This is a genomic window from Planctomycetaceae bacterium, from assembly GCA_039680605.1.
Classification (GTDB): Bacteria; Planctomycetota; Phycisphaerae; order SM23-33; family SM23-33; genus JAJFUU01.
This window is the reverse complement of the sequence record JBDKTA010000010.1, coordinates 1-57,671: the sequence shown is the minus strand read 5'-3', so window position 1 is coordinate 57,671 and position 57,671 is coordinate 1. Positions and strand designations below refer to the sequence as shown.

At 63.8% G+C, this 57,671-nt stretch carries 42 protein-coding genes, 2 tRNA genes and 1 other RNA gene (1 of these 45 running past the window's edge); 20 read left to right on the top strand and 25 right to left on the bottom strand.

Annotated features, from left to right (window positions below; genetic code table 11):
* The 6 genes from ABFD92_03775 to ABFD92_03750 form a co-directional block, all read left to right on the top strand.
* Positions 1 to 655: the 3' portion of a phage/plasmid primase, P4 family gene (locus ABFD92_03775; GenBank protein MEN6503635.1), read on the top strand. 1,643 nt of this gene lie to the left of the window's left edge; 655 of the gene's 2,298 nt are visible here — the last part of the coding sequence; its start codon lies off the left edge, out of view; the stop codon is at positions 653 to 655.
* A 25-nt stretch (positions 656 to 680) separates the two neighbouring features.
* The gene (locus ABFD92_03770; protein ID MEN6503634.1) at positions 681 to 1,142 is read left to right on the top strand and encodes a helix-turn-helix domain-containing protein; all 462 of its coding nucleotides are present in this window, start codon (positions 681 to 683) and stop codon (positions 1,140 to 1,142) included.
* 162 nt (positions 1,143 to 1,304) lie between these two features.
* Positions 1,305 to 2,405, top strand: a complete 1,101-nt coding sequence (locus ABFD92_03765) for a site-specific integrase (protein ID MEN6503633.1) — start codon at positions 1,305 to 1,307, stop codon at positions 2,403 to 2,405.
* Positions 2,406 to 2,689: 284 nt separating this feature from the next.
* The gene (locus tag ABFD92_03760; protein ID MEN6503632.1) at positions 2,690 to 4,798 is read left to right on the top strand and encodes a pyruvate formate lyase family protein; all 2,109 of its coding nucleotides are present in this window, start codon (positions 2,690 to 2,692) and stop codon (positions 4,796 to 4,798) included.
* A 201-nt stretch (positions 4,799 to 4,999) separates the two neighbouring features.
* Positions 5,000 to 7,516 (top strand): glycoside hydrolase domain-containing protein, encoded by a 2,517-nt coding sequence (locus ABFD92_03755; protein MEN6503631.1) that lies wholly within the window; start codon positions 5,000 to 5,002, stop codon positions 7,514 to 7,516.
* A 13-nt stretch (positions 7,517 to 7,529) separates the two neighbouring features.
* A complete protein-coding gene (locus ABFD92_03750; protein ID MEN6503630.1) occupies positions 7,530 to 8,999 on the top strand; it encodes a NosD domain-containing protein in 1,470 nt (489 codons plus the stop codon).
* Between the two features lie 206 nt (positions 9,000 to 9,205).
* On the opposite strand, the gene ABFD92_03745 is transcribed toward ABFD92_03750, so the two are convergent.
* Both ABFD92_03745 and rnpB read right to left on the bottom strand, forming a co-directional pair.
* Positions 9,206 to 9,280, bottom strand: a tRNA-Pro gene (locus tag ABFD92_03745).
* Between the two features lie 82 nt (positions 9,281 to 9,362).
* Positions 9,363 to 9,870, bottom strand: an RNA gene (rnpB, locus tag ABFD92_03740) — RNase P RNA component class A.
* A 91-nt stretch (positions 9,871 to 9,961) separates the two neighbouring features.
* On the opposite strand from rnpB, the gene ABFD92_03735 reads away from it, so the two are divergent.
* Positions 9,962 to 11,479, top strand: coding sequence for a HEAT repeat domain-containing protein (locus ABFD92_03735; protein ID MEN6503629.1), 1,518 nt, complete (start codon positions 9,962 to 9,964; stop codon positions 11,477 to 11,479).
* Positions 11,480 to 11,483: 4 nt separating this feature from the next.
* On the opposite strand, the gene ABFD92_03730 is transcribed toward ABFD92_03735, so the two are convergent.
* Positions 11,484 to 12,884 carry a HAMP domain-containing sensor histidine kinase gene (locus ABFD92_03730; protein MEN6503628.1) on the bottom strand — a complete coding sequence of 467 codons (1,401 nt, stop codon included), beginning with the start codon at positions 12,882 to 12,884 and terminating at the stop codon, positions 11,484 to 11,486.
* Between the two features lie 100 nt (positions 12,885 to 12,984).
* On the opposite strand from ABFD92_03730, the gene ispD reads away from it, so the two are divergent.
* Both ispD and ABFD92_03720 read left to right on the top strand, forming a co-directional pair.
* On the top strand, positions 12,985 to 13,665 hold the full coding sequence (gene ispD / locus ABFD92_03725; GenBank protein MEN6503627.1) for a 2-C-methyl-D-erythritol 4-phosphate cytidylyltransferase: 681 nt from the start codon (positions 12,985 to 12,987) through the stop codon (positions 13,663 to 13,665).
* A gap of 289 nt (positions 13,666 to 13,954) precedes the next feature.
* On the top strand, positions 13,955 to 14,461 hold the full coding sequence (locus tag ABFD92_03720; protein ID MEN6503626.1) for a metallophosphoesterase family protein: 507 nt from the start codon (positions 13,955 to 13,957) through the stop codon (positions 14,459 to 14,461).
* A gap of 114 nt (positions 14,462 to 14,575) precedes the next feature.
* Here ABFD92_03720 and pyk read toward each other — a convergent pair whose 3' ends face one another.
* The 3 genes from pyk to mnmA form a co-directional block, all read right to left on the bottom strand.
* A complete protein-coding gene (gene pyk, locus ABFD92_03715; protein MEN6503625.1) occupies positions 14,576 to 15,994 on the bottom strand; it encodes a pyruvate kinase in 1,419 nt (472 codons plus the stop codon).
* A gap of 259 nt (positions 15,995 to 16,253) precedes the next feature.
* Complete coding sequence (locus ABFD92_03710) at positions 16,254 to 17,333, bottom strand: glycosyltransferase family 9 protein (GenBank protein MEN6503624.1); 1,080 nt, start codon at positions 17,331 to 17,333, stop codon at positions 16,254 to 16,256.
* A gap of 165 nt (positions 17,334 to 17,498) precedes the next feature.
* A complete protein-coding gene (gene mnmA / locus ABFD92_03705) occupies positions 17,499 to 18,566 on the bottom strand; it encodes a tRNA 2-thiouridine(34) synthase MnmA (GenBank protein MEN6503623.1) in 1,068 nt (355 codons plus the stop codon).
* A 260-nt stretch (positions 18,567 to 18,826) separates the two neighbouring features.
* On the opposite strand from mnmA, the gene ABFD92_03700 reads away from it, so the two are divergent.
* Positions 18,827 to 19,690 (top strand): VTT domain-containing protein, encoded by an 864-nt coding sequence (locus tag ABFD92_03700; protein ID MEN6503622.1) that lies wholly within the window; start codon positions 18,827 to 18,829, stop codon positions 19,688 to 19,690.
* Positions 19,691 to 19,834: 144 nt separating this feature from the next.
* Here the strand turns inward: ABFD92_03700 and ABFD92_03695 are convergent, their stop codons facing one another.
* Together ABFD92_03695 and ABFD92_03690 are read right to left on the bottom strand one after the other, a co-directional pair.
* Positions 19,835 to 21,100, bottom strand: coding sequence for an L-rhamnose isomerase (locus ABFD92_03695; protein ID MEN6503621.1), 1,266 nt, complete (start codon positions 21,098 to 21,100; stop codon positions 19,835 to 19,837).
* Positions 21,101 to 21,287: 187 nt separating this feature from the next.
* The gene (locus ABFD92_03690) at positions 21,288 to 23,081 is read right to left on the bottom strand and encodes a 30S ribosomal protein S1 (GenBank protein ID MEN6503620.1); all 1,794 of its coding nucleotides are present in this window, start codon (positions 23,079 to 23,081) and stop codon (positions 21,288 to 21,290) included.
* 819 nt (positions 23,082 to 23,900) lie between these two features.
* Between ABFD92_03690 and ABFD92_03685 the strand changes: the two genes are divergently transcribed.
* A complete protein-coding gene (locus tag ABFD92_03685) occupies positions 23,901 to 24,254 on the top strand; it encodes a PilZ domain-containing protein (GenBank protein ID MEN6503619.1) in 354 nt (117 codons plus the stop codon).
* Positions 24,255 to 24,381: 127 nt separating this feature from the next.
* On the opposite strand, the gene ABFD92_03680 is transcribed toward ABFD92_03685, so the two are convergent.
* A complete protein-coding gene (locus ABFD92_03680) occupies positions 24,382 to 26,850 on the bottom strand; it encodes a VWA domain-containing protein (GenBank protein MEN6503618.1) in 2,469 nt (822 codons plus the stop codon).
* A 123-nt stretch (positions 26,851 to 26,973) separates the two neighbouring features.
* Here ABFD92_03680 and ABFD92_03675 point away from each other — a divergent pair, with 123 nt between their 5' ends.
* Together ABFD92_03675 and ABFD92_03670 are read left to right on the top strand one after the other, a co-directional pair.
* Positions 26,974 to 27,210, top strand: coding sequence for a hypothetical protein (locus ABFD92_03675; protein ID MEN6503617.1), 237 nt, complete (start codon positions 26,974 to 26,976; stop codon positions 27,208 to 27,210).
* A complete protein-coding gene (locus ABFD92_03670) occupies positions 27,207 to 27,608 on the top strand; it encodes a PIN domain-containing protein (protein MEN6503616.1) in 402 nt (133 codons plus the stop codon). The genes ABFD92_03675 and ABFD92_03670 overlap by 4 nt, the downstream gene beginning before the upstream one ends.
* Positions 27,609 to 27,661: 53 nt before the next feature.
* Here ABFD92_03670 and ABFD92_03665 read toward each other — a convergent pair whose 3' ends face one another.
* The 13 genes from ABFD92_03665 to ABFD92_03605 form a co-directional block, all read right to left on the bottom strand.
* Complete coding sequence (locus tag ABFD92_03665; protein MEN6503615.1) at positions 27,662 to 28,828, bottom strand: Gfo/Idh/MocA family oxidoreductase; 1,167 nt, start codon at positions 28,826 to 28,828, stop codon at positions 27,662 to 27,664.
* A 345-nt stretch (positions 28,829 to 29,173) separates the two neighbouring features.
* Positions 29,174 to 29,704: a thioredoxin family protein gene (locus tag ABFD92_03660; protein ID MEN6503614.1), complete on the bottom strand. Its 531-nt coding sequence runs from the start codon at positions 29,702 to 29,704 to the stop codon at positions 29,174 to 29,176.
* A gap of 264 nt (positions 29,705 to 29,968) precedes the next feature.
* Positions 29,969 to 30,496, bottom strand: coding sequence for a thioredoxin family protein (locus ABFD92_03655; GenBank protein ID MEN6503613.1), 528 nt, complete (start codon positions 30,494 to 30,496; stop codon positions 29,969 to 29,971).
* Positions 30,497 to 30,532: 36 nt separating this feature from the next.
* Entirely contained in the window at positions 30,533 to 31,150 is a 618-nt protein-coding gene (locus tag ABFD92_03650; GenBank protein ID MEN6503612.1) for a peroxiredoxin, read from the bottom strand.
* A complete protein-coding gene (locus tag ABFD92_03645; GenBank protein MEN6503611.1) occupies positions 31,147 to 32,364 on the bottom strand; it encodes a hypothetical protein in 1,218 nt (405 codons plus the stop codon). Before ABFD92_03645 ends, ABFD92_03650 begins: the two co-directional genes overlap by 4 nt.
* Positions 32,361 to 33,092: a DUF1573 domain-containing protein gene (locus ABFD92_03640; protein ID MEN6503610.1), complete on the bottom strand. Its 732-nt coding sequence runs from the start codon at positions 33,090 to 33,092 to the stop codon at positions 32,361 to 32,363. The genes ABFD92_03645 and ABFD92_03640 overlap by 4 nt, the downstream gene beginning before the upstream one ends.
* Positions 33,093 to 33,181: 89 nt before the next feature.
* The gene (locus tag ABFD92_03635) at positions 33,182 to 36,946 is read right to left on the bottom strand and encodes an efflux RND transporter permease subunit (GenBank protein ID MEN6503609.1); all 3,765 of its coding nucleotides are present in this window, start codon (positions 36,944 to 36,946) and stop codon (positions 33,182 to 33,184) included.
* Positions 36,943 to 38,298 carry an efflux RND transporter periplasmic adaptor subunit gene (locus ABFD92_03630; protein ID MEN6503608.1) on the bottom strand — a complete coding sequence of 452 codons (1,356 nt, stop codon included), beginning with the start codon at positions 38,296 to 38,298 and terminating at the stop codon, positions 36,943 to 36,945. Before ABFD92_03630 ends, ABFD92_03635 begins: the two co-directional genes overlap by 4 nt.
* 56 nt (positions 38,299 to 38,354) lie before the next feature.
* Positions 38,355 to 38,684 carry a hypothetical protein gene (locus ABFD92_03625; GenBank protein MEN6503607.1) on the bottom strand — a complete coding sequence of 110 codons (330 nt, stop codon included), beginning with the start codon at positions 38,682 to 38,684 and terminating at the stop codon, positions 38,355 to 38,357.
* A 26-nt stretch (positions 38,685 to 38,710) separates the two neighbouring features.
* Positions 38,711 to 39,040 carry a hypothetical protein gene (locus tag ABFD92_03620; protein MEN6503606.1) on the bottom strand — a complete coding sequence of 110 codons (330 nt, stop codon included), beginning with the start codon at positions 39,038 to 39,040 and terminating at the stop codon, positions 38,711 to 38,713.
* Between the two features lie 27 nt (positions 39,041 to 39,067).
* Complete coding sequence (locus ABFD92_03615; GenBank protein MEN6503605.1) at positions 39,068 to 39,508, bottom strand: isoprenylcysteine carboxylmethyltransferase family protein; 441 nt, start codon at positions 39,506 to 39,508, stop codon at positions 39,068 to 39,070.
* Between the two features lie 61 nt (positions 39,509 to 39,569).
* Positions 39,570 to 40,970, bottom strand: coding sequence for a TolC family protein (locus ABFD92_03610; protein ID MEN6503604.1), 1,401 nt, complete (start codon positions 40,968 to 40,970; stop codon positions 39,570 to 39,572).
* A gap of 332 nt (positions 40,971 to 41,302) precedes the next feature.
* Positions 41,303 to 44,470 carry a PQQ-binding-like beta-propeller repeat protein gene (locus ABFD92_03605; protein ID MEN6503603.1) on the bottom strand — a complete coding sequence of 1,056 codons (3,168 nt, stop codon included), beginning with the start codon at positions 44,468 to 44,470 and terminating at the stop codon, positions 41,303 to 41,305.
* Positions 44,471 to 44,671: 201 nt separating this feature from the next.
* Between ABFD92_03605 and ABFD92_03600 the strand changes: the two genes are divergently transcribed.
* From ABFD92_03600 to ABFD92_03585, 4 genes are all read left to right on the top strand, one after another.
* Complete coding sequence (locus ABFD92_03600) at positions 44,672 to 47,791, top strand: glycoside hydrolase family 2 TIM barrel-domain containing protein (GenBank protein MEN6503602.1); 3,120 nt, start codon at positions 44,672 to 44,674, stop codon at positions 47,789 to 47,791.
* Positions 47,792 to 47,793: 2 nt separating this feature from the next.
* Positions 47,794 to 48,807, top strand: coding sequence for a uroporphyrinogen decarboxylase family protein (locus ABFD92_03595; GenBank protein ID MEN6503601.1), 1,014 nt, complete (start codon positions 47,794 to 47,796; stop codon positions 48,805 to 48,807).
* Between the two features lie 66 nt (positions 48,808 to 48,873).
* The gene (locus ABFD92_03590; GenBank protein MEN6503600.1) at positions 48,874 to 49,851 is read left to right on the top strand and encodes a hypothetical protein; all 978 of its coding nucleotides are present in this window, start codon (positions 48,874 to 48,876) and stop codon (positions 49,849 to 49,851) included.
* Positions 49,852 to 49,916: 65 nt separating this feature from the next.
* Positions 49,917 to 51,047: a hypothetical protein gene (locus ABFD92_03585; GenBank protein MEN6503599.1), complete on the top strand. Its 1,131-nt coding sequence runs from the start codon at positions 49,917 to 49,919 to the stop codon at positions 51,045 to 51,047.
* Here the strand turns inward: ABFD92_03585 and ABFD92_03580 are convergent.
* A complete protein-coding gene (locus ABFD92_03580) occupies positions 51,034 to 52,356 on the bottom strand; it encodes a hypothetical protein (protein ID MEN6503598.1) in 1,323 nt (440 codons plus the stop codon). The two genes, ABFD92_03585 and ABFD92_03580, sit on opposite strands and share 14 nt — an antisense overlap.
* Before the next feature lie 265 nt (positions 52,357 to 52,621).
* Between ABFD92_03580 and ABFD92_03575 the strand changes: the two genes are divergently transcribed.
* Positions 52,622 to 52,693 (top strand) — tRNA-Gly (locus ABFD92_03575).
* 294 nt (positions 52,694 to 52,987) lie between these two features.
* Here the strand turns inward: ABFD92_03575 and ABFD92_03570 are convergent.
* Positions 52,988 to 53,641 carry a PEP-CTERM sorting domain-containing protein gene (locus ABFD92_03570; GenBank protein ID MEN6503597.1) on the bottom strand — a complete coding sequence of 218 codons (654 nt, stop codon included), beginning with the start codon at positions 53,639 to 53,641 and terminating at the stop codon, positions 52,988 to 52,990.
* Between the two features lie 373 nt (positions 53,642 to 54,014).
* On the opposite strand from ABFD92_03570, the gene ABFD92_03565 reads away from it, so the two are divergent.
* The gene (locus ABFD92_03565; protein ID MEN6503596.1) at positions 54,015 to 54,593 is read left to right on the top strand and encodes a hypothetical protein; all 579 of its coding nucleotides are present in this window, start codon (positions 54,015 to 54,017) and stop codon (positions 54,591 to 54,593) included.
* A 29-nt stretch (positions 54,594 to 54,622) separates the two neighbouring features.
* On the opposite strand, the gene ABFD92_03560 is transcribed toward ABFD92_03565, so the two are convergent.
* Complete coding sequence (locus ABFD92_03560; GenBank protein ID MEN6503595.1) at positions 54,623 to 56,686, bottom strand: hypothetical protein; 2,064 nt, start codon at positions 56,684 to 56,686, stop codon at positions 54,623 to 54,625.
* A gap of 346 nt (positions 56,687 to 57,032) precedes the next feature.
* On the opposite strand from ABFD92_03560, the gene ABFD92_03555 reads away from it, so the two are divergent.
* Positions 57,033 to 57,347, top strand: coding sequence for a hypothetical protein (locus ABFD92_03555; protein ID MEN6503594.1), 315 nt, complete (start codon positions 57,033 to 57,035; stop codon positions 57,345 to 57,347).
* Positions 57,348 to 57,671 lie beyond the last annotated feature (324 nt).

Sequence of the window (57,671 nt, the reverse complement as noted above, 5' to 3'; positions counted from 1 at the left end):
AACCGGCGGGGACATGCTCAAGGCTCGAAAGCTGTACGAGGATTTCGGGGAGTTTGAACCCACGCACAAGATCATCATGATGACCAACCACAAGCCCCGCATTCAGGGGACAGACGAGGGAATCTGGCGCAGGCTCTTGCTTGTGCCCTTCAACGTGGTGATCCCCAAGGACCAGCAGGACACCAAGCTCACAGAGAAATTGCGGCAAGAACTGCCGGGAATCCTGGCCTGGGCAGTCTGTGGTTGCCTGGAGTGGCAGAAATCGGGTTTGAACCCGCCGGCTTGTGTGTGCGAGGCAACAAAAAGCTTTCGCAAGGAGAGCAACTCCTTCGAGCAGTTCATGGAGGAGAGATGCGTTCCCAACGTTCCCGCTCGCGATACTTGGACCAGCAATGCCTCGCTCCGGGACGCCTACATGGCATACTGCCAGGAAATCGGCGAGAACTCCCCGCTGAATACCCGAGCCATCGCGGCGATCTTGAAAGCAAAAGGTTGCCACACCGTAAGCAGAGGAAGATATGGGCGTGGCTGGGAGGGGATAGCTCTTCTGCCCGAGGACACGGGGCCACCGGAATCAGGTGGCCCAACTGCGGCGGCAGACACCCCGCCCACGAACAGTATTTCAGACACTCCATCTGATTCATCCACCAACTAACCCACCTGAAACAGGAGGCAAAACAATGATCCAACGGAATAACTGCGCGCAGGCGCTCGACAGCAGCGAAGAAACTACCAGCAACATTACGACAGACATCCCAGTGGCCCCTGCCAGGATCGCCCCAGATGGAATCCAGGATCTGGAAGGGTATCTGCCAGTTCAGCGGTCCGCGAACACCCAGGAAGCCAACCCCCGCCGCCATAGCGGCCTGTTCACCGCCCAGCAGGCAGCGATCTATCTCTGCCTGGACATGGTGACGGACGATGGGGCGGCCGCAGTCAGAACCCTTCGGCATTACGTCGATACACGGGAGCTGCGGCCCACCAGGATCGGGAAGTTCAATTTCTTCCACCGGGAAGATCTGGATGACTTCGTCAACCGGCGCCGCAAGCCAGAGCGGGGGCAATCTGCTTCGACAACCACGACCAATTCAGAACGCAAGCCGGCTGGAAACAGACAGCTTGTGCTACGCCAAGGGAGTTAACAAATGGCCACAGAACCTACGGAGCCAAGACTCAAGCTCCACCACGGGGTAATGAAATGGACAACGACTTGGTATGGTGATCAGACTATTTCTGAGTCTGGAAGAGCTAGGCGGTATGCCCATCGCTTTGGGACAGCCGAGGAATTAACTCCGCGCCAAGCGATGGCACGATTCAAGAACTGGCTCGCAAATGAGTGGAAGACCGACCCGCGGCCAGAAGTCGACGGGGATGTTTACGCCGTGGCAGACCTGGCCCAGGACTACCTGGACTACGCCTGCACCTACTTCGTGAAGGACGGAAAAGTCACTGCCCATATCCACACCGTCAAAATGGCTCTCCAGGAACTGGTGGACCTCTACGGAGAGAAACCGGCGGGAGAACTGAGTCCTCCAGATGTGGCTCAATACCGTGACTCGCTGATCAAGGATGCAAGCGGTAAGGTCAGATCGCTGACTACCGTGAACAACCGCCTGCACGTGGTCCAGAAGGCTTACCGCTGGGCCGTCGAGAAGGGACTGGTCACTGTCGAAGCGTGGCAGGGCTTACTGGCTGTTCGCCGGCTGAAGAAGGGCAGGAGCCAGGCCAAGGACCCCAAACGTGTTCGCCCCGTGGCGTGGGAACATGTGGAGGCCACACTCAAGCACTGCTCTCCCACGCTGGGGGCCATGATACGTCTCCACTGGCTGACGGGAATGCGCCCCGGCGAAGTCTGTACGATTCGCCCTTGTGACATCACCTTCAAGGAGAAGTACTGGCTCTACATTCCCCAACGTCACAAATGCGAGCATCTGGACCAAGCGAGAGTGGTGCCTTTGGGACCGCAGGCACAGGAGATCCTGGCCCCTTGGATCAAGGAAGACCCGGAGGCCTACTGCTTTTCGCCGCAGGAATCAGAGCAATGGCGTAAGGAAACCAGACGAGCGGAGCGAAAGACGCCCCTGTATCCTTCACACCTCAAGCATTTGGCAGCGAAGAGAAAGGCTGAGCCCAAACGCCCGGCAGGTGATGTTTTCGATGCCGGCAGCTATCGTCATGCGATCCACAACGCGATCGACAGGGCTAACGCCGATCTTCCGGCTGACAAGCAGGTTCCCTATTGGCACCCGCATCAGTTACGCCACAGTTGGGCCACGAGGATTCGCCAGGAGTTCGGCGTAGAGGCAACCAGCGCCGGCCTGGGGCACACCAACATCGATACCACTGAGCTGTATGCCGAACGAGATATCGAGCGAGCAGTGGAGATTGCTCTGAAAAGCGGCTGAGGGATTGACCGGCGAAAAGTTAAACGCGTCGAGCCCAAGTGCCCCATCTGGACCAGAGTTCGGCCGCCACCACAACGTGTGGGCTTCTGTTCTCCCCGAATGTGCGGGTCGGCCATCTGTCAGGAGTGACATATGAAAGGTGCAACGGCCAATGTCACCGCTATGTCATCAGTGACATGCAGCACTACGAGGCGTTTTCTATGACGGACTGTCAGGGCGCGGTAGAATTGTCTCGATGCCAGCGGCGGTCGCCGGCGGAACCCATTCAGAAGGCCACGTTCAGGATGATCTCGACTACAGTCAGACGCCTGTCCGACTCGACCCGCGAACTGGCCCGTCGCGCGCTGAGCGGGGAATGGGGCAGATCATTGTTCAGCCAGTGCCCGACGTTCGACGGCCGATCGGATCTGGCTGCCGCCAGCGACGAGATCAAGTTCGCCCACAGCGTGAAGATGATCGCTGAACAGGCACCGCTGCGGATCGTGCCGGGTGAAAAGGTGGTCGGTTCGGCCACCCTCCAGGCGGCGACATGTCACCAGTTGCCCGTCCTGGTCGACGGCAAAGCCGCATTCGGCAGCACCAGTCATACCACGCTGGGATTCGAGCGGCTGCTCCAGGTCGGCTACGACGGCTTGCGGCGGCAGATCGCCCAGCGCCTGGCGCGCGGCGACGTGGACGACAAGGGGCGGGATTTCCTGGCAGCCCTGAATGTGTGTCTGGACGCCGCGGCGATCTGGCATCGACGCTACATGGACCTGCTGAACGAGCGGATCGCCGGCTCGTCCGGCGCTCAGCGAGAGACCTATCAGCAGACGGCCGATGCGCTAGCTGCCGTAGCGGGGTCCCCGCCGGCGAACTTCCGCCAGGCGGTGCAGGTCCTGTGGCTGGCCTTCGCGTTTCAGCGGCTCTGCGGCAACTGGCCGGGGATCGGGCGGATCGACAAGATGCTGGGGCCCTTCCTCTCGCGCGACTTGGCGGCTGGCCGGATGACGCTGGACGAGGCGAGGGAACTGCTGGCCCACTTCTGGATCAAGGGGTGCGACTGGGTCGGCGCACACGCCGGGCCGGGATCGGGCGACGCGCAGTACTACCAGAACATCGTGCTGGGCGGCGTCGACGAGGCCGGTCGCGAAATCCTCAACGACGTGACCTACCTCGTGCTGGACGTGGTGGAGGAACTGGGGATCAATGAGTTCCCCATAGCCGTGCGTGTACGGACGGGCTCGCCGGAGCCCCTCTTACGGCGCATTGCCCAGGTGCAGCGGCTGGGCGGGGGCATCGTGGCGGTCTACAACGACGCCCAGATCATCCAGAGCCTGGTCGATTTCGGCTATCGCCCCGAGGAGGCTCGCGATTTTGCCAACGACGGCTGCTGGGAGATTCTCGTCCCCGGCAAGACGAATTTCGGCTATTGCCCGTTCGACGTGCTTTCCATCCTGCAGCAGACGTTGGGCGTCAAGGGTGACGGCAGAGCGGCGAGCTACGCTTCCTTCGAAGCTCTTTACGCCGCGTTCCGTGCTCGCCTGGCGGCCCAGGTTGACGAAATCCAGCGGCAGATCGACGGTGCCAAGAACGGGTATCCTTCGCCGCTGGCGTCTCTGCTGGTTGAAGACTGCATCGAACGCGCCCGCGGGTACAACGACGGCGGACCCCAGTACACCGTCCGTGCCCCGCATGCAGGCGGACTGGCCGACGCGGGCAACAGCCTGCTGGCCATCCGCAGGCTGGTCTACGATGAGCGGCGGATCCCGCTGGGGGAACTGGTGCGCATCCTCCGCCAAGATTGGTCCGGCCACGAGGACCTGCGGCAGTACGCGCTGCACCGCGTGGGGGCCTACGGCAACGCCGATGGCGCCGCCGACGCCTTGACCAAGCGGGTCTTCGACGACTTTCTGGCGGCTGTTGCCGCGGTGCAGGAACGCAACGGCATCGTGCGGCCGCCCGGCGTGAGCACGTTCGGCCGCGAGATCGAGTGGCGGCATCAGCGGGGCGCGATAGCCGCCGGGCGAAAGGACGGCGACATTCTGGCCCTGAACTTCTCGCCTTCGCCTGGCACTGACCTCAAGGGTCCGACGGCGGTCATCGAGAGCCACTGCTCGATGGACCTCAGGCGGCTGACTAACGGCACGGCGCTGGAACTCAAGATGGACCCCACCGCCGTCTCCGGCGACAAAGGCGTTGAGACTCTGGCGGCGCTGGTACAGACCTTCCTGCGGTTGGGCGGCATCTTCCTGCACATCGACGTGGTGGACGACCGAGTGCTCCGCGACGCCCAAGCACACCCGGAGATGTACCAGGGTCTGGCCGTCCGCGTCTCGGGCTGGTCCGCGCGGTTTGTGACGCTGAACCGCGACTGGCAGGAGATGATCATCGCGCGGACAATACAGAAGTGAGGCCGAACTTGCCGTTGCTCTAGATGCCTTGCGTTAGCGTTGCATCGAGTATATTCGTGAACAGAGGACGACATGGCGATACCGAGAGTCTACGCCGTAGCGCTTGCCGGGGCAATCGCGATGGGGACAGTCCTGGCAGAGGTGAACATGCCTTCAGGCAGGACGACCGCGATGGTCCACGACCCGAAAGTGAGAAGCGACATGGATGACCTTGCCAGCGCCGAGGATGTGGCGAAGTTCGTCGGCACACTGAAAAACGACTGGACGTTGTTTGTTGAAGACCGGGCGCACTCGATCCGCAAGGCCGCCGGCCTGCCGCGTCGATGGATCAACAATCTGCCGGGGCACACCGGCGTCTTTGTCGGCACGGCACAGCCGGGGGAGTTCTACGTTTTCCAGGTCGGCTTGTTCGCAGCCAAAGCGGCGACAGGGCCTCTGGTGGTTCACTGTGAGAATCTGCCCGGTATCCGCTGCTTCAACCTCGGCGGCACAGACTTTCTCGGGCGGGCCTTTACCAAGACGGTCAACGTCGAGAAGGGGCGCCTCCAGGCCCTCTGGTTCGGCATGGACGTCCCAAAGAATGTTGCCGGGCCGATCCGCGGCAGGATCGTAATCACGGCGGGAGGCGTTTCGCAGGCGGTCGAGGTAAGACTGACCGTCGAGGGAGCGCCGCTGGATGACCACGGCGACCACGATGCCAAACGACTGTCGCGGCTGCGATGGCTCGATTCGACCATCGGCCTGGACGACCGCGTCGTCACGCGGCCGTTCACGCCGGTCGTCCGCGACGGCCGGACGCTGAAGATTCTCGGCCGCGACCTTGCGCTGGGCGAAGACGGGCTGCCTGCGCAGATCAGGTCATTCTTCAATGCCGACAACACTGCCATTGCCGGCAAGGCGACCCGAAAGTTGCTGTCGGCGCCGCTGCGGTTCGTGGTGGAAACGGACGAAGGCAGCGTGACGTTCGAGGCCTCCGAGATCCGGTTCACCCGCGAGTCGGAAGGCGCGGTGAACTGGCGGGCTGAATCGAAGGCCTCCGGGATGCGCCTCGACGTCGAGGGCCTGCTGGAATACGACGGCTTTGCCGATATTCGTTGCCGCCTCGCCGCGGCGCGGGCGGTGAAGGTGAAAGACATTCGCCTGGAGGTGGCCGTGGCGCCCGGGGCGGACGAGTATTTCATGGGGCTGACGCAAGCCGGCGGCCGCTGCCCGGCCTCGCTGGACTGGAAGTGGAACCCCAGCTTTCATCAGGACGGCTTCTGGATCGGGGCGGTCAACGGGGGCTTCAAGCTCCAGTTGTACGGCGCGAACTGGCGCAAGCCGCTGATCAACTGCTACTACCACTGGCGCCGGTTGATGGTCCCGGAGTCGTGGGGCACCGGCGGCATCCGGTTGAACAAATCCGCCGCCGGCACAAGGGCGGTCGCCTACACCGGCCCGCGCGAACTGGTCGCAGGCCGGCCGCTGGACTTCAACTTCCGGCTGCTCCTGACGCCATTCAAGCCGCTCAATACCCAGGAGCAGTGGACCTTGCGCTACCAGCACGGCGGAGACGACCGCGATCCCGCCCGCGTCAAGGCCGGGGGGGCGAACATCCTCAACATCCACCATAGTCATCAAGCCAACCCCGTCATCAACTATCCGTACTACGAATCGTCGATGCCGCTGTTGAAGAAGGTGGTCGCCGACGCTCACGCCAGCGGCCTGAAGGTGAAGATCTACTACACGACCCGCGAGATCACGAACAACCTGAGCGAGCTCTTCGCCTTCTGGTCTCTAGGGGGTGAGATCATCTGTGCCAGCCCGGGTCTCGATGGCGTCAAGGCCCGCCCGCTCACAAACCCGGAGGGTCCCCATCCATGGCTGGTCGAGCATCTCGGCGATAGCGGCTTCATCCCCGCCTGGCGCACGGAACTGCGCGGGGCGTACAAGGGCATGCTCGATCTGGCCGTCATCACCACGCCGGATTCCCGGCTCGACAACTTCTATCTCGAGGGACTGGCTTTTACGCTGAGGGAAACCGGCATCGACGGCCTGTACATCGACGACACGGCGCTAGGGCGCAAAGCATTCCAGCGTGCCCACCGGATCTTCGAGGCGGCCGGCAAACCGCTGCTGGCCGACCTGCATTCGTGGAATCACACGCACCCGACGGCCGGCAACATCGCGTCGGCCTACGTGTTCATGGAGAACTTCCCTTACGTCCACCGTCTCTGGTTTGGCGAAGGCCACGATTGCAACCTCCCGCCCGACCAGATGCTGGTCCAGCAAGCCGGCATTCCGTTCGGCCTGATGAGCGAAATGCTCGACAAGCCCAACCCCTGGCACGGTATGGTGTTCGGCGAGGTCACGCGCCGAGGCTGGTCCGGCGACCCGCGGCCGATCTGGAAACTCTGGGACGAGTTCGGCATGGCCGGCGTCGAACTGCACGGCTGGTGGAACCCCGCCTGCCCTGTGAAAACCGACAACGCCAGCGTGCTCGCCACCGTATATCGCAAGGCCGGAAAGAGCCTCATCGCCCTGGCAAGCTGGGCGCCGGAGAAGACCGAGGTCAAACTCACGGTGGACTGGAAGGCCCTTGGCCTCGACCCGGCCGGGACCGTGCTGCGCGCGCCGGCCATTGAACAATTCCAGCCGGCATCGTCCTTTGCCCCCGACGCCCGCATTCCGGTTGATCCGGGTCGCGGCTGGCTTCTGATCGCGTCTGAAGAGGATTGAGCACGTGAACGCGATGATGAAAGCAGTGGTAACCGGGTGTTCTCTGATGCTGATAGTGTCTGCATTTCTGCTGGCGGCTTTGCCCAGCGCGCATTGTGACGAAGTCGCGACGACGATGCCGTCAACCAGCACTTTGGGCGGAGGAGTCTTTGTCGTCGCACCCGATGGCGATGACCGCAACCCAGGAACGGTGTTGCAGCCCTGGAAAACGCTGCAGAAAGCGGCCTACTCCGTTCAACCGGGAGACGCCGTGTTTGTCCGGAAGGGCCAGTACGCTGCCGGGCTGATCATCAAACGCAGCGGGACCGCCGAATCGCCCATCCGCTTCCGCAATTTCCCGGGCGAAGAGCCGGTGATCGACGGCCGGCGGGAGCACTACTTTGGGATCCTCCTGCACCAGGTCAGGTTTATTCATGTTCGCGGGTTCAGCATACGCAACATCATCCAGGACCGCGCCAGGAAGACACGGGATAAGCCGGGATATAGCTATCCGCCCGGCGGCATCGCACTGATAGACTCATCCGACAATGTCGTTGAAGGAAACATGATACGCACCGGCGGGGAGCGCCATTCGCCTGACGAGATCGAAGTGGGTGCCACCGGCATCCGGCTGTACAGTGCCAACCCGAGCAAAGGGTGCCACCGGAATCTGCTTCGCGGCAATGAGTGTTTTCATTGCAGCAGCGGCGCACACATCCTGGGGCCGGGCAGCGGCAACATGTTCGAGGGGAATCTGTTCCGGGATAATCAGGAGCTCCGAGAACACTCTGACGGGGCGGGACAGGATGCTTTAAGACGCGTCGCGGGCAAGACGCCTGCCCAGGGCGAACCCCCGGTTACACCGCGGGCTTCCATCTACCGCTACAACGTCTGCACGGATAACTCCGATGACGGGCTGGACATGTGGGTCAGCACGGGGAATCTGATCGAGTACAACTTCGTCAGCGGCAGCGGCATGGGCCCGAAGAAGGGCGATGGCAACGGCTACAAGATGGGTCCGGGAGGCCGCAACACGATCCGATACTGCTTGGCGTATCGTAATCGTGCGCGTGCCTTCGATGACAACGCGGGCGGCAATAACACCTGGCAGAACAATGTCGCCTTCGGCAACGGAAGCCCCGGCGCAAAAGGGGCGACGGTGCTCAAGACTGAAGACGAGTGGAAGAAAAACAAACTAAGACAGGACATTCAACGCAGGATCGACGCGTTCAGGGATGGACTGGTCGAAACCATTCCGCCGGGACCTCCCGGCAATGTTCAAAGAACGGCCGCCGGTCTGACGTGGACAGCACCGGCACCGGCCGAAGACGGAGACGTCGCGGTCTGCTACCTCATCTTCGCTGACGAGCGAGTCATCGCCGTCACTTATGGTGAGTCCTTCGCTCTGCCACCTGGCGTCAAGGGTCAGCTCTCGGTCTGTTCGGTGGATGATTCCTATCGGGACAACCAAAGTGGGCGTGTGAACGCAGCGGAACCAAGATAATACATCCACCTCAACACGGCCGAGATGATCTCAGGTTGACTGCCTCTGACTCATGGAAAGGCAATTTCTTCGTGGGGGGCGGACATGCCGGCTTGGGGGCTGGTAAATGCTATGAACCTAAGGCATTGAGCAGATTTGGGGACCGGATTGGGGACCGGGGACTTACGACGACTTTTTCAAATCGTCGTAAGTCCTTATCCCAAAAGTCGGAGCGACTAGATTTGAACTAGCGACCTCTGCGTCCCGAACGCAGCGCTCTAGCCAAGCTGAGCTACGCTCCGTGTTGCGACTGGCTTTTATACGCGATTGCGCCTGGGAAAACAAGACCCAATCGTCAAGGGGCCTGCCGCCACTCAATAATGCCCTGTCCGCTGCACTGTAAGCCGAGTTCTGTCGACGAGCCCGCCGGGCATGCGGAACCGCCTGAAGACCATTTATCTCGACCCGCCGTTGCCGACGGGCTCTGCCCCGTGCGGGCGAACCCGCGCGGCGCACGCAGCCTACCCACGATCGCGCCGCGACGGACAAATCCGTCGAAGCGGGCCTGAGCCGGGCCTGCGATCGCTGCTTGGCTTTGCACCCGGTGGGGTTTGCCTTGCCGCCGCTGTCACCAACGACGCGGTGCGCTCTTACCGCACCATTTCACCCTTACCCGCGGCGAGGCTCTTGACGGGGGCTCTGAGCGGCAAGCCGCTCCCTCACCGCCGGCGGTATCTTTTCTGTGGCACTTTCCCTATCCCGCTTCGCCGGGGGCGACGCGGGACGGTGGGCGTTACCCACCACCGTGGCTCATTGGTGCTCGGACTTTCCTCTCCTTCGACAGGTCAGGGCAAGCCCCGCGCGTCTGGGGAGCGGTCTTCCGCGCATCGGACAAATCATATTATACCCCGTCCGCGCCGGATGTGGTATTCTACCTCGCCGGGCAGGGGAGATTATCTGACCGGCCCCCAGGAGCAGTTGCCATGATGCATCACATGCAGTCGCCCCGCCGGCGCATCGGCTACGCGGGGATCAGCGCCATCGCCGCCGCGACGCTTTGGTGCGCCGCCGGTGCGGCGGTCGCCCAGGACTACATGACCGCGCTGAACTACCTGTCGGCCGCCCTGGCCGACGGGTCCAAGACCCGCAGCATCCTTCCGGCGCTGCGGGCGACTCGCGATCCGGGATTGCTGCCGCTGTTTGCGGCCCTGAGCCGCTGCGGCGACCGCGAGTTGCGAGCCTTCGCCGTCGAGGCCCTGGGCGAATACGGTACTCCCGAGGCCGCCGCCGCGCTCAAGGAGCGGGTCTGGTCCGACCCCAGCAACGAGATTCGCGCCGGGGCTCTGGTCCACCTGGGACCGCTGAAGATTCTGACGGACCAGGACCTGCTGGAGGTGGTGGACAAGATTGGCGACGAGAACGTCCGCTCGCTGGCGGCCGACATGCTCGCCCAGGGCGCCGGCGGCAGCAAAGCTGTTCCAGCCCTGCGAACGCTGGCCAAGTCGAGAGATTCCACCATCCGGACGACGGCGCAGTTGTCGCTGCTCAAGATGGGGATCGAAGACCACAAGGCCGATCTGGTCAAGGCGGTGGAGGATATCAAGACCTCCGACGCGGTGGTGAGCCTCCTGGTGCGCAAGATCGGCCAGGGCAAGATCGCCTCGGCGGTCTCTTTGGCGCGGCAGGTGGCGCAGTCGGATCGCTCCGCGCCGGTGCGTGTGGCCGCCTATGCGGCGCTGGTGGATATATCGCCCGGCGACGTGCAGGTGGTGCGCACGGCGCTGCAGGGATCGGAGCTGACGATCTTCAAGATCTACCTGCTCAAGATCGTCTCCAAGAGCCCGCAGGCCCAGCAGCATCTGACGATCCTGGCGTCTGATCCCAACCCGTCGGTGGCCGCCCTGGTGCGGTTGGAGTTGGCGCGCCTTCGCGGTGGGCTCGAGGTCAGCGCCGCGGTCGCGGCGGCGTTGAAACTGGGCCACCCGATCGTTGTGGACTACGTGATCGAGTGCGCCCGAAAGGACATGGCCGCACGGGGCCCGCTGGCTGAAGCGTACGTTCCGCCGCTGCTGGCGTACATCCGCAGCCTCGATGCACCGGGCGCCACGCTCGGGGCCAATCACATCCGCGGCGCGATGGCCGCGACGCTGCTGATGAACCTGGGTACGCGGCAGGCGATGGACAGCCTGCACGAGATCGCCACCGGACGCTACGGCAGCGGCGTGCGGATGGTCGGCGGGGCGCTGATGCGGACCACTAATCCCGAAACCATCGGCCTGGCCAGGGTGCTGATCAAGAGTTCCTACCAGGAAGCCGTCTTCGACGGGGCGCTGACCTTGGCGCGATTCGAGCAGCCCGAGGCCCTGCCGGCGCTGCGGAAGATCGTCGACAGCCCCGACCCCGCCCAGCCCGGCGCCACGGCGATGGCCGCATGGTACGTGCTGAAACTCTCGGGCAAAGGCCCCGCGGCAGCCCGGGCGCTGGCCGAGCAGATCAAATAGCGCATCACCGCGGCGGCAGCGTCACTTCGAAGACCGTGCCCTCGTCGATGCGGCTGGAGACCTTGAGGTGGAGGCGGTGCCGAGTGACGATGTCGCGCACGATCGCCAAACCCAGTCCGGAGGATTCGCTGTTGTGCTGGACTGCCGTCGACGTGCGGTAGTACGGTTCAAAAATGCGGGGCAGTTTTTCAGGCTCGATCCCGATGCCATGGTCTTCGATGCATGCCACGGCGCGGCCGCTGTCGTCGCGGTTGCAGCTCACGCGAACCTGCCCGCCGGGGAACGAGTAGAGCACGGCGTTGGTGACGAGATTTCCAAAGAGCATCTTGAGATGCTCCTCGACGCCGCGCGTGGGCGCCGGCTGCAGCGATTCGATCAGCGTCACGCAGCGTTCCGTGGCGCGGTCGCGCACCTGCTGGCAGCACCACGCCAGCACGTCGGCGACGTCCAGGTCAGTCGCTTCGGCGGGGGCCTCGCTGAGGGACTGGAGATTGGCCAGCAGCAGCATGTCATGGATGGCGCCGGCCAGGCGCCGGGCGCGGGCGTCGATCCGCCGCACGATAGGCAAGGCGGCTTCGCTGAGCGGTCCGGCATAGCCGTTGAGCAGCAACTGGGTGTTGGCCTCGATGGCGGCGAAGGGCGCCTTGAGCTCGTGCGTGGTCTGCAGCATGTGCCGCGTGCGTTCCTGGCGGGCGTGTTCGAGGCGGCGATTGGCCGCGGCCAACTCGCTGCCGCGCCGCCGCACCAGTTCCGACAGCATCGACGCCAGGTACCACACCACGAACATGAAGACGATCACCAGCGTGAAGTTGACCCACTCGACCGACTGCGGCTGAACCGGCGCCGCCGACCAGAGGCTTGCTCGTGCGAGCCATCCGGCTTGCTCGGCCGATACGCACACCGCGAACATCGCTGCCGCAAGCATCGCCACCGCCAGGCTCTGCCGCCGCGAGAAGAAGATGCACGACAGAACGATGTGAAACAGATATGCCCCGGCTGCAAACGTGCTCAAGCTGCCGACGAAGTAGACCACGCCCGTCAGCGCCACAAGATCCAGGACGATCTGCGCCCAGAGCAACGCCTGGGCGCGGCGGCGGCTGGCGCCAACCCGCCGCGCCTGGGTGATGTAGATGACGTTCGCAACCGCCAGCGCCGCCGCCAGCACCCAAGGCCACAGCGGGTGCTTGCGCAGCGCCATCGTCTCAGACAGAGCCGGCAGGGATGTGGCCGCGCCGACGGCCGCCAGCACGGCGGCCACCATCCAGCGGAAGCGACAGAACATGGCGATGTTCTGCAGGAGGATATCCACCGGAACGGCGTGGTCCCGGGCGGTATCCGCGTCGGGAGCCTGGGCCGACGGCGCCAAAGGCAGTTCGTACGTCGCTCTCTCACCGGTACCGGCCAAGGTCGCTCCTTGATAGAAACGAGTCCATAAAAGTGTAGGGAGGGATGGAGCGGGAAACCAGCCATTGTTCCGCGGACGGGCGGGCATTACGATGTTGCCCATGCGTAACGTGTCGGTCATCATTCCTGCCGCCGGCGCCTCCAGGCGGTTCGGCGGGCCCGTCAGCAAGATCTTCGCCCCTCTTGGCGGGCGAGCGGTGCTGCTGCGCACGCTGGATGTCTTCGCCGCGCGGGGGGAGGTGCTGGAGATTCTGGTGCCCGTCTCGCCCGACGACATGGCGGGCGTGCGCGAACGTTACGGCGCGGAACTCGACCGCATGAAGGTGCGGCTGATCGCCGGCGGGGCGATGCGCAGCGATTCTGTTCGCGCCGCCCTGGCGGCTGTTGATGAGCGGGCCGAGCTGGTCTGCGTGCATGACGCGGTGCGCCCGTGCGTCAGCCAGGAGTGCCTGGACCGTGTGCTGCTCGAGGCCGCCCGCAGCGGCTCGGCGATTCTCGCCTGGCCGATCCACGGGACGGTCAAACGCGTCAGCTCCGATGGCGTGATCGAGGCGACGGTCGACCGCAGCGGTCTGTGGGAAGCCCAGACGCCGCAGGTGTTCCGGCTGGACATTCTCCGCGCCGCCTATGCCGGCGACGCTCAAGCCACTGACGACGCCCACCTGGTGCAACTGGCGGGTTTCGACGTACGCGTAGTCGCCGGAGACGCCCGCAACGTCAAGATCACCATGCCGGCCGACCTGGAGTTCGCCCAGACGCTGCTCAATTCTATCGGCCAGTGAGCCTGAGCCCGCCAAAGGGCCGCCCCGCGGTGTCTTTTTTTCCTTCCAGTGACAATTATCGCCACTCAAATTTGCCCGCGGCGGATTTGTGGCCTATGTTGATAAATGGAATCACCAGCCTCTCGACTCAAGGCCCATGTGGCCATGCTCCTCGAGAGGATCACTGGAAAGTCGGCCTTGGCCGTCTCGCGGGATCGGTGCCCGGTTCGGCCAAGGCCACTTTTATTGCGCCGGCGGCGCCGTCTCTTCTCCTTAGAACTTCGGGCGAGAAGCTCGTACAATCGCCTCAATGAAGATCGGAATCGTTTCAGACAGCCATGGCAAGAGCGCCCGTCTTCGCAGAGCGATGCAGATATTCATCGCCGCCGGGGCCGACGCCGTCGTGCATTGCGGCGATATCTGCTCGGTCGATGATGTCGAACTGCTCTCGATGGGCCCATCGGGGCGGCCTCAACCCTACCTCGTCGCCGGCAACATGGACCGCGATCGCGCCGCCCTGCGCGCCGCGACCGAGCAATGGAACGTGCGATATCACGACGAGGTAATCGAGGTGCCCATCGGCGAGGGGGAATACCTAGCCGCGCTTCATGGCGACAACGGAACCCTGATGGCCGAACTGATGGCCGACAGCCAGTTCCCCTATATCTGCCATGGTCATACGCACCAGACGCGCGACGAGCGGGTGGGGATGACGCGGGTGATCAACCCGGGTGCGATTTTTCGCGCCCGCCCGCTGACCGTGGCCATTCTCGACACCGAAACCGATGAGCTGACATATCTCGAAGTGGAAGAATGAGGTCCTCCCCGGGTGGCATGGCAACGCGCACAGCGCGTCGCCATGCGCGAGCATCGCACGGGTATTAGTCGCGTGACGCCGATTACCGATTACCGATTACTGATTACTGACTTGCTACACCGTATGCACCACCAGCGTGTTGGTCAGTCCGGCGATGCCGAAAGGCTGGCCGGAGATCACCACCAGCTTGTCGCCTTTGGCGGCGATCCCCAGACGCAGGGCGAACTGGGTCGCCGTCGCCAGCACCTGGTCGGTGCTTTCGAGCATCGCCGTCTGCAGGCCCACCACGCCGTAGTACAGGCACATCCGCCGCACGCTGGCGGGGCTGGGCGAGAGGCCCAGGATCGGGCATGACGGACGGTGCTTGGAGAACACCTGCGCGGTCTTGCCGGTCATCGTGAAGACGGCAATGGCCGCGATCGGCTCGCGCGCGGTGATGTCGCGGATCGAATCGGCCAGTGCCGCGGTGGTAGCCGACGTGTGGCGCGGGGGAATCTTCAAGTCGCGCAGCGTGCGGTCGTGGTACGTCTGCATCGAGCTGACGATAGAGTTCATCATCGTCACGGCTTCGACGGGGTATCTGCCCACGGCCGTCTCGCCCGAGAGCATCACCGCGTCGGCGTGGTCGAGCACGGCGTTGGCCACGTCGGAAACTTCCGCTCGCGTGGGGGTGGCGCTTTCGGTCATCGACTCGAGCATCTGCGTGGCGATGATGCACGGTTTGGCCTGGATCATGCAGTGGCGGGCGATGGTCTTCTGCGCCACGGGAACGGCAGGCAGGTCCATCTCGACGCCCAGGTCGCCCCGGGCGACCATGACCGCGTCGGCCGCAGCGACGATCTCCTGGATGGCGTCCATCGCCTGGGGCTTTTCGATCTTGGCGATGATGGGCAGGGGCTTGCCCGCAGCCGCCAGGAGCTTTCGCAGGTCCTCGATGTCCTGGGGCTTTCGCACGAAGGACTGGGCGACGTAATCGAAATCGTGCGCGGCGATCCAGGCCGCATCGGCGTGATCCTTCTCCGTCAGCGATGAAACCGTCAGTGCCGTCTGGGGCAGGTTGACGCCCTTGCCGCGGGCGAGCACGCCGCCGCGCTGGACGGTGCAGACGATCCGGTCGCCGCTGCCGGCCTCGGTCACATGCAGGCGAAGCTTCCCGTCGTCCAGGAGGATGGTCTGGCCAACCTTGGTCTGGTCGACCAGCTCGGCCAGCGTCGTCGAGATGCGCTGGGCGTCGCCCACGATGGGCTGGCGCTGGATGATCAGGCTTTGCCCCTCGCCCAGCAGCACGCTGCCGCCGGTGATCTCGCCGACGCGAATCTTGGGACCGCACAGATCGCCCAGCACGGCCAGCGGGCGGCCGAGCTCGCGTTCGATCTTGCGGATCGCCTCAAGCGATTCGAGCCGCTGGTCGTTGGCTCCGTGCGAGAAGTTGATGCGGAAGACGTCGACGCCCGCCTCGGCCAGCCGCTTCAGGACAGCAGGGGACGAACTGGCCGGACCGATGGTTGCGATGATCTTTGTGCGTATGAACATGGCGACATTCTATGGAATGTTGGAAGGATGGAATAGTGGAATGATGAAGAACGGAAGGGGCGGCGGCGATTTGTCTCGTTAGCGGCGGGGCTTGCTCCGCGCGTTTTCGGAAGCAGTTTCACCGCAGAGGTCGCAAAGGACGCAGAGAAGAAGGAGAGATGGGAATTAAGGAAGACGAAGCGAGCGTGCCGTGTCCCAGGTGCCGTGGCGGGAGGGCGAAGCCCGACAGCCACGAGCCCTGCGGCGCCAGGTGGTCGCGCTATTGCACTGCCGATAGCACATCCGGAATTGAGATGTCCTTGATGCTTTCCGATGCCAGCACTCTCACGCTGCGGCCGCGAGGGGCGAAATGCTCAGGCCTTGTCGGCCCGAAGATCGCGACGGTATGCGTGCCCAATGCGGCCGCCAGGTGCGCCGGTCCGCTGTCGTTGGCGATTACGGTTTCGGCGCCGGCCAGTACGCCAGCCAGCGTTGACAGCGGCAGGTCATTCAGCACCGCATGATCGGCGGACAAACGTTGCATCTGCTCCTGCGGCCATCGCTCCCGTTCGACGGGCCCAAGGACAAAGACGGCCGGCATGCCGTAGCGGCGGGCGAGGGCGGCGAATCGCTCCAGCGGCCAACACTTGGCCGGCGATCCCGCGCCGGGAAGAATGGCCAGGTACTCGCGCTCGACGTCGACTCCGGCCTTGAGCAGGCACTCGCGCGCCTGGCGGGCAAACGCCGGCGGCAGCGGCCACGGTTCGTATCGTGTCGCGGGCCCTCCGCTCCCGGGTGCCATGGCGGCCGTCGTCCAGCCGCCATGTCCCTGACGCTCACCTGCCGGCATGGCGGCCAAGAAACGGCCGCCATGGCACCCGAGCTCGCGCAGTAACCGCTGCCACATGTCCAGCAGGTGTTCGTCGCCATCGGCCGGCGGGCGAATAGGCAGAAACGCCGCATCGCTCGCGCCGGTGAGTGTTGTCAGTCGCTGCTCTGCGTGAGCGTCGCCGCCGGCGAAGCAGCTTATAAGTTGTTCGTGCTTACCCAGCAGGCGCGGCAGCATGCATTGTTCGGCGGGGCGGTCCGAAAAGGCTTCGTGCATGGGCAGGGCGTCGAAGTCAATCGCCTGCTGCACCACTCCCAAAGCTTTCAGCAGCCGCCCCTTCTCGCCGCCGGTTACGAGTGTGACGGAGTTGTGTGGCATGGGCGTCTCGCCCATGCTCCGGCTGTGTGGCATGGGCGTCCCGCCCATGCATCTTTGGAGCTGTGCCAGGAGCTGCCCGAACAGGATCACATCCCCCAGCGCACCGCTGTGGATGGCCAGCACCTTTGTGTCCTTGTCAAAGTCGGTCGTCATAAACACAATCGTCATTCACCCGTTGTGCGTGTCCCTGGCCCATGAAGTTCCAGGGATGCATGGGCGAGACGCCCATGCCACACGGGGATGCATGGGCGAGACGCCCATGCCACACGGGGATGCATGGGCGAGACGCCCATGCCACATAGAGCAGAATCAGCCGGCTCAATCGATCCACCCTCCGCCCAGCAGGATGTCGCCTTCGTAAACAACGGCGGCCTGGCCGGGGGTAATGGCCGAGACGCTCTGGTCAAACTCGACCTCGAACGTCTCCGGGCCTGTCAGCCTCACGCGGGCCGGCGCGCCGCGGTGGTTGTAGCGGATCTGTACGACGGCGGTGAACTCGGCCGGAACTTCGCGATGCCAGTTCGCTCCTGAGGCCGTCAGACGCGTTCCCAGCAAAGCCTCGCGCGGACCCAGCGTCACCGTCGCGGTGGCTGGGTCTATCGCGGTGACATACCGCGGCGCCAAGGCGGCCACCCGCAGACCGCGGCGCTGGCCGATGGTGAACTGCCCGTAGCCGTCATGCTGCCCGAGGACCTTGCCGGTGGCGTCGACGATATCGCCCGGGCGCATCGCTTCGGGCAGGCGCTTGCGCAGCAGGGCGGCAAAATCGTCATCGGGCACAAAACACACTTCCTGGCTGTCGGGCTTGTCGTGGATCGAGAGGCCCAAGTCGCGCGCCATGGCGCGCACGGACGCCTTGTCGGCCAGTTCGCCGATGGGCAGCAGCATTCGCGGCAACGCCGACCGCGCCACGGCGAACAGCGCGTAGGACTGATCCTTGCCGCCGGCTCGCCCGCGCGCGATGGCGGCCCGCTGGCCTTCATGAACGACCCGTGCGTGGTGCCCCGTGGCCACAAACGCCACGCCGAGCTGGTCCGCCCGCTCGAGCAGGCGGCCGAACTTGATCTGCGAATTGCAGTGGATGCACGGGTTGGGCGTGCGGCCGCGGGCGTACTGGCCCAGAAAGTCGTCGATGATCGGGGCGAATACGTCCTCGAAGTTCAGCACGAACAGGTCGATGCCCAGCGCGTCGGCGACGCGGCGGGCGTCGGCGGCGTCGGTCGGCGAGCAGCAGCCGCGCACGGCCTCGCCGCCGCGTCCGGCCGAGCCCAGGCACATGAACACGCCGGTGACGGCGTAGCCCTGATCGAGCAGCAGCTTGGCGGCCACGGACGAATCCACCCCGCCGCTCATGGCCAGCAGCACGTTGTTTCGCAAGTCATTCATCACTTGCCATTCTAACGTTTCGCCAGGGGGATTATTAGCCGCAGAGGTCGCTGAGGTCGCTGAGGCAGAAGGAGAGAAGATGGATGAGTGGATGGATGGGTGGATGAATGGATGGATGGATGAACGGATGGGTGGGTGGCATGGCGACACACGAAGCGGGTCGCCATGACTTTGATGGCGCGCCAGCGGCTACTGGCTACGGGCTACTTATTCCGATAATGTAATGACGTTAATTGGAGTTGACTGCCATTACTGAATCGATGCCTGCCAAAGAGCGTGTCTGCCCGCGGTGCAAGCAACCGTCGACCGCGGATCTGGAGTTCTGCAATCGCTGCGGCGCGAAGATCGGCGCTCACCGCCACGTGCCGTGGTGGCACGTGCATCGGCGGCTTTACGATTGGACGCTGGCATGGGCGTACAAGCCTTCGGCCGCGGTGGCGCTGTTCGTGATGGCCTTCGCCGAGAGCAGCTTCTTTCCAATTCCGCCCGACGTGTTGCTGATGCCGCTGGTGCTGGGCAACACGCGGCGGTGGCTGCGATACGCGACGATCTGCACGGCCGGCAGCCTGGCCGGCGCTATCGCGGGCTTTGGCATTGGAATGTTTCTGTGGGTCCAGGTCGGCGGTTTCTTCGAGCGCCACGTGCCGGGTTTCGAACGCGACAAGATCACGCTGGTTGACGGTCAAGCGGTTCAGGCCCATCTGGATCGTTCTGCGCTGGCCGTCAAAGGCGTCACGGGCGTCGAGGCCGTCTATCCGCTGACATACGACGGCGGCAAAGGCCCACTGGCAAGAGAACAGGTCAAGGACGTGTCGGTCAACCCCTTCTCACGCGTGGGCAAGCTTTACGAACAGTACGATTTCTGGATCGTGTTCATCGCGGCCTTCACGCCCATACCGTTCAAGGTCATCACGATCACGGCCGGCGTGTTCGAGATCAGCTTCGTGTTGTTTATCATCGCCTCATTCATCGGCCGCGCCGGCAGGTTCTACCTGGTAGCCGGAATGATGCGGCTGTTCGGCCCGCGCATCACGCCGTTTATCGACAAGTACTTCAACTGGCTGGCCCTGCTGTTCACGGCCCTGCTGATCGGCGGCTTCGTGGCGATCAAGCACCTGTCGTAGGCTTTTTATTAGCCGCTGAGGTCGCTGAGGACGCTGAGGTGGGATAGAGATAAAATAAACTTCCGGCCAGGCATTGTGCCCGACCGGAAGTTTTCTTTCTTTACAATCTCTTACCTCAGCGTCCTCAGCGACCTCAGCGGCTAATTACTTCCGCTTTGCCAGAACGGTTCGTTCGTACTTCTTGACCTTGGTTATCCAGCCGGGCCATGTGGGGACGTTGCGGCTGGCGCACCAGTAATCCCAGATCGATCCCAGCGGCAGGGTCTTGCATTCTTCCAGCAGGGCCAGGCGGGTGGTGAAGTCGCCGGCGTTCTCGGCCTTGCGCAGGTCGGCGATGGGCTCGAGCAGGGCGGCCAGCAGGGCCTTGAACATGCTGCGAGCGCCGATGGCCCAGGCGGCTACGCGGTTGATGCTGGCGTCGAAGTAGTCCAGGCCGATGTGTACGCGGTCGAGCCAGTTGCCTCGGACCAGTTCCTGTGCGGTGGCGGTCAGCTCGTCCGAGACGATCACCACGTGGTCGCTGTCCCAGCGCACGCCGCGGCTGACGTGCAGCAGCACGCCGGGCACGAACTGCAGGACCGACGAGAGCTTGTCGGCGATAGTCTCGGTGGGGTGGAAGTGCCCGCTGTCCAGGCACAGCAGCTTGCCCCGGGCCGCGGCGTAGCCCATGTAGAACTCGTGCGAGCCCACGACGTACGACTCGCTGCCGATGCCGAACAGCTTGCTCTCGACGGCGTCGAGATTGTGTGGGGACAGGTCCTCTGCGAACACCGCATCGAGCGACTCCCGCAGCCGCCGCCGCGGGGCCAACCGGTCGACGGGGATGTCCTTGTATCCGTCCGGGATCCACACGTTCGTCACGCACGGGCGCCCCAGCGCCTTGCCCGCGGCAGCGCCGATCTGGCGGCAGGCGATGCCGTGCTCGATCCAGAACTGGCGGATGCCCTTGTCCGGATGGGCCAGCGTGAACCCGTCAGCCGCCTTGGGGTGCGAGAAGAATGAGGGGTTGAAGTCCATGCCGATCTTGCGGCGCTTGGCCCAGTCGATCCAGCCCTTGAAGTGCTCGGGGGCCAGGGCGTTGCGGTCGACCTTCTTGCCGCCGGTCTCGGCGTAGAGGGCGTGCAGGTTCAGCCGGCACGGGCCCGGGATCAGGCTCATCGCCTGCTCGAGGTCGCTGCGAAGCTGCTCGGGCGTGCGGGCCTTGCCCGGATAGTTGCCCGTAGCCGCCAGCCCGCCATCGAGCGCCGCCCCGGTATTCTCAAACCCGCCGACATCGTCGCCCTGCCAGCAGTGCAGGCTGACAGGAATCGTCGCCAGCGTATCCAGGGCCGCTTCGACATCCACGCCCATCGCCGCGTACCGATCCTTAGCCACCGCAAACGCCCGTTCGATCAGCTTGTCCTTTGCCATGTCGTCCTCAAGTTTGGAGTTCTGCAATGCGCGTGATAGTAGGTCATCCGACGCATGATATTCAAGCCCTTACCCCTCTGCGCCCTCTGTGCCTCTGTGGCAGGTTTTTCTCCAAAAAGCAGCGGGAGCAGGAATGGCTTCCTGCTCCCGCTGAGTTATCGAGCCCGGTTTGCGTTGGGGCTGGGGGTTACTCTTGTTCTTCGGCTTCCTTGTCGCGGTGGGTCTTGAGGATGTTGTCGCCGATTTCGCCCAGGAGGCCGCCTTCGCCGGCCAGGCCGCCGCGGCGGCGGACCGGTTCGCCGGTCTGCTCGATCGGCGTGCCTTCCTCGCCCTGGCCGCCCCACTGGGCGCGCTTGAGGCTCAGGCGGATCTTGCGATCCTCGCCGTCGACGCTGAGGATCTTGACCTCGACCTCGTCGCCGATCTTGACGATGTCCTTGGGGCTATCGACCTTCTGATCCGACAGCTCGGAAATATGCAGCAGGCCTTCCAGGTCGTCCTCGAGCTCGACGAACGCGCCGAAGTTGGTCAGCTTGGTGATGGTGCCCTTGACGACCTGTCCGGGCAGGTAGTGCTCGGGGATCGTCCGCAGCCACGGATCCTCGGTGAGCTGCTTGATGCCCAGCGAGACGCGCATCTTCTCTTCGTCCACGGCCAGCACCACGCACTGCACCTCGTCGCCCTTCTTGAGCATCTCGGAGGGGTGCGAGATCTTCTTGGTCCAGCTCATGTCGGAAATATGCAGCATGCCGTCGATGCCGGGCTCGATCTCGATGAACGCGCCGAACGTCGTGAGGCTGCGCACCGTTCCGGTGATGACGGTTCCCGGGGGGTACTTCTCTTTGACGACCGTCCAGGGGTTGCCTTCGGCCTGACGCATGCCCAGCGACAACTCCTGCTTGCCCTTTTCGATGTTCAGGACGACGACTTCGACTTCGTCGCCGACCTTGACCAGCTCGCTGGGATGATTGACGCGGCGCGTCCAGCTCATCTCGGAGATATGCACCAGGCCCTCGAGCCCTTCCTCGAGCTTGACGAAGGCGCCGTAGGGCATGATCGTGACGACTGCGCCGCGGGCCTTGGTGCCCACCGGGAAGCGCCCTTCGACGCTGTCCCACGGGCTGGCGGTCTTCTGCTTGAGGCCCAGGGCGATCTTTTCCTTCTCGCGGTCCACCGACAGCACCACGACCTCGACTTCCTGGTCGAGCTTGAGCATGTCGCTGGGATGCGAGATGCGCCCCCAGCTCATGTCGGTGATGTGCAGCAGGCCGTCCAGGCCGCCCAGGTCGACGAACGCGCCGAAGTCGGCGATGTTCTTGACGATGCCCTTGCGGGTCTGGCCTTCGATGATCTCGCCCAGCAGGCGGGTCTTGGCTTCGCCGCGGCGGTCTTCGATCAGCTTGCGGCGCGACACGACGATGTTGCGGCGGTCCTTGTCGATCTTGAGGATCTGGGCCTCGATCTCCTTGCCGACGTACTCGCCGATGTCGCTGGGGCGGCGGATGTCGACCTGGCTGGCCGGCAGGAACGCCGGAACGCCCACGTCGACGAGCAGTCCGCCCTTGATCTTGCGGGTGACCTTGCCCTTGACGACGTCGCCTTCGGCCTTGTTGTGCAGGATGTATTCCCAGCCGCGGATGCGGTCGGCCTTGCGCTTGGAGAGCACCACCAGGCCGCTGTCGGACTCGACCTCTTCCAGCAGCACCTCGACGGGCATGCCGATTTCGACTTTTTCGTCTTCGTTGAACTCGCTGAGCTCGACGATGCCTTCGCTCTTGAGGCCGACCTCGACGATCACGTCGTTGCCGATGATGTTGACGACGCGTCCGGTCATGACGCCGCCGGGCTCGTGCGTGCCGCGGCTCTGGATCAGGGCGCCGAACGTTTCTTCGGTGATCTCCTGGCCCAGGGCGTCGGTGACGGCTTGATTGACTTCGTCGTCGCTGATGTTGAGGGAGTTGATGAGATTGCGGTCTACCATATGATTTCCTTCGGTTGACAGCCCAAAAAGTTCACGGCGTTCGTCCCGGCTCACGGTGAGCGAGCCCGCCAGAGGGCGGACCGGGCGCCGCGCCCGCAGACATCCCCGCGGGCGGGCGGCTGGACCATCCAGCCTTCGCGCAGGACACAGCCGAGGCTCATCCATGCGCGAATGGTCAAGTCTACCGACTTGCCCGCCTGTAGCAAGTCAAAAATCGCCGCCTGGCTCTGACCAACGAGCTCTGCAATGCTAACCGTCAGTTTCTTCTCTTGCCGCGAAGATTTTCTTCAGCCGGCATTCTGGGGCTCCGCCCCAGACCCCGGAGTTTATCGCATCGGGCTTCCGGCAGAGGCTGCGAAGGCCCACCTCTGCCGGAAGCCATAAAGCGATAAACTCCGGGGGCGTGGGGGCGGAGCCCCCACCACGCTGCTGTGCCGGAATTCCATTGGTTGCGGCCGAGCGAAGGGAGGCCGCGCCAAGTTCTCCGCGAACAGGGGCCATTGCACTTTCGTTGCACATTGTTGTACTTTTCACAGCGATCTTCGCGCACAGGCCAAGATGACCATTGTCTATTCTTGTCTGTTTTCGGGTGATTCAAAAAGTTGGCGTTAGTAGAAATGCCTATGCCACAACGACTTATACAAACCATGTCATTGTCTGCCCCCTATGGCCGGACAATCCCCTCCGGCGCTCAGCGGAAAGAGAATCTGGATTGCGGATACACGCGGCTCAAGATTGTTCCCATCCAATTTGCCCAGACCGCACCCATAACCTAAGTTGCAGTGGCCGGGTTAACCGAACCCCGGATCGGAGGGCGCGATGAGTCAGACTGCTACTGCTGTGGCCGAGCGTCGTGGATCGACGCGAACGCCGGCCGCTTGGCCGGTCGCTTTTGCCGTGCCAGGCGCTGATGGCGCGATTGGCGGGCATATTCTCGACACGTCCGAGAACGGCGTGTATGCCCTGGTGGGCGAAGACACCAAGCTCAAGACCGGCGACATCGTCGAGGCGCAGATCGTGGTTCCCGCCGCCGCGGGGCGCACCGCCGCCGGGCAACCGCTCCGCCGCCGGGTGACCTATCGCTGCCGAGTGGTCCGCGCCCAGATGATCGGCCGCTTCCTGGGCATCGGTCTGCAGTACATCTGCAAGATCTCCGAAGGCCCGGCGGAGTAAGGCACGTTCCGGGTGCCATGGCGGCCGTTGTTCAGCCGCCATGTCCTGATCGTGCGTGCGAGCATGGCGGCTGAAGAAAGGCCGCCATGGCCCCCCAGCTCACAGACTGGAAAGTCTGTGCCACCAGCTACCGCCGCACGGCGACCCAGTCGGTCAGCATCATCGCCAGGGCCAGCCCCAGCAGCCATGGCCACAGGGGGGTCAGGCTCCCCATGGCGACCGCCCGCGCGTGGGGTGCGACGAACTGGGCGTCGACGATCTGCCCGCCGGTCAGTTCGGCCAGGCGCTTGAGAGTGGCGCTATCGGCGCCGACGGCTGCCAGTTCGGGCGGGTACTGCCAGGCCAAGGCTTTCTGCCATCGCAGGGTTCCGGATTCATCGCGCACCTGCAGGCTGGCCTGCGTCATCGCCGGCAGCGTGGCTTCGTAACGCCCCGGCGCCGTCTGCAGCAGCTCCGCGCGGGCCTCGGCGGAGCTGGAAAGCGATTGCACCACGCCCGTCAATGTCAGCAGGTTCATCGGGCCGTTCTGGTCGCGAGCATCGATGGTCAGACGCAGGCGACTGTCCGCCAGGGCGACGTTGCCGCTGAAGCGGCTGTCGCTCTCGGGGCGCATCACCCACCGCAGCGCCGCCGGTAGCAGAGCGCTGTCTTTGGCCCAGGCCCACCAGGGACCGCGCAGGTCCTCCGGCGGCACGGCGATGCTGACGCTGCGGCCCTGGCCAGTGCCGCGACGGGCGACGATCGGGTCGCTGCCCACGCGAGCCAGCACTTCGGCGCCCCCGGCGGCGGCGGATAACACATATGCATCGAGCGGCATCGACGCGCCGGGCACTCCCAAGGCGCCGCCGGAAAATTCGGCGCTGAACTGCCCTCGACGAACGGCGTCGCCCCGCGCATCGGACACAAAGCGCCCGAAGATTTCCGCCAGGCCCTGCAGATCGCCGCGGCGAACGAGCGGGGCCTTGAGCGCCGCCGCCAGGTCCTCGACAGGGTATCGCTGATCCACCGCCCCGGCGGCGGCGATGGCGACGATCGCCAGATCGAGCGTGTTGCGGCCGAACGTCTCCGCCAGGGCCTTCACGTCAAAGGGCTGCGTGTCCAGATCGCTGACAAGCATGACCAGGGCGGTGCGATCGCCTGCGGGGGCGTCGGCGGCCATCGCCAGTGCGGGGGCGACTTTCGTCGCTCCGTCGGGGCGCACCTGGTTCAGCGCCTGGCGCACGGCGGCAAAATCAATCGCGGCGGCGCCGCTGGAATAGATGCGCCGCGGGACGTCGGAGAAGGCGATGATCTCCAGAGCGTCGGCGGCGGTCAGATAGCGGTCGAGGCTGACGACGGCCTGGGCAGCCTGGTCGAACTTGATCTGCCGCCCGCCGTCGGGCGCTGCCGTCACCATGTTCATCGAGCCGGATGCGTCGAGCACGATCCGCAGGTCAAGGGGCTTGCGCTGAAACGCGTTGGCGACCAGCGGCAGGGCGGTGTTGAGGGGATCGGCCAGGTCGCCCGGACCGCGCCGCGGACCGCTGCCGATCAGCACCAGCCCGCCGCCGCCGCGAACGTACCCCGCCACGGCGGCGCGCTGGACGTCGGTCAACGACAGTCCGCTGTCGTCGGCGATGACCATGGCGGAGTAATTGAGCAGTTCTTCTGCCCGCGCAGGCAGCGCCGCGGCGCGGATGGCCGCAACATCAGCGCCCTTGATGGGACCTATCAGTTGAACGAGGGGCTTGGGGTCGGCGGCCACCACCGCCAGAGTCTGCTGTCGCGGCAGGACGAGCGCCGAGGCCTGGTCGTTCTCGCTGATCGCGTCGGGCGGGGTCAGTTGCGCCGCGTACTGTACGGCCTCGCCCCTGGTCTGGTCGCCCACGCGGATGGTCGTGCGATCATCCATCAGCAGGTCCAACTGGCGGTCGAGCAGGATGCTCTCGCTGCCGCCGGCGCGGCGCAGCACCCGCAGCCGTCGGCGCTGCGGGGCGTTCGAGGCTATCGAAATGTTGAGATCTACCGCGCCGGCGGCGTCGGTTTGGGCCGTCGCGCTCAGCACCCGCGCGTCCGGCGGGGGAGAGTCCATCGGGACGATCAGGATATTCGCGCCCGCGGCCGCCAGGGCGCTGGCCGCACCAGGCCACGGGTCGGTCGCGTCGAATCGCCCGTCGGTGCGAATCACCACGCCGCCGGCCTGTCCTTGCCGTACCTGGGCCGCGGCTACCGCCAGTGCCGCCGAGGCGCGAGTGCTCATGGTGTCCTGCTCGCCGGGGGGCTGGGCGCCGGCATAGACGCCGGCGGCGAAGGTGTAGTCGCTGCGTGCCAGGGCGTGATCCCACGCTATCGGCGATTCGCCCTGGCCGCGCACGGACGCCGAGGCGTCCGTCATCACCAGCCACGCCCCTGCCGCCTGCGACCGCACCGGCGCCCGCGGTCCGGCCAGCGCGATTGCTACTGCCGCCACCGCCAGCGTCTGGATCGCCGTGCTAAGCCACCGCACGCGGCCCCCGCGCCACCAGATCCGCGCCGCGGCCCCTGATGGAATCAGCACAGCCGCCAGCGCCACCAGCGCCCACGGCGAATCGAAATGGATCATCGCAACAGCGAGCATGTGCTTGAGGATACCCTATTTGCTCCGACGGCGAAACGAGGGTGCGACAATATTGGCCGCATTGGTTATTGCCGATAGTTATGCATATGCTATTATGTATGTGTGAGCGAAGGAGCAAGGTCAATGAGGCGAACGACAATCATGTTGCCTGACAAGCTCAGGCATAATGCGTCACGGCGTGCCAAAGCCAGGAGCATGTCTCTTGGCGCGTTCATCCGCTCCTGCATGCAAGCCCAGATAGATGCAGAGGGTGGGGACGAGCAGGACCCTCTCTTTGCCGATACCGCAACGTACAAGGATTCCGGTCCGGCAAATATTTCGGAGCGGCTGGACGATTACCTTTATGGGGATGAGGAATGATCTTCGTCGATGCCTCGGGATTCGTAGCGCTCTACAATCAGAAGGACCAGAACCACGCGGACGCGGCTAAGTTCTGGGCGCATGTGGCGCGAGGCTCCGACAGGGTATTCACCAGCAGTTTTGTGCTCGATGAGATGTTGACGTTCCTGGCGCGCCGGGCAGGTTACGAGTACGCCGCCGCCAAAGGTCAAAGCCTTTATGCATCCGCGCGGCTGATGATTCTGCGCCCAGCGGAAAAAGACGAATTGGAGGCGCTGGAGCTGTTCAGGAAGTTTGCCGACCAGAAGATCAGCTTCACCGATTGCATCTCATTCGTATTGATGCGGCACAACCGGATCAAGCAAGCCTTTACCTTCGATCATCACTTCCGTACGGCCGGGTTTACCTGCGTGCCCTGACAGGGGCCATGGCGGCCGTTTCCCGGCGGCCATATCCCCGCGTTCCATGAGTTCTATCGCGTCTTAGCGAACCACTGCTCCAGGTCCGCCGGCAGGGGCGGGACGTCCTGGGGTTGGCTGCCGTTGCGGAGCGAGTGCGTGGCCATGCATCCGGCGGCGATGCTGTAGCGGGCGGCGACCGGGCTGGTGGCGATGGTGCCGCCGCTGCGCACCCAGCGGACGAACTCGGCCACGATGCGCTCGTCGGCCCCGCCGTGTCCGCCCATCTCCCCATCGACGTGGAAGACCTCGTCGCCCTTGGGCCGATAGCCGTCGGCCCGGCGGTTCCAGAGATGGATGTCGCAGGCGCCGCAGTCGTTGTAGTTCTCGATGCGCCCCAGCGTGCCGATGATCGTGTAGTCGCGCCACGCATCGGGCGTGAAGTGGCACTGCTGGTAGCTGGCCAGCACGCCGTTGTCGAGCTCCATCAGCATCATCGAGACGTCTTCGACGTCGATGATCGGCGAAAGCTGCGTCTGCGACAGCGGCGGCCAGAACGCCTGGTCCCATTTCATGTGCCCGTAGCCGCCCTCGTGGCGGTCGGTGATCTGCCCGTAAACCGCCAGCTTGCCCATCGCCGTCACGCGGCGCGTGTAGCCGCCGCAGAGCCAGTGCAGCACGTCGATGTCGTGCGCGCCCTTCTGCAGCAGCAGGCCGGTGCTGTTGCGACGGTCGCTGTGCCAGTCCTTGTAGTACGCGTCGCCGCCGTAGGAGACGAAGTGGCGGCACCAGGCGGCCTTGACCTGCCCGATCGCGCCGGCGTCGATGAGCTGCCTCATTTTGATGATGGCCGGGAAGTGCCGCATATTGTGCCCGACGTAGAGCTTGCCCTTGCGATCGCGCGCGGCGTTCAAAATGCGGTCGGCCCCGGCGATGGTGATCGCCAGCGGCTTTTCGCAGTAGACGGCTTTGCCCGCCTCGAGGGCTGCGGTGGCGTGCTCTTCGTGAAAATTATCCGGCGTGGTGACGAAGACGGCATGCACGTCGGACCGCTTGAGCAGATCGCGATAGTCGGTGCAGAAGAAGCAGTCGGGCCCGTACCACTTCTTGACGTGCTCTTGCATCTCTGGGCGGATGTCGCAGGCGGCCACCACGCAGCTGCCCTGGTCAGGCTTGTGCGCATGCCCCGCCAAGCCGCCTCGCCCGCCGGCCCCGATCACGCCGATTCGCAATTCATCCACGCCGGTAGCTCCTTAAAGTGACGATCATAACGCAGGAGGCTCTTCTAATTGAAGGGGCGGCTTCACGACACAGAGGCGCAGAGAAAACCCAGAAGAGAAGAAGTCTTGCACGGAGGCTTCATCCTCGGCTTGCCAGTTGGGCTATATTAAAGTTCAACTTTATAACTGCCCGAGGCCCAATTTGGCAAAACGCGCCACGCCGGGCGAGCGGGTGCCGTGGCGGGAGGGCGAAGCCCGACAGCCACGACTTCACCACTGTGCAGTTCGGGGATCGTGGCTCTCCGGGCCTTCGGCCCTGCGCGCCACGGCACCCTTTTGGGCGGTCACCGGATCCGAGAGTCGGGCCTACTCGATGGGGCAGCCTTGGCCTTCGATGCACTTCTTGTTGTTGGCGTCCCAGTTGGCCGGGAGCTTGCCGGCAGTGGTGATGGGGGCGGCGGCGGGTTTGGCGGCGGTGGGACGGGCGAGGACTTCGTCCAGGGCGGTGCGGAACTCGTCGGCGCCGTGATTAAGCTCCCATCGCTTGACTTCCTGGCCGTTGACGAACAGCATCGTCGTGGGCACCCAGTTGAGTTTGTAGCGGTCTTTAATCGCTTTGGAGGCGGGGCTGAAATTGCTCTCAAGGATCTTGTATTTGACGAAATCGACCTTGCCCATGTATTCCGGGGCCATGTCGTTGATCACGGCTTCCTGGATCACGCAGGTGGGGCAACTGTCCTTGTAGAAGTCCATCAGGACCGGTTTGTCGGACTTCAGGGCGTTCTCGAACTGCTGCTGGTCCGCCAGGGGCGTGATGTTCGCGTAGTCCTCGCCGCAACCCGACAGAAGGATCGCAGCGCACGAAAGCGTTAGCAGGCACAGTGAACGCAGGGTCATGTCAAACTCCTTTTGCGGCGCATAAGGCCACGGCGTGTTTGTTAGTCGGCAATCATACCATCCGGCCCTGAGCGAAAAAAATGATTCTGCAGCCCTGCCCGCGGCAAAAGTGGTCGCGGATTCAAGAATCGCTTAAGAATGGAGCGCTGGGTGCCATGGCGGCCGTCTTGAGCCGCCATGTCCCCGACGCTGCTGTGCAAGCATGGCCGCAGAGAAGCGGCCGCCATGGCACCCGGGGCCCGCCCTGCGGGCCCTGCCGTCGGATCATGTTTTCATCGGCTGCGGCGCCTGTGGAGCAGCGGGCTTGGGGACCCCCAGGCCGCCGGCCGTTGTTTCGTCGAGCACGCTTCGGTAGTCGTCAAGATTATAGTCGCCTACCCAGCGGTGATACTCCTGCCCTTTGACAAAAAGAATGACCGTCGGGGTCCACCAGACGTCGTAGCGGTCCTTGATGTCGGCGGCGGGAACACCGAAGTACCACTCATAGACCTTGAACTTGGCGAAGACGACCCGCCCCTGGTATTCCTGGGCCAACTGGTCCAACCCCGGCTCCAGCGCCAGACAGGTGGGGCAGCCGGCTTTGTAGAACTCCACCAGCACGGGCCTGTCGGAGTTGAGCACCTGCGCGTCGAAGGCGGAAGGCTCGATCTCCATGAGGCTTCCGCCGCCGCATCCGCCGCTGAACAGGGCCTGGATCGTGCAGGCCAGCAGCGACAGGCCCGGGAAGTACGAGGTCCATCGCCGCCGCACGGGACAGGCGCCTCTGGAAGAACACGTCTGGGGACTTGTCATGTGTCGTTCCTTTCCATTGCGTCAGAGCGACGCAGGCTAATGAACGGCTGGCGATGAGACGCGAAGCTGCGTCAGCGTCCGCGCCAGGTGGTCGACATGCTCCCCGGCGACCACCCGGTTGGAATGATATCGCACCACGCCGGCGGGGTCCACGATTACCGTCATGCGCCCCATGGCGGCGCCGCGCCCCGCCGACGAGGCCGCCCCATATGCCGCCGCGGCTGAATGGTCCATGTCGCTGAGGATGTCGAAACCCAGGTTGTACTTCTCGACGATGTATTTGTTGTTGGCCGCCGAGAAGTCGCTGATGCCGTAGACCGTGGCCTTGAGCGCTGCCAGGCGCCCCAGCATCTTCGTCTGATCGGTGGCGTCGCAGGTGCAGCCGGGGGTGTCGTCCTTGGGATAAAAATGCAGCACGACCCACTGCCCGCCCAGGCTGCTCAGGGCGATGTCGTTGCCGCGCTGGTCCTTGAGCGTAAACTGCGGGGCCGGGTGTCCCACCAGCGACAAAAACGACGCCGGCGCCACCTCGGGCGCCGCCGCCCGTCCCGGTTCGATGCTACGGCCCGACGATTCGCATCCGCCCGCCAAAGCCGTTACCATCACCGCCACCGCCAGCAGCCGCAATGTCCCTGTGCCCATCGCTGTCCTCACCGCATCATCCAGACGGTCATCAGCACCACCGCGCCCAGCGCGGCGAACAAGGCGGCCATTCCCAGCTTCATGCCCACCAGGTGGCGGTGCATGAAGTCGCCCAGCCGCTCGGAGGTCACGCCTTTGTATCCCAGGAATAATATCACCACCAACGGCAGGATAAACATGATGTTGTACAAAAGCAGGTAGGGCAGGGCCTGTGCCCGCAGGGAGGGCAGTTCCTGGATGACGTATAGAACCGGCGCGTACGTTTGCCCGGTGCAGATCGACTCCAGCACCGCCACGATGAACCCGACGACCACCGAGCCGATGAACAACCGCCGCGACGTCAGCCCCTCGCGAATGACCTTGTGGATGCGCTGCTTGATGCCCTTGGGCAAGCCCAGCTTCATCGACCGCACGTCGCCGCTGCGTTTGTAGCGGATCACGTCCACGAGGCTCCAGGCCGACAGCGCAAACACCAGCGCCGCCACCACCAGGCCCAGGATCATCGGACCGCCGGCCCCGACGACGCGGGCCTTGAACTCGATCAGCGCCTGCATCAGCACCAGCCCCAGAGCCAGGTACGTCACGAAGATCGCCGCGGTGAACCCCACGCCCACCATGATAATGTCGCGCTTCGACTTGCGCAGGTAGCCCAGCATTGAAAGGAAGAAAATTATCGTCGTGAACGCGCAAGGATTGATGCCGTCCACCAGGCCCGCCACGATAATCGCCCCGACGCCCAGACTCTTGAACCGCTCGATCATGGACTGCGAAGCCGCCGCCGCCACCGGGGCGGCGCCCGAGGCCGGGCCTGAAGCCGCCGTCCCCACCGGCGATGCACCGGGCATAAACGTTACTTCGCCGCCAGCCAAAGCCTGTGAGATTGCAGCCTCGAGCGACTTGAGGATGTCCTCCTCGCCGACCATCGCCCGAGTACCGACAAAGACCGCCGGAGGGGCCTTCACCTCGACCTTGTAGTGCTCGGCATAGACCCGCATTTCCTCCCACAAGAGCAATTGGCCGCCCAGGTCGCGCTCATGCACCTCGACGCGCGAGCCGAACTGCTTGAGGATATCCGGAAGGTGCCGCTTGACCTTCATGCAGTGATCGCACGTCGGCGACATGAAGAATACGACCTGAAGCGGGGCCTCCGCCGCACGCCCAGCACCCGCCGCGGCCAGTACCACCACAGCCGCCAGCATGATCATGATTGACCGACGTGACATCATCTGGCACTTCCTGCGCCGGCGACGGTGTATTCCACCGACAGGCATGCCTGCGGCTGATCGACGTTATCGGTTTCTATGCAGATCTTGATCTCGTAGTTGCCCGCCGCCGCAGCGGCTTCGAAAGCGTACTCGACTTTCGCGCTCTTGCCTGCCGCCAGTTCGCCCAGCGGGGCAGCCACCGACGTCTTGGGCCCTTTGGCGAAGGCGGCCTTGAGAGTCACAGCCGCGGTTGAAAAGTTCGTCAGTTCGACGGCGCCTTTGGCTTTTTGGCCGGCCTGGAGGTTGCCGAGGCTGACGCGGCGGGGGGTGAACGTCAACGGCAAGCCTACCGTCGCCCGCAGCGTCAGGGGCAGGAGGGTTCGCGCGGCGTCATCAGTGAAAAGGATCACGCGCGTGACGTAATTGGTGCGGTCCTTGGGGGCGGTGAAATCCACCTCGATCGCCAGGCTCTGCCCCGGCGCCACCGTCGCGGGCGTCTTGAGCGAGACGCTTGTGCAGTCGCATTCGCGCTTGACGTCCTTGATCGTCAGCGGGCGGTCCAGCGTGTTCTTGACGACGAACACGGCCTTCCGCTTGCTCGATGGCTCCATGTATCCAAAGTCGAATTCCCCTGCCGCGCCGGCGACTTGGACCGCGGGCGATGCCGGCGCCGCGTCGGCATAGAGGCACGCAGCCACGGCCATCAGCAGCGCGATGGCGCCGGAAATAGTCGCAACGCATATCTTCATGTGAGAGTGCATATCGAACGACCTTCGCTTTTGTGGATTGGGTAGTGTATGCGGGGTGGGCAATCCACGTCAATTGATTGAGCTGCGCCTTAGAAGCTCGTCGGCGGCACGGGTGGCGGCGCGTCGACCGCGATAACAAAGTGGCCTTTGGTCCGCTTGAGCTTCCAGAGCAGTTCCTTCAGCGCGCCGTACATCACCGGCGTGATGAACAGCGTGATCAGTTCGATAGTCATGCCGCCCACCAGCGGCAGCGCCATCGGAATCATCACGTCGGCGCCCTTGCCCGTCGACGTCAGCACAGGCAACAGCGCCAGGACGGTGGTAGCGGTGGTCATCAGGCACGGGCGGACGCGTTTTCTGCCGCCTTCGATGATCAGATTGCGGATGTCGGCTATTGAACCGACAGGGCGCGACCGGAAGAGTTGGTTGAGGTAGGTCACGATGACCACCGCGTCGTCGGTGGCCAATCCAAACAGGGCGATGAAGCCCACCCACACCGCTACGCTGAGGTTGTACTGGCGCAGGTGGAAGATGTCGCGGAAGCTTCGGCCGAAGATATCGAAGTCGAACCACGGCTGGCCGGCCAGCCACAGAGCGATGAATCCGCCGGCCCAGACGACGGCGATCTGCACGAAGATCAGCAGCGTGATGGGCGTGGAATGGAATTGGAAATACAAGATCAGGAAGATCACCAGCAGCGACGCCGGCAGGAGCACCATGAACCGCTTCTGGAAGTTCAACTGGTTTTCATAGCTGCCGGCGAAGATGTAATGCGTGTTGGGCGGAAGAACCAGTCCGCCCGAGGCCTGCTTCTGTCGCAAGTATTCGGCGGCGGCCTCGACGACGTCCACCTCGGCGAAATCCTTGAGCTTGTCGAAGAGCACGTACGAGACCAGGAACGTGTCCTCGCTCTTGATCTCCTGCGGGCCGGCGACGTACGTGATCGTCGCCAACTGCGCCAGAGGCACTTGCACCCCCTCGCTGGAAGGCACGAGGATCCGCTCGATGGCCTCGGCCGTGTCTCGCAACTCCCGCTGGTAGCGCACGCGCACGGGGTACCGCTCGCGCCCTTCGACGGTGGTGGTAGCCCGGATGCCGCCCAGGGCGATCTCGATCACGTCCTGGACATCCTGAATGGCGATCTTATAGCGCGCCAGCTTTTTGCGGTCGGGCTCGATCTCGAGATAGGGCTTGCCCACCACGCGGTCGGGAATGACGGCCTCGGGGTTCACCCCAGGCACTTCCTTGAGCAGCCGGGCGATGTCATATCCGGCCTTCTCGATCTCTTCCAGCTTGCCCCCGCGCACTTTCACACCCATCGGCGCTCGCATGCCCGACTGCAGCATGACGATGCGCGCCGCGATGGGCTGGAGCTTCGGGGCTGAGGTCGAACCGGGAATTTCGGCGGCCTTGACAATCTCGTTCCAGATGTCGTCGGCGCTGCGAATGTGGTCTCGCCACAACCGCGGGCGCTTACCGGTTTCAGGATCGGGCAGGCCATACTCCGATTTGTACGTGATGACCGTCTCGATCATCGAGACCGGGGCCGGATCCAGCGCCGTCTCGGCGCGGCCGATCTTGCCCACGACCATGTCCACTTCGGGGATGGCACGAATGGCCCGGTCCTGCTTCTGCACGATGTCCAGCGCCTGGGCGATGGAGGCATGCGGCATGGTGGTGGGCATGAATAGAAACGACCCTTCGTCAAGCGAGGGCATGAACTCCCGCCCCAGTCCGGGAAACTCGTGATGAGCCCCGACCCATAGCGTCGTCCCTCGGACCTTCTCCTGTGGCACGCCCGCCTTGGACAGCGTGCCAGGAATCCAGCCGAAGGTCTTGTCGAATCCCAGCCAGACCGTCAGGCCCAGCGCGCAGATGACGGCCGGAACCGTCATGAACGCCACCTTGTGCCGCAGGAAGACCGACAGCAGATGCGGATAGAAATAGATCACCAGCAACCGCGCCGACGTCCAGAGGATGTTGATCCCGAAGACGAATACCAGATTTTTGGTCAGGCTGGTGCCCAGGCCCAGCGGCATCCAGTGCATGGTCAGCAGCGCCAGGATGAACAGTGCGGCCAGGCCGGAGGTGATGTACGGCATCCACCGCCGCACGCGCTGGGGCAGGCGTTTCTCGGCGATCAGATACGCCCCGGCCAGGATCAGCGGCAGGCCCGCCCAGAACGACAGCCAGAAGATCGCGACCACCCCGGCGGCCACCAGGGCGCTGTAGGCGATCGCGCGGATGCTCATGTGAATCTTGCCGCGGCGGAACAGGATGTGGGCAAAGGCCGGCAGCACCGTCAGCGCCACGAACACCGAAGCGAACAGGGCAAACGTCTTGGTGTACGCCAGCGGGCGAAACAGTTTGCCCTCAGGCCCGGTCAGCGCAAAGATCGGTATGAACGAGACCAGCGTGGTGGCGATGGCCGTCACGACGGCGCTGCCGACCTCGCTGGCGGCGCGGTAGATGACCTCGAGGGAGTCTTCGTTGGGGTCAGCCTCGTCGAAATGGCGCACGATGTTCTCGCAGAGGATGATCCCCATGTCGACCATCGATCCGATGGCGATGGCGATGCCGCCCAGGCTCATCAGGTTCGACTCGACGTTGAAGATCCTCATGAGAATGAACGACGCCAGCACCGCGATGGGCAGATTCGCCGAGATCAGGATGTTGGACCGGAAGTGCGCCAGCAGAATGAAGACGACGAAGCATGTGATGAGCACTTCCTCGACCAGCGCGTCCTTGAGCGTGTCGAGCGTCTGGTGAATCAGGTCGGTGCGGTCGTAGAAGGGCACGATCCGCACCTGGCTGACCGTGCCGTCGGCGAGGGTCTTCCTGGGCAGGCTGGGCTGGATCTGGTCGATCTTCTGCTTGAGCCGCTCGATGACCGCCAGCGGGTTCTCGCCGTGGCGTACCAGCACGACGCCGCCGACGGCCTCGGCGCCTTCCTTGTCCAGGGCCCCGCGTCGCAGGGCCGGCCCCAGGTGCACCGTCGCGACGTTCTTGACATAGATGGGCACGGAGTTGTTGGTCTTGAGCAGGACGTTCTCCACGTCCTCCACGCCCTTGATGAAACCCTTGCCGCGGAGCGTGTATTCCACGCCGTTGAAGTCGATGGTCTCGGCCCCGACATCGATGTTGGCCCGATTGACAGCCATGAATACGTCCTGGAGCATGACCTTCTGCGCCCGCATGGCGTCGGGGTTGACGTCGACCTGGTACTCCTTGACGTAGCCTCCGATGGAGGCGACTTCGCTGACGCCCTCGGTAGACTGGAGCATGTTGCGGACGTACCAGTCCTGGATCGACCGCAACTCCTGCATGTCGAAGCCACGCCCCTCCAGCGTGTACCAGAACACCTGACCCAGTGCGGTGGCGTCGGGCCCCAGAGCGGGAATAACGCCCTCGGGCAATCGCTGCTGGGCGATGTTCAGCCGCTCCAGAAGTCGCGTGCGGGCCCAGTAGAATTCCACGTCCTCGTTGAAGATTACAAAGACCGTCGAGAAACCAAACATGGACTGGCTGCGGACATTCTTGACGCCGGCCATCCCCTGCAGTGCGATCGTCAGCGGGTACGTGACCTGGTCTTCGACATCCTGCGGCGAGCGCCCGGGCCAGTCCGTAAAGACGATCTGCTGGTTCTCGCCGATATCGGGAATGGCGTCGACGGGGACTGGATTGCTGGGCAGGCCCGCGATGGGCTGTTTGAACGGCATGACGTACATGCCCCAGCCCACCAGGAACGCCAGCAGCAGGAAGACCACCAGCTTGTTTTCCAGGCAGAAGCGGATCGTCTTGTTGATGGGCCCCTGCACGGGCGGTCGATCCGCAAGCCGCGGCAGTGGGTTCATGGCCGCCCTCCCGTCGGACTGTGCTGATGTTGCGGCGGGACGGCTTGAGTGGCCGCACCGGCAGCCTCCTTGGGTTTCATCATGCTGGGTTTGGCCTGGATCTGCAGGGCCGCATCGATTTTGAAATTGCCGCGCGTGACGACGCGCTGCCCCTCGCTCAGGCCCGAGCGGACGATGTAGTAGTCGCCGGCGCGGCCGCCGAGTTCCACCTCGTGCCCGACGTATGACACCTGCTCGTTCGTGCGTTCTTCGACATAGACCACGGCCCGCGTTCCCGTCAGCAGCGGCGCCGTGGCAGGGATCATCAGAACCTTTTGCCCGCCGGCCGCAGGCGCGGCCGCGATGGCTGCGCGAACATACATGCCGGGCTTAAGCTGCTGGTCGGGGTTGGGCACGACGAGACGAACCTTGATTGTGCGGGTGGCCTCATCGAGCGTCGGCTGAATGAACACGACGCGCCCGGTGAAGGTCTTGCCCGGCATGGCGTCGGTCTGGAACCTGGCTTCCTGGCCGCTTCGCAGAAGGGCGATGTCGAGTTCATACGCGTCCAGCACCGCCCAGACGGTGCTCAGGTCGGCGATGCCCAGCAGCCGCTCGCCGGCCTCGACGTATTTGCCGGAGTAGGCATCACGTTCAATCACTGTGCCGCCGGCGGGGGCATAGATGGTGACCTGGTCGCTCGCGCGGCCGCTCTTGATCAGCTCGTCAACTTGCGAAGGCAGTATGCCCCACAGCTCGAGCTTGCGGCGTGACGCGGCCTCCAGCGCCGAAGCGGAGGCGGCGGCTTCGGCATCGCCGCCGGACTTGGCGGCATCGAGCTGCCGCCGGCTGATCAGGAACTCCTCCTGCGCCGCCCGCAGCTCGGGGCTGTAGATCAGGATTAGCGGATCGCCCTTGGCGACGGTTCTGCCGACGTAGTCGACGAAAATTTTGTCGACGCGGCCGCCCACCCACGCCGCGACCTGGGCCAGCCTGGTCTCGTCCAGCTCGATCTTGCCCGACAGATTGACGGTAGCGGCAGGAACCCGCAGTTCCACCGGGGCCGTCTCGATCTCGGCCAGTTCGCGTGCGGTCTGCGAGAGCGTCAGGCGGGCAGCGCCGCCATCGCCCCCGTCGGGCGAGGTTTCGTAAACGGGAATCAGGTCCATAAAGCAGATGGGGCACTTGCCACTTTGCGGGGCCTTGATCTGTGGGTGCATCGAGCAGGACCAGTACAGAATCCGCTGCGCCGCCGGGGCTGAACCCGGCGATCCACCCTGTCGCTCGCCGCTGTCGCTGCACGAGGCGGCCAGGAAGAGCGCCATCACGCTCAAGACCACCGGCAGCCACCGATGGCGGAAAGATAGTCTCATGGCAATTCTCCAACAACTGCCTATGTCGCGGTCGAGGGCTGCGCGATCGCGGCGAATCAATGAGTGTGGCATTGTTCCATCGTGCCGCCACAGGTCTTGCAACTGTGCTGAAGCTTTCCCGTCAGGAAGAAGTTTTCCGCGGCCGACTTACAGTCCGGGCATTCCATCACCTTTTCCGGGCGCAAAGTGATCATGCCCTTGATGTTGGTGTCGGGACGCTTAATCCAGACTGTCTTGCATCTATCGCAAAGGACGCTGGGAGCATCGCCCGAAGTCAAGGTCTGCCCCGCGCCATGCGTCAGTTCCTGTGGTTGCTGACACCCGACGGCCAAGACCACCAAAACCAAAACAACCGGCACAATGAGGATTGTTGATCGTCGTGACATTGCCTTCTCCTCAGCGTCAGGCATCGCTACGTCTTGGAGACGCCGCGCAGTTTTGCATCCTTCTGGGCATCGCTCAGGTTGTCCCATTGCGCCGGGCATCCCCCGCAGCAGAAGGCGACCTTCTTGCCCTTGTAGTCCCGCACCAGCGAGGCAGGCACTTTGTCCGCCTCGATTTCGCCGCCCATGATCGGGCAACGATCATTGGCAAAGGTAATCGTGCTGTCGACGCTCATGGCCGAGGGCCCCTGGAAGGGTCGAGCCATGGCATGGAATGGACAGTTCGACATGTCGTGGCTGCAGCCCGCCAATAATATCGTTAAACCCAGCACCGGCACCATTGCAAGAATGAACTTCATTTCAGTTCCTTTCGGGATATTCGATTCTCATATCCATCTCGGCGTTTTCGATCGGTAGATCGCAAATTCATTCCCGAACGCGCGGGAGAGCAATTTCTCTTCGGCCCGGATGACCCATCGGTCGGCGACTGCGACGAACAGGAACACCGGAATCACCAGGCATCGCCCGCCCAGCAGGATGCATCCTCCCACCAGCATCAGCGCCAAACCCAGGTAAATTGGATTTCGCGTGTAACGATAGATCCCTCCCGTGACCAGGCGGGTGGGTTCATCAAAGGCTTTAATCGTCGTCTGCGCCACGGATAACTGCCGCAACGCCGCCAGCGCCAGGACGGCACCTGCCAAAACCGGCCCGGCGCCAAGATAACTGCTGGGCTGACCCATAAGCTTAGGAAGCCCCATCCACCTCAAAACCAACATAAGGCCGAAAAACGCCGCCAACAAGGCCAAGGGGATCCATCGTTTCATTACATACATCTCCGCCTGCACCATCAGAACGAGCGGCGGCCCAGGTTCGTTCCTGGAATCATTACTTCTTTGGAGAGGACCTGACTTCTGCGCGGCCGGCGACCGGAGGCGGCGCGGCCAAGCCTTGCGCGGCGGCGGGCATACGCCCCAACACCACCAGTGAGAGTTCCGAAAAGGCGATTTCGCGCTGGCCAACAGCCATGCTGTGATTCATGTTCACGTCCAGCAGCGAGCGCTGGGCCTCGAGCAGTTCCAGGAACCCGCTGCTGCCGGCGACGTAACCGGCTCGCGCCGATTCCATTGTGGCCTTGGCCTTGGGGAGCAGTTGTTGCCCGTACAGCCGCACGTTGCGGTCGGCCTGCCGCCAGGCCAGCGCCGCCTCCGCAAACCGCACCGCCAAGTCCAGTTCCTCAGCCGAAAGACGCGCTCTGGCGGCATCAACGCCGGCTTGGCCTTTTGCGATCTCGGCGGCGATCTTGTCACGCCAGATGGGCAGGGTGATTCCGAAGCTGGGCATCACCGGCAGGGGCGTCTGGAGCACGTTGACGCCGACGCCCCAGGAATAATCCGGCACCGCCGTCTTCTGGGCCAGGGCGTACATCGCCATTGCGCGATCGACCTCGCTGCGCATTTCCTTGAGGCGGGGGTTGCGCGCCATGGCTGTTTCCAGCAGCGACGCTTCGGTGAAGTCAGCGGCTGCCGGATCCAGCCGCAGTTGGAAATCCGGCAGGGGTTCGCGCGGGCCCAGGCCCAGCGCCGCGCGGAGGCGGGCGAGGACCGAGTCGCGCGAGTCCTGGAGGTTTGCCAGGTCATTGCGGATGCGGTCACGCTCCATTTGAGCCCGCAACACGTCCTGCTGCAACGATTTGCCGACCGTCAGTCGCTGGAGGGCGTCCTGCTCGCTCTGCGTGGCCACAACGGCGATCTGGCTGGTCCAGCGGATCTGCTCCTGAAGGACCCACAGTTGGTAGTAAGACCGCTTGACGTTGAGCGTGACGGTCAGCAGTTCGTTTTCAAACTTGGCGCGTTTTCGCTGCGCCTCATGGTACGCCTGTTGTGCCCGCAGCGGCAGCTTGCCCGGGCCGGGCCAGTTGGCCATCGGGTCGCTCATGATCGCCGGCGTGAGCCCTTCCAGGCTGCGCGTGATTTCGGCGTTGATATTCAGCATCGGGTCCGGAAGCGACCGGGCCAGCGTGATTTCCTCCACAGCCGCTTTCCACTGGTAGAACGCCGACTCGGCTGAAGGATTATTCAGCACCGCGTAGCGGATCAGATCCGCCAGAGGCGAGGCCGGCGTCAACTTCGGCAGAGCGGGGCGCGAAGAGACCGGGCGGTAGGTCCCCTGCACGGCCGCGACATCGCGACGGGCGCGGGCCTCGTGCTCCAGGGCCAAGCCAGCGCAGCCGCACGTTAAAGCCATCGTCGCGACCAAGAACATCTTTGCGGTCCAATTGCGTGTCATCAGGTCCGGCTCCCAATAACCACCAGCCGGGTTGAATTGACCGGCCGACAGTCGAAACGTTCAGATGCCCTGAAGGGTTCCCGGTATATGGATTAGCCTGATGCGGCTTGGGGAAACCTTCCGACAGACTGGCAGCATTCTGCTCAGAATAATATAAGTGGGACCGAAGGTCGGCACTATCTTTTTGGCGAGAGATCTTTTTGAATAATTTATTTGACTTGGCGGGGCCACATTAGTTAATGTGCATGGGTCCGGAGGTCCCCCCCCGCCTACCGGACAACCGGGCCGGTTTGTCTTTCAGACAAGCCGGTCCTTTTTTTGCGCCCGTGGCGTCAGCGGCCGTAGCAGACGACGGTTCCGTCCATCAGGCACAGCACCAGTTTGCCCGCGGCGGCGGCCATCGCGTCGTATTGCGGGGCCGTGCTTAGAGGGCTCTGGGCGAGTTTGGCGCCGTCTCTTGCCGAGACCGCCCACAACAGGCCGGCCCCGCGGCCTTCCAGGGCGGCCTCGGCCTCTTCGCCGTCAGACAGGTCTGCATCGCCAACCGGACCGGCGATCCAGATCACCCCGCCAGCCGCCGCCATCGCCCGAGCGATCAGCGGGACTTCCTTCGACCACAGTATCTCTTGCGGACCGTCGCCGACCTTCGGCTCGCGAATATTCTCGACGACGTGCTTGTCCTTGAGCTTCACGGCGGCTGCGAAAAGCCGGTATCGCGTCGTGCCCTGCCCGACGTGAGCGCCGTTGGCGCTGTAGGCGTTGCGGGCGAAACCGTAGATCGCCTTGTCGGTGACGGTGAGGATCTCGCCGGCGTGACCGTAGTTGGCGGCCTCGGCCCACTGCACAAAGCCCGACGACATCCGCGTGCCGATGATCATGTACGTGCGGTGGAACCACGAACCGTCGAGGAAGCCCGCCGGCTTGAACAGGTGCGGGGCGGTCTTAGTCGTCACCTCGCCGCGGGCGTCAAAGCCCGTGTGCCGCATGTACACCAGGCCGTCCCTGGCCGAGAGCACGTCCGGCAGCGCCCCCTTCATGTCAAAGCCCACGTGCGCCACCGCCCGCGGATCCTGATATCCGGTCTTGGGGTCGCGGCTGTCGATGCGGATCATCGACACCTGCCGCCCGCTGCGCTCATCGAGGCGGTAGTAGTAGATCCCGCCGTCGAGGTACGACGACCGACCGGCCGCAAAGTGTACCATCCCATCCTGCACCAGCACCGACCCGTGTACCGGCCAGGCCGACTCGATCTGGTCGTACGCGGCGATCATCCGATCCTGCGGGGCGGCCTTGAACCGCCAGATGAGCTTGCCATCGGCGGCTGTCAGGCAGTAGACCCACCCGTCGGCGCAGCCGAAGAATACTCTTCCCACGTGATACGTCGGCGGCGAATCCACGCGGGCGCCGGGTGTGAAGGTCCAAAGGCTCTTGCCGTCAGCGGCATCAAGGGCATGCACGGCATGGGCGTCGATGGCGGCCACGAATACTTTGCCCGCCGCGATGGTCGGTGCGCTGAGACGCCCACCGAGGGTCCGCTTCCACTGCTGTCTGGCGTCGGCGGGCACAACCGTCGAGGCGGCGCCGCTGCGGGCGTTGTCGTGGCGATAGGTAGGCCAGTCGTCCGCGGCCGCCGCCGCGCCGGCGGGCGACTCGAACGCCGGGCCTTTCAACGCGCGCTCGCCCGCGTCGTATGCAGGCACGATGGGCTCGCCGGCCAGCCGCGGGGCCATTGCGTTAAAGCCGGTCACCATCGCCTCGACATAGCACGCGCAGGGGTGCGGCGGCACGTACAGCAGGCCGTTGGCCGGCAGCACGCCGTACTGGCACGTCCCGCGCGTCCAGTGGTTGGGGACGATCTGCCCGCTGGCGGAGTCGAAGAACTCCACGCCCGAGCGGCCCATCAAGATATACCGCTGCGTCGCGCGGTCCTTGTAGCAGCGGTGGTGCGGGCAGCCGATCCCGTAGACCGCCTGGTCGGCGGGGCGGCGCTTGATGATCTCGCCGGTGGCGGGATTACGCAGCTCAGTGTAGCCCTGGCTCATGCAGCCCCAGACATTGCCCGTCCACAGGCCCGCAGCCGTCACGAACACGTCGGTGTGCGAGAAGAAGACCGCCCCGTACGGGCAGCGCCACAGCGTCTTGCCGTCCCGCGCCGAGTAGACGATCAGCTCGCTGGGCATGGGCGCCTTTTTGGGCTCGTCCGTCATCCCGGGGGCCGGATCGGCGAGCTTCTCGCGACCTTTCTCGACGTTGTCGGCCGAGAGCACCAGATCGCCGCTGACCACCAGCGTGGGAACGGTCATGATCGAGTGATTGGCCGGTCGGGCGGCGCGCCACCGCAGCTTGCCATCGGCAGCGCCCAGGCACAGCACCTCAAAACCGTTCTGGTAGAACACGGCCCCGCCGGCAGCGGCCAGCGTCTGGGACATCAGGTCGGCCGTGTCGGCGTCGGACTTCTTCCACAGCAGCTTGCCGCTGGCGGCGTCGAGCACCACGATCGCGCGTTTGAGCGCGAGCTTTTCGCCGCGCCGCTTGGCCACAGCAGCCGCTGCTTCGACGGCCGCGTCTTTGGTCATCACGTAGAGCCGCCGCCCGTCGCAGAGGATCTCGGCTGCTCCTTGGGTGCCTTCGTACGTCAGGAGTGTCTTGCCTGTGGCGGCGTCGAGGGCGCAGACCGGTTGGTCCTTGCCGAGCGAGACATAGACTCGGTCGTCCACCGCCACGAGCTTGCGCAGCAGATCGTCGGTGACATCGCGCGGGCCTCGGGGTCCGGACCAGTCTTTGGCCTGGCGCTTCCACAGCAGAACGCCGCTGAAGGCGTCTCGGGCGACGAGGTTCCACTGAAAGGGCAGCTTGACCGCCAGCACCGGGGCCTCGTCGACAACGTAGAACAGCCGCCCGCCGCACGAGACGGCCGTGCTCAGGCTGGCCAAGTGATCGTGGCTGCGCTCGTTATCCGGCCCGACTACCCACTGCAGATGCGCCGGCGGGGCCACCACCGCGTCCTTCGAGACGGCATTGTTGCTCGGGTCGTACAGCGCGTGCGTCCAGTCGTCGATATTCGCCGGCCGCGGTTTGGTCGTGGCCTTCCACGCTTGGCCCGAGCGTGTCAGGAGCACTCCGCCTGGGGCCAGCACCCGTTGGAGCTCGGCGGGCTCGACGGCGGCGCTATCGTTGACGATCACCGCATTGACCAGCCCCGTCACATACGGGAGCTTCCTGCTCTCCAAATGGATAGCCGAAAAAGCCCCATAGACCTTCGCCGCCCGCAAGGCCTCGCGTGCGGCGGCGACCTTGGCTTCGTCGCGATCGAGCACCTGAACCAGACCCTTGCCCAGCGAGGTCATCGCAGCATCGAACGTGCCCCTGTCCCAGCCGATCTGCACGACCAGCCCGCCACGATCAAAGGCGGCCGCCAGATCATCAACCTGCGCCGCCGCCGGCAAGGCCAGCGACGCCAGGAACAGTATTCCGATTATGCTGCGCGAACGCATGTTCATTGTGGAACCTCCATCGTTCACATGCTAAACGCTCACCCGCTCCGCGACAACAGCGCCGGTGCCATGACGGCCGTTTTCGAGCCGCCGTGTCCCAGGCCTTCCCGGGCGACATGCCGGCTTACGAACGCCCGCCATGGCACCTGGGGCTTGCTTTCGGCGAGCGGCAGGGGCAGAATCGCACCGTCAAATGGAGACGCCGCCATGAACGATTGGGAAAATCCCGGCTTGACGAACCGAAACCGCCGCCCGCCTCGGGCGTATTTCTTCCCCCATGCTGACGCCGTCTCGGCCGCAAGCTGCGACAAGGGCCTCTCGCCGCGCGTGATGCTGCTCAATGGCGTCTGGAAGTTTCACTACGACTCCTGCCCCGCCGCGGCGCCGGAAGGCTTCGAGGCCGCAGGCTTCGACGCCTCGGCCTGGGACGACATCCGCGTGCCCTGCAGTTGGCAGATGCTCGGGTACGGGCGGCCGCACTATACCAACGTGGCCTATCCGATCCCGGTCGACCCGCCGCGCGTGCCCTCAGAGAACCCGACCGGCTCGTACCGGCGCGAGTTCGTCGTGCCCAAGGAGTGGAAAGGCCAGGTCATCCGCCTGCGATTCGAAGGCGTCGACTCGGCGTTTCACCTCTGGGTCAACGGTCAGGCCGTCGGCTTCAGCAAGGGCAGCCGCATCCCCGCCGAGTTCGACATCACGAGCCTGGTCAAGCCCGGGCGCAACGTGCTGGCCGTGCGCGTGTACCAGTGGTCGGACGGAACGTACTGCGAAGACCAGGACATGTGGTGGCTGTCGGGCATCTTCCGCGACGTGCTGCTGACCGCCCACCCGAGGCAGCATATCGAGGATGTGCAGGTCTGGACGGACCTGGATGGCAGCTATGCTGACGGCGCGCTGCACGTGCAGGCCCAACTCGCCGGCGGCGGCAAAGGCGCCGCACTGGAAGCGCAACTGCTGGACGCTTCCGGCAAGAAGGTCGCCGCAAGAAGTTCGGAGATCGTGGCTCTCGATGAAATCCCGCTCAAGCTCAACGTCAAGGACGTGGAAAAATGGTCGGCCGAGACGCCGTACCTCTACACGCTGCTGCTGACGCTTAAAGACTCGGGCGGCGAGGTGCTCGAGGTTGTCCCGCAGCGCGTGGGGTTCCGCAAGGTCGAGATCAAGGATGGCGTGTTCCGCGTCAACGGCCAGGCGATCAAGCTCAAAGGCGTCAACCGCCACGAGCACCATCCGGACCTCGGCCGCGCCGTGCCGCTGGAGACCATGCTGCAGGACGTGCTGCTGATGAAGCGGCACAACATCAATGCCGTCCGCACGTCGCACTACTGCGACGACCCGCGCTGGTACGACCTGTGCGACGAGTATGGGATCTATCTCGTCGACGAGTGCGACCTGGAGACCCACGGATTCTGCTACATCAAGGACTGGAAGGGCAATCCCGCCAACGACCCGGCGTGGGAAATGGCGTGCGTCGATCGCATGGAGCGCATGGTCGCCCGCGACCGAAATCACCCCTCGGTCATCATGTGGTCGCTGGGCAACGAGGCCAACTTCGGCTGCAACCACAAGGCGATGGCCGCCCGCAGCCGGGAGATGGACCCCACCCGCCCGGTGCATTACGAAGGGGACGGCGGCGTGATGGTCGCCGACGTCTACAGCCGCATGTACAGCCACATCGACCACGTCAAGAAGGTTGGCGAAGGGAAAGAGCCGATCGACCTGGGCGACGGGGCGTCGATGCGGTATGCGCAGTACCCGTTCTTCCTCTGCGAGTACGCCCACGCGATGGGCAACGGTCCCGGCGGGCTGCTGGAGTACTGGGAGGAGTGCATCTGGGCGTACGAGCGGCTGATGGGCGGGTGCATCTGGGAGTGGGTGGACCACGGCATCCGCCGGCGCACCGCCGACGGGCGCGAGTATTTCGCCTACGGCGGCGACTTCGGCGACGAGCCCAACGACGGCAACTTCGTCTGCGACGGGCTGATCTTCCCCGACCGCCGCCCCTCGCCGGGGCTGACCGAGTACAAGAAGATCATCCAGCCGGTGAAGATCGAAGCGGTGGACCTGGCCAAGGGCGAAGTGCGAATCACCAACCGCCATGACTTCCTGGGGCTCGATTATCTGACGATGTCGTGGTCGATTGCGGCCGATGGCAAAGTGATCCAGAGCGGCACGATGGCTGCGCCAAAGATCAAACCTCACGCCAGCCGCAATGTGACCCTGCCCTACGAGATGCCCAAGGGTCAGCCCGGCGTGGACTACCGGCTGATGATTGCCTTCACGCTCGGCCAGGACACCCTCTGGGCGGCTGCGGGGTTCGAGGTCGCCTGGGAGCAGTTCGCCCTGCCGGTCAAGACCGCCGCTGTGGCCGCCGTGCCCGTTAAAACGATGCCGCCCGTGCGCCTGACGCGCGACGGCAACAGCGTCACAGTCTCCGGTAATGATTTCGAGATCGCTTTCGACGCGCTGTCGGGCACGATCAGCCGCTGGGTGGCGGCCGGTCAATCGCTGCTGCGGACGGGACCGAAGCTGAATTTCTGGCGAGCGATCACCGACAACGACCGCGGCTGGGACAACGCAGGCTCGTGGCGCAACGCCGGGCTCAACCGCCTGCATCACCGCCTGGACGCCCTTGAAGCAAAGGAACTCGCCGGCGGCAAGGCCGCGCGGGTGAGCGTCGTCTCGCGCATCGCCCCGCCCGTCGCCGGCCACGCGCTGCTCTGCCGCTACGACTACACCATCACCGGCGACGGCCAGATGCGCATCGACGTCTCCGGCGAGCTGCAGGGCGAACTGCCCCCCACGCTGCCGCGGATCGGTCTGCAGATGACCCTGCCGCTCGGGCTGGACCGCGTGAGCTGGTACGGCCGGGGCCCCGGCGAGTGCTACGTCGACACCAAGCAGGCGCAGCGCTACGGCCTGTGGCGTGCGGGCGTGGACGAGCTGTACACGCCTTACATCATGCCGCAGGAAAACGGCAACCGCACCGACGTGCGCTGGGTGAGCCTGACCGACACGCGGGGCGCCGGCTTGCTGGCGGTGGGGGCGCCGGAGCTGAACTTCAGCGTGCATCGCTTCACCACGCAGGATCTCGACGCCGCCCGCCACACGCACGAACTGACGCCGCGCGACTTCCTGACGCTCAACCTCGACTACCGCCACAACGGCATCGGCACCGGAAGCTGCGGCCCCGGCCCATGGGACCGCTACCTCCTCAAGAGCGGCCCCTTCCAGTTCGCGATGATCCTCCAACCGATCGACGTCGACGCAGCCGCGCTATGGAGTGCGGCAGCCAGAGCTGCCGCTTTGGAAGTTGTTAAATAGGGATGACCCCGCGCCAGATCATCCTGGACCAGATCGCCCACCGCCAGACGGACCCGGTGCCGTACACGCTGGCGTTCGAAGGCGGCGTGGCTGAGCGCGTCGACGCGTATTATGGCAATGCCGACTGGCGCAAGCGGATCATTCCGTACATCGCCCCTTGCGGGGGAATCGCGTGGCCGCCGAATCAGCGCATCGACGAGGCGCACCATCGCGACGCCTTCGGTACGCTCTGGCGAACCGATAAGGAAGCGCCGGTCGTGATCGAGCCGGGCCTCAAGAAGCCGTCGTTCGACGGCTACGACTTCCCCAAGGCCCAGGCGTTTCTGAACCCGCAGGCGCGGCAGGGCGTGATCGACGCCGTCGCGGCCAATCGCGATTCCTTCACGTACATCCACCTCTGGACATGCATGTGGGACGCCTGGTACCTGCGCGGCTTCGAAGAGACGCTGATGGACTGCGTGGCCGAGGAGGATTTCTACGCCGAGCTGCTCGACCGCATGTGCGAGCTGACGATCGAGTTCATCAATGCCTGCGAGGGCATCGAAGCCGACGCCATCTTCATGGGCGACGACTGGGGCATCCAGCGCGGCATCCTCATGGGGGCCGACCGCTGGCGGCGGTTCTACAAGCCGCGCTACGCCCGAATCTTCGATGCCATCCACGCCCAGGGCAAGAAGGCCGTCGTCCACTGCTGCGGCAGCACGGCCGACATCATGGGCGACATCTGCGAGATCGGCCTGGACGTGCTGGAAAGCGTCCAGCCCGAAGCGGCCGGCATGGACCCCTACGCCCTCAAGAAAGCCTGGGGCGATCGGATCACCTTCTGGGGCTGCCTGGGCAGCCAGAGCACAATCCCCTTCGCCGGACCTGACGAACTGGTCGCCGAGATCCGCCGCCTGCGAATCGAAATGAGCAAAGGCGGCGGCTTCATCCTCGCCCCCGCCAAACCCCTGCGCCCCGAAACGCCGACAGAAAATCTCGTCGCGCTGGTCGAGGAGTTCCTGTCAGGCGGGTGACAGTACCAGCGTCGATAGCGAGCCTGCTCTATTGAAGAGCTGGTCGTGGTACGATAGAGTCGCGTCGTGGTTAAACAGGACATGACGTTGCCTCCACCCCTTCCGGAGCCTTGGGAGTCCCGGCTTCTGTTTCCCATGCGGTTCAGCGCAGTTACAACAGGATTCGTTCGAGTTGTAGGCGCCTTACCTTTCCTGCTCTGGATATGGTTCTGCATCAAGCTCCTGATCAGAAGCGACTGGAAGATTCAATATGTGTGGGCTAGCGTTTTAAGTCTGTTCATCCTGCTCGTGCTGGCGGTGTTGATGAGCCGATTGGCGGCGGTAAGCGCAACGCAAACAGGGTTGACTGCAAAGGTCTGGGGCCGCCGGTACGACATCCCCTATTGGAGCATTTCCAAGGTGTCTTGCCGGCAGGTGGGCAGGATGTTTATTCTTTTTCATCCTTTGGTGACAGTTGATTTTGTCGGACAGGGCAATAAACGCCAGTGCATTCGATTTCTGGCGAGGTTTACGGATGGTTGGGTCAATGGAGTCCATCCTGACGTGCAGGTTCTAGCAGACCAGGCGAGTCTGCTGGTTCAATCTTTGAGCACGGTAACAGGGCGTCTTGTTGCGCACGGCACGTACTCTCTTCGATTGGTCAGCCGAGCCGCCATAGTGTATGAGATATTGCTCATCGAGAACGGCAGAGAAGTGTCGCTGGGATCAGGTGTTTCCCGCGCAGGGAGTGGTAAGCATATCCACCAAATGCTCTTTCAAGTCTACAAGGATGAAGGAGCAGAAAGCTACTTCGCGTCGGAATTCAATTCCCGGAGAAACCATTCAATTCCTCTGCCACAATTCAAACGGCTCATTCTTGACAGAAAAGATTCTGGCAGGTGCTATCTAATGGAGCCTGGCACCCATGTCGTCTATTGCGTCTACTGCTATAGAGCGGGGGCTATTTCTGTTCCAGCCCCAAGAGAAACAATAAGAGAACTTTCAAAATTGCGGGAGTTGACACGACAGCACAATCTTTCATGCTTGGCGGTAACAGTTGAATAGGCGAAGCTGAACGGCAGGTCCGTTTCTTCTGAGAGCACGGCCAAGCATAGCACGTGGAGCGGCATTTGGACGTTCGTAAAAAACTCGCCGAGCGGATGGACCGGTGGAAGCTCTTCCACTCCCGCAAGGACCCGGGCGATCTGATGTTCTATGTCTGGGGCGAGCGGGGGTGCAGCCTCGAAGCGTATCTGTGCCAGAAATTCAAGGAAGGGCCCGTCGAGAGTGTGCTCGACGATCGCAACATCCCCGCCTTGATCGAAGAGTATGTCGCGCAGCATCGAGCTGCCATCGCGGCTGGGTACCGCTTTGACGATGACGCGGTGCCCACGGCGCTGGTGTACTGGGGCATCGGGGCGATCAACGCGGCGATGACCGGCGGCTGGCCGATGCACGATGGGTTCACCAGTTGGTATGAGCCGAATCGATCATGGGAGCAGATCGCCCAGCTCAAGTTCGACCCGGACAATCCGTGGGTGCAGTTCGCGCTGAAGGTCAACCGCGAGCTGTGGCGGCTTTGGGAGGGCGACTTTCACGTGCTGCCGTTCCTGTACCGCTCGCCGCTCGATGCCGCCAACGGCGTGCGCGGCAACGAACTGTTCGTCGAAATGTACACCGACCCCCAGCGCGTACACGCCCTGATCGGCTGGTGCGTGGATTGGATGGTGGCGATGGAGGAGTTCCTGGCTGGCCAGGCCCCGCCCGCCGCACCGGCCGGCTGGGGCACAGCCGTCTGGGGCGCCTGGCTGCCCGACCGCAGCGTCTTCGTCAACGGCGACCCGGTCGGCCTCATCAGCCGCGAGATGGCGCTGGAGTTCGAGAAGCCTTACAACGAGCGGTTCTTCGCCCGCACCGGCGGGGGGTTCTACCACAATCACACGGTGGGGCTCTACCAGGCCGGCCTGGTCTGCTCGACGCGTGGGGTCCTGGTGCAGCACTACGTGGATGACCCCGGTCAGCCCAGCGTCGTGCAGGCTCTTCTGGACATGCCGCCGTTGCGCGAAAAACTGATCGAGGCCTCGCTGCACGCGCCGATCGGGTTCTGGGGCGCTCCGGCCGAGCGGCTCGATGAATTGCTGGATATCGCCCGGCACGGGCGATTCGTCATCGGACTCAATCCCCCCAGCGACGACCCCCGCGACGTCGAAGCCATCCTCTGCAAGGCGCGATCGGCCGGCAATAGCTTCACTGCGCGCTGAACGACGGTGGGGCATCCGCCGGGCGCGACGTGTCAGCTTGCGTTGACGGCTTGGCCGGACCGCTCGCCGGAACCGGCAGCGATGCGAGGTTGATCTTCAGCCCGCCGGCCAGGGCGTTCATCGACGCCTGGGCCAGGGCGGGCTCTTTTCCCGGAGCCGTGACAATCATCAGATACGCGTTACGCTGCGGGTAGGGGTCCGCCTCGTCGCCCTGGGCCAGGGTGCATACGCCCCGCAGTGCCGCCACGCGCGTTACAGCCGGGCGGCTGGCGGGCCCGCTGCCGCTGGCGGCGGCGCTCTGTCGCACGATCACCTGGTAGGCCTCCAGACCGCTGAGCCACTGCGGGCCTCGCTGCACGGCCGTTGTCTCCAGGCCCTGCCCCGCCAGGCATGATTGCTGAAACTGCCCCAGGATCACATCGACGCTGCTGCGGGCGGTCACGTCCGTGTCTACCGACGCCACCACCATCTGTCCACGGTAGACGCTCGTGCCGCCCGACAGAAAATCCAGCTCGCGCAACTCCACACCGTCTCCCTTGGCCACAACCTGCCAACCTGCCGGCAGCATCATCGAAAACCCGCGTTTGCGGTCTGTATGCGCGGCGACCAGCTTGCCGATCTTGCTCGTATCGCTGTGACGCAGATCGTGCAATTGAATGCTCCTGCACATCGACGCCAGCACCGGGACCATCAATTCCTGAACGCTCTGCGTCGCCGTGACCGACAGCGAGTAGCACAGTCTCAGCCGCGAAGCCGCCAGGTTGCGGATGAAATACACGCGCACCCCAACCCCGCGGCTGCGCGGGGTGTTGAGTTCGTAAAGGCGGGCCAGCGCGTGCATGCCCGCCACGGGCAACTGCGTCTCGGTGGTCATCTTGAGGCTGCTGACCCAGCCCATCTTGACCGCCAGGGTTTCGAAGGCGCCCGCGACCGAGGCCGGCGTGGCTTGCGAGTCAACCACCTCCACCGTCAGCGAGACGGCCATCGCCCCGGGCCCTTGCGCACGCTGCCACAGGGCCCGCGCCAACTCCTGCGGACCTTGCGACGACGCTGTCGGCGCGGCGTACTTGAACAGCGGCGGAACCGCCATGCTGATGCCCGCCGCCGGAAACTCGACCCGCTCCCCCAGCGGCACCGACGGTTCGGCCGGGTCTTGCGAGCGGGCCAGTTGGGCCCGCGGATCTGAGGATAGCGCCCGCTCGCGCGGCGGCGCGCCGGGCGCCGCCTGCTGTCCCGCCGCCGGGCGAACCGGCGCCGCCAAGGCCGCGGCTGTCAGGATGGCTGCTGTGCAATATATAGATGTGTGCATGTGTCGCCTGCCTCAAACAGCAGTTGGTGAATTGCGTGGAATATACTCCCTTGTCGCCGCGCGGGCAAGCAACTGCAAAAGTCATGACCTCGGCCGCGCGACGCGGCGGCAAGAGTAATCTCAACCGCCGTGACGACCGCGCGATGGCTGGAGTCTCCACAATTCTCGCTCGGCCGCCTCTTGCGGCATGAAGCAAAAAACGCGCAGAACTCTTGTCAAGTCCTCTGGACAAGCCCGCGGCAAGGGGTATAATGTTTGTGTTCATGCGGGCGTAGCTCAGTGGTAGAGCGTCACGTTGCCAACGTGAATGTCGTGAGTTCGAGCCTCATCGCCCGCTCTTGAGTAGGGCCGGTGCCGAAAGGTGCCGGCCCTTGCCGTTTTTTGCCAACTCATTGCTGATACAAGCCAGTCATCGAACTCAAGCTGGATGGCGCTCAGGAGGCACTGGAGGGCCTGCCAGTGTTCTCCCGGAAGGCTTGCACGCAGAATGGGCATCTTACGACACCTCGGGGTATCTGAACGTGACCACCCGGATCATTCTAATGGCAGCGAATCTCAGGCCCCGAGGAAGGGATGAAAACGGGCGGCCCCGACCCATCCCGCCCGTCTCAAGCTCATCTGGATTGAGGAACTATTTCTTCTTCCGCCGAATCAAGGCCGCCAGGCCGCCCAGGGCCAGCAGGGACATCGTCGCGGGCTCAGGTATTGTGAAAGCGATATTGTCGAGAGTCACATCGGCAGCCGTCTTGGCACTGAACTCGAAAGTCAATCGGTCCACGCTGTTCCATGCTGTGATCACCGAAAACGATGACGCTGGAATGCTTATCTGGCCTGGGGTGGCAGGCCAGTTCAAAAGGTACGAATCCGTCTGACTGTCAGCGGCCACTGTGATCGTGATCGCGTTGTTGCCCGCGCCGGTTCCAAGATCCACATAGGTGAAATCGAGCTGGAACGCACCGCCGGCGGCCAAGGCCACGTTCAGGTCTGTTGACCGCCCATATTCCAGTAGGAATCCACCGCTGTAACGCGGACCGGATTCGTAGGTCCCCTCACCGAGGTAGTCAACGGTGTTGATTTCTCCGTTAACTTGGCGGGCATTGCCTGTAACCGAAAAGTACCGCTCTCCGCCGATGACATCACTTGTGGATAGCCCCGAAACGGTATTGCTGCTCCCCCCCGCGACATACTGTTCACCCACGTTGAAGGTGTCTATGTTGATTACCGAGGCAAAGCCCGCCCCTGAGAATCCAAGAGAAACACAGACCAATGCTAATATGGCCCTCATCTTCACGTGAACCTCGCTTCTGCCGGAGTTTCCGGTCAATTAACAAATGAGCAAGAAAACAACCTGATCAGGCCTGCGATATGCCCGCCTCCGTCTCTGCTCACCCAAGCGCCGGTAGAATGGCAGCTTCTCCTGGGTCCATCAACGGGGCATTTGGCCTAACGAAATCAGTATAGCCACATCGGCACACATGTCAAGAATAATTAGCGATTCATCAGCAGGCCTGCGACCATCCTAATGGATTGGCACTACAGATTCGTGGATGAGCCAGCCTAAACGCCTTCATCTCTCGTGCCTCACGAAATCGACAGACCTTGCCTTGGCCTCCAGTTCCCTCTACAATGCTTTCATCATTTCGTTCTGGTGAAAGGGCATGACCATGATCGTCTATGCCTGTAGAGGTTGCGGAGAACAACTGCAGTCCCCCGTCAGCCTAATCGGCCAATTGGAATCCTGCCCAGTTTGTAGACGCAAGAACAGAGTCCCCAGCCCTGAAGAATTGGCAGCAGAAGACGCTCGACGCAAAGAAAAGGCCAGAGAGGAAGAAGAGCGACACAGGAGGCTGGCCAAGCTCGATTCCGGTTTTGTACCCCACGAGATACCGTGCCTTTCCGTTGCGGGCATCATGGACGCGGGCAAGCAGCGTCTCGTAAAGAAGTGCCGAGAGAAGCAGTCCATTCTCCTCGTTCGTAAGAACAAACGCGTGGTTCGTGTGTGTGCGAAGCTGGGAATATTTAATCGTGTCAAAGAACTCGGCTATGTGCCTGAACGGTACGCCGAGCCGATTTCCAAGTTGATGGACAAGGGGTGGGTTGCGGAGGCAGAAATCTTCTCAGTCGTCTGTGGTGTGGGCCTCCACGGAATCGGCAAGCGGTACACCCTGCGAATAAGGGGACAAATGAAACCGCCGGAATGGGAGAAGCGGTTGGCGGCATATGGAGGGGAATGTTGAGCGGGTTACAGCGTAGCTCGTCAGGGCATCTAGTACGTCGGGCATGGCGGATGTGCCGCCTCAAAGAGACTTGGCGGCAGCGGGTCGCTTCTCATCCCAGCGGCTGCCCGTTGGAGCTGTTGCCTCGTCAGTTCGGGCAGCCGCGGGTCCTCGGCCATGATCTCCACGGTGGGTTTCACCAGCGGCGAAAGGGCCTTGATCTGCTCTTGGGCGAACTCGCGGATGCGCGCGTCGGGCGATGCCAGCAGTTTGACGCACGCCGCGAGGGTCTGCTCCTGGGCACGCAGCAGCGGCGCATAGAGCAGATAGCCCGGATCGTCAAAAGGATCGGCGTCATAAAGCAGTATGGTGTGGTGGTTCGCCAGGATCCGCCGGCCCTTGCTGTCGAAGGCGATATTGAAGTAGTCGCTGTGCAGCCGCACGCACCGCCCGGCGGCGGCGTCATACTCCCACACGCCGTCTTTGCGATGCATGAGGAGTCGCTGCCCTCTGGCGGCGCATTGGCCCAAGGGCTCCCAGCGGCCTTGTACCTTCTGCATGAACGACGGCATGCCCAGGCCGTGCTGCAAGGGCACGGATGAATACTCGTAGGGCCCGATCTTGAAGGAGAACTGCTCGTAGAGCAGGTCCAGCGTGGCAGGCACGAACGCGTCCTGCGCCGGATCGTGTCTGAGATAGCGCGAATGATCGGCGGCCCAGACCTCCCCGGTCCTGGGAGACAGCCAGATGGCCGAGGGGTTCTTCAGCGGGTATCGCTTCGAGTTCCCGTCGCCGTCGAGCCGGACGACGTTCCACCGCCACATCCACCATCGTCCCTGGCGGTCCTGAAAGCTGGGCAGCCCCCAGTCCCTCTCGCGTCGGACCTCGCGCACCGGGCGCGGCTGGGCGGCGCTGTAGTCCATCAACCGCATCGTTGCGGCGGAGTAATCGTCCATGACCCAGGCCAGCTTTTTGTCCGCGTCGACGACGGAAAATGCCTGGTTCCAGACCGGCACCGTCCGCCTCCATCGGCCTTGCTGGTCGTCATAATAAGCGCGGTCGGGCCTGGCGGCTTCGATGCCCTGGACTTCGTGGGCGGTGACGGGCGTCCACTTGCCGTCTTTGTACGTCTGTGTCGGCAGCCAGATGTCGCCGTTGATGTCGCGAACGGGAAAGGCAATGGGTGTCTGACGGCTGTCGAGTTCGCAGCGGGAGGCCGAGCCGGTCAGGCATGTGGCCTTGTCTGGCGAAAGGAGCGTGACCACCATGGGTTTGAACTGCCCGCATTCGAGGTCCAGGTACAGCGGCGTTTGGTGCCGGCATTCAACCACGCCTTGCGACGTCAGTTCCCGAAGGAGTTGCATCCCCCGCAGGTCTCCCAGGCGGCCATTGGGGCTGTGCAGCGGACCGGGCAGAGACAGGTACGTCCTGGCGCCCAGTTGAAGATAGCCCAGCCGATTTTCGTCAGGGAGAGTCCCGGGCAGAATTGCCGGAGCATCGAGAGCGGACTTGCTGACGCGCGCAAGCTTTCCCACGCCGTCGTGGATTTTGATTATGTAGCACTCGTCCAGCGGCACGATCGCCGAAGCCCCAGGCAGGCTGTCGCTGCGTATCCGGCGCCAAGTGCTGCCGCTGAGTTTGAGAATGCTGCAAGATGCCGCGGCCTTGGCCGGACCGGACCTGTCGGTCGTGAGGACAACGACGTCGCCGTCGCTGTCCAACGCCGCATCTTGAATCTCGCCGCTTTTCTCGATGTCCGGAAGGCGCCGCCAGCCGGTGCCCTGCGTCCACAGGAACAGCCGCGGCTGGCGTTCGAACAGCAGCAGGCATTTGTTATTGCGGGCCGCCATCCGCTCGACGCCGTTGCCGCTGATGGGCAGACCGTCGCGGTCGGTGAAGGCCGTCAATATCCGCTGTTGCATGTCGTACTGCTGGACCTGACCGCACCACAGGCCGCCTTGCATCCACAGGTATCGCGGCGTAACGGCCTGGATGAAATTGTAATGCTCGCCGGTGGGGAAGATGGACCATCGCTCCTGCGGCGTCCGCAGGTCGCAACCGCAGACACAGAGCATGCACGCTGCCGATGCCACAGAGAGTAGACGCACACTCATAGTGATCTCCCCGCCCCGGGGTTATCCGTTATCCGGGGACAAATTTATCCGGAGGTTATCCGGGAATCGCGGTTCTCGTGTCCATCTCGTCTTCTTGGCCTTTGAGAGGCGCCCGCCGGGTTTGGGGAGTACAGGCTGGCCCAGGGCGGCTAGGAACTTCTTGGCGAATCCCACCGATCCCAGCGGTGTGCCTGTATTCTCGTCCCGACGCAGCGCCTGGGCAAGCGGTTGCTCGTCCTTTTCGTCGCAGAAATATTCTTTCGTAATCCCAACCGCCAGTCACGTCTACTATTTCCGTTTCCCGCGGTCCACTGCGGCGAGGCGGCCTCCCGAGATATCCCGGGGCATGCTGGACATGGCGGCTTGGAAGAAGATCCAGCCTCCCGACGGCAACTGGCGTGAATCGCTGGCACGGCCGCAGGACAAGCCGACGCTGCGGCAGATGCGGACGTGGACGCACCGCGGCCGCCCGCTGGGCAGCGACCGGTTCATCGCCAAGCTAGAGCGTCTGGTCGGCCGCCGCCTGCGCCCCCTCCCCGTCGGCCGCCCGCGCCTGGAGAAGAAACAAAAGGACCGTGAGCCTATGAAAATAATGGGTGACTGTCCCCAATGGCCCCTACGTACTCTTCGCCAGGAAGGAATACTGCTGGTCCAAAATTGATCATGCTGTGGCTTGGATTGCCTGACCGGATCAGACTATGCTCAAAACGGAACCGAGTGGGCTTTGCTCGGTGGCACATGATCCCGGCAGAGGAGCAGTACGGTCTTGGGCGTTATCGGCATGGCGGCTGAGAAGCGACCGCCATGGCACCCCTTGCGATTCGATTAATAGCTCGGCCCGGCTTCGCGGAAGAGGATGGCTTGCCAAGGCGTACTTCGCCGCTGTCACGATAGATGGGGGGCCCGGCTTCGCGGGAAAAGCTCCGCTGCGCCGTGGCAGTCTTCGTTCGCCGCCGGCGGCGAACGAAGACTGGAGCTGAAGGGA

Coding starts and splice junctions, on each gene's coding strand:
- ABFD92_03770 (MEN6503634.1), top strand. CDS start 681: ATGATCCAACGGAATAACTGCGCGCAGGCGCTCGACAGCAGCGAAGAA.
- ABFD92_03765 (MEN6503633.1), top strand. CDS start 1,305: ATGGCACGATTCAAGAACTGGCTCGCAAATGAGTGGAAGACCGACCCG.
- ABFD92_03760 (MEN6503632.1), top strand. CDS start 2,690: ATGATCTCGACTACAGTCAGACGCCTGTCCGACTCGACCCGCGAACTG.
- ABFD92_03755 (MEN6503631.1), top strand. CDS start 5,000: ATGGATGACCTTGCCAGCGCCGAGGATGTGGCGAAGTTCGTCGGCACA.
- ABFD92_03750 (MEN6503630.1), top strand. CDS start 7,530: ATGATGAAAGCAGTGGTAACCGGGTGTTCTCTGATGCTGATAGTGTCT.
- ABFD92_03735 (MEN6503629.1), top strand. CDS start 9,962: ATGATGCATCACATGCAGTCGCCCCGCCGGCGCATCGGCTACGCGGGG.
- ispD (MEN6503627.1), top strand. CDS start 12,985: ATGCGTAACGTGTCGGTCATCATTCCTGCCGCCGGCGCCTCCAGGCGG.
- ABFD92_03720 (MEN6503626.1), top strand. CDS start 13,955: ATGAAGATCGGAATCGTTTCAGACAGCCATGGCAAGAGCGCCCGTCTT.
- pyk (MEN6503625.1), bottom strand. CDS start 15,994: ATGTTCATACGCACAAAGATCATCGCAACCATCGGTCCGGCCAGTTCG.
- ABFD92_03710 (MEN6503624.1), bottom strand. CDS start 17,333: ATGACGACCGACTTTGACAAGGACACAAAGGTGCTGGCCATCCACAGC.
- mnmA (MEN6503623.1), bottom strand. CDS start 18,566: ATGAATGACTTGCGAAACAACGTGCTGCTGGCCATGAGCGGCGGGGTG.
- ABFD92_03700 (MEN6503622.1), top strand. CDS start 18,827: ATGCCTGCCAAAGAGCGTGTCTGCCCGCGGTGCAAGCAACCGTCGACC.
- ABFD92_03695 (MEN6503621.1), bottom strand. CDS start 21,100: ATGGCAAAGGACAAGCTGATCGAACGGGCGTTTGCGGTGGCTAAGGAT.
- ABFD92_03690 (MEN6503620.1), bottom strand. CDS start 23,081: ATGGTAGACCGCAATCTCATCAACTCCCTCAACATCAGCGACGACGAA.
- ABFD92_03685 (MEN6503619.1), top strand. CDS start 23,901: ATGAGTCAGACTGCTACTGCTGTGGCCGAGCGTCGTGGATCGACGCGA.
- ABFD92_03680 (MEN6503618.1), bottom strand. CDS start 26,850: ATGCTCGCTGTTGCGATGATCCATTTCGATTCGCCGTGGGCGCTGGTG.
- ABFD92_03675 (MEN6503617.1), top strand. CDS start 26,974: ATGAGGCGAACGACAATCATGTTGCCTGACAAGCTCAGGCATAATGCG.
- ABFD92_03670 (MEN6503616.1), top strand. CDS start 27,207: ATGATCTTCGTCGATGCCTCGGGATTCGTAGCGCTCTACAATCAGAAG.
- ABFD92_03660 (MEN6503614.1), bottom strand. CDS start 29,704: ATGACCCTGCGTTCACTGTGCCTGCTAACGCTTTCGTGCGCTGCGATC.
- ABFD92_03655 (MEN6503613.1), bottom strand. CDS start 30,496: ATGACAAGTCCCCAGACGTGTTCTTCCAGAGGCGCCTGTCCCGTGCGG.
- ABFD92_03645 (MEN6503611.1), bottom strand. CDS start 32,364: ATGATGTCACGTCGGTCAATCATGATCATGCTGGCGGCTGTGGTGGTA.
- ABFD92_03640 (MEN6503610.1), bottom strand. CDS start 33,092: ATGAAGATATGCGTTGCGACTATTTCCGGCGCCATCGCGCTGCTGATG.
- ABFD92_03635 (MEN6503609.1), bottom strand. CDS start 36,946: ATGAACCCACTGCCGCGGCTTGCGGATCGACCGCCCGTGCAGGGGCCC.
- ABFD92_03630 (MEN6503608.1), bottom strand. CDS start 38,298: ATGAGACTATCTTTCCGCCATCGGTGGCTGCCGGTGGTCTTGAGCGTG.
- ABFD92_03625 (MEN6503607.1), bottom strand. CDS start 38,684: ATGTCACGACGATCAACAATCCTCATTGTGCCGGTTGTTTTGGTTTTG.
- ABFD92_03620 (MEN6503606.1), bottom strand. CDS start 39,040: ATGAAGTTCATTCTTGCAATGGTGCCGGTGCTGGGTTTAACGATATTA.
- ABFD92_03615 (MEN6503605.1), bottom strand. CDS start 39,508: ATGAAACGATGGATCCCCTTGGCCTTGTTGGCGGCGTTTTTCGGCCTT.
- ABFD92_03610 (MEN6503604.1), bottom strand. CDS start 40,970: ATGACACGCAATTGGACCGCAAAGATGTTCTTGGTCGCGACGATGGCT.
- ABFD92_03605 (MEN6503603.1), bottom strand. CDS start 44,470: ATGAACATGCGTTCGCGCAGCATAATCGGAATACTGTTCCTGGCGTCG.
- ABFD92_03600 (MEN6503602.1), top strand. CDS start 44,672: ATGAACGATTGGGAAAATCCCGGCTTGACGAACCGAAACCGCCGCCCG.
- ABFD92_03595 (MEN6503601.1), top strand. CDS start 47,794: ATGACCCCGCGCCAGATCATCCTGGACCAGATCGCCCACCGCCAGACG.
- ABFD92_03580 (MEN6503598.1), bottom strand. CDS start 52,356: ATGCACACATCTATATATTGCACAGCAGCCATCCTGACAGCCGCGGCC.
- ABFD92_03570 (MEN6503597.1), bottom strand. CDS start 53,641: ATGAGGGCCATATTAGCATTGGTCTGTGTTTCTCTTGGATTCTCAGGG.
- ABFD92_03565 (MEN6503596.1), top strand. CDS start 54,015: ATGACCATGATCGTCTATGCCTGTAGAGGTTGCGGAGAACAACTGCAG.
- ABFD92_03560 (MEN6503595.1), bottom strand. CDS start 56,686: ATGAGTGTGCGTCTACTCTCTGTGGCATCGGCAGCGTGCATGCTCTGT.
- ABFD92_03555 (MEN6503594.1), top strand. CDS start 57,033: ATGCTGGACATGGCGGCTTGGAAGAAGATCCAGCCTCCCGACGGCAAC.